This is a genomic window from Mycetohabitans sp. B3 (assembly GCF_021498065.1).
GTDB lineage: Bacteria > Pseudomonadota > Gammaproteobacteria > Burkholderiales > Burkholderiaceae > Mycetohabitans.
Map to the genome: position 1 here is coordinate 1 of NZ_JAHLKN010000018.1, position 57,671 is coordinate 57,671.

46 protein-coding genes, 2 tRNA genes and 5 pseudogenes (1 of these 53 running past the window's edge) are annotated in these 57,671 nt (G+C 58.8%); 33 read left to right on the forward strand and 20 right to left on the reverse strand.

The features are described from left to right. Positions 1-399: 399 nt before the first annotated feature. The 6 genes from KQH55_RS04315 (at position 400) to KQH55_RS04340 (ending at position 5,330) form a co-directional block, all read left to right on the forward strand. Entirely contained in the window at positions 400-963 is a 564-nt protein-coding gene (locus tag KQH55_RS04315) for a transposase (RefSeq protein ID WP_235090299.1), read from the forward strand. Between the two features lie 140 nt (positions 964-1,103). Continuing rightward, positions 1,104-2,000: a hypothetical protein gene (locus KQH55_RS04320; RefSeq protein ID WP_139337320.1), complete on the forward strand. Its 897-nt coding sequence runs from the start codon at positions 1,104-1,106 to the stop codon at positions 1,998-2,000. An 828-nt stretch (positions 2,001-2,828) separates the two neighbouring features. Beyond that, complete coding sequence (locus tag KQH55_RS04325) at positions 2,829-3,368, forward strand: glycoside hydrolase family 108 protein (RefSeq protein WP_076794679.1); 540 nt, start codon at positions 2,829-2,831, stop codon at positions 3,366-3,368. A gap of 408 nt (positions 3,369-3,776) precedes the next feature. Further along, positions 3,777-4,352, forward strand: coding sequence for a lysis system i-spanin subunit Rz (locus tag KQH55_RS04330; RefSeq protein ID WP_076794682.1), 576 nt, complete (start codon positions 3,777-3,779; stop codon positions 4,350-4,352). A gap of 217 nt (positions 4,353-4,569) precedes the next feature. Further along, positions 4,570-4,956, forward strand: coding sequence for a putative holin (locus tag KQH55_RS16800; RefSeq protein WP_338893519.1), 387 nt, complete (start codon positions 4,570-4,572; stop codon positions 4,954-4,956). Then, on the forward strand, positions 4,953-5,330 hold the full coding sequence (locus KQH55_RS04340; RefSeq protein WP_076794687.1) for a hypothetical protein: 378 nt from the start codon (positions 4,953-4,955) through the stop codon (positions 5,328-5,330). The genes KQH55_RS16800 and KQH55_RS04340 overlap by 4 nt, the downstream gene beginning before the upstream one ends. A gap of 411 nt (positions 5,331-5,741) precedes the next feature. Here the strand turns inward: KQH55_RS04340 and KQH55_RS04345 are convergent. From KQH55_RS04345 to KQH55_RS04380, 7 genes and pseudogenes are all read right to left on the reverse strand, one after another. After that, positions 5,742-6,534 (reverse strand): annotated as a pseudogene (locus KQH55_RS04345) (IS5 family transposase). 73 nt (positions 6,535-6,607) lie between these two features. Continuing rightward, positions 6,608-7,972, reverse strand: coding sequence for a hypothetical protein (locus KQH55_RS04350; protein ID WP_235090276.1), 1,365 nt, complete (start codon positions 7,970-7,972; stop codon positions 6,608-6,610). A 1,097-nt stretch (positions 7,973-9,069) separates the two neighbouring features. Further along, positions 9,070-10,242 (reverse strand): iron-containing alcohol dehydrogenase, encoded by a 1,173-nt coding sequence (locus KQH55_RS04360; protein WP_235090277.1) that lies wholly within the window; start codon positions 10,240-10,242, stop codon positions 9,070-9,072. A 679-nt stretch (positions 10,243-10,921) separates the two neighbouring features. Beyond that, positions 10,922-11,809, reverse strand: coding sequence for an HlyD family secretion protein (locus tag KQH55_RS04365; RefSeq protein WP_235090278.1), 888 nt, complete (start codon positions 11,807-11,809; stop codon positions 10,922-10,924). An 18-nt stretch (positions 11,810-11,827) separates the two neighbouring features. Continuing rightward, positions 11,828-12,028: a DUF1656 domain-containing protein gene (locus KQH55_RS04370; protein WP_076785138.1), complete on the reverse strand. Its 201-nt coding sequence runs from the start codon at positions 12,026-12,028 to the stop codon at positions 11,828-11,830. Further along, positions 12,018-14,225 carry an FUSC family protein gene (locus KQH55_RS04375; protein WP_235090279.1) on the reverse strand — a complete coding sequence of 736 codons (2,208 nt, stop codon included), beginning with the start codon at positions 14,223-14,225 and terminating at the stop codon, positions 12,018-12,020. Before KQH55_RS04375 ends, KQH55_RS04370 begins: the two co-directional genes overlap by 11 nt. Further along, positions 14,222-15,727 carry an efflux transporter outer membrane subunit gene (locus KQH55_RS04380; RefSeq protein ID WP_235090280.1) on the reverse strand — a complete coding sequence of 502 codons (1,506 nt, stop codon included), beginning with the start codon at positions 15,725-15,727 and terminating at the stop codon, positions 14,222-14,224. The genes KQH55_RS04375 and KQH55_RS04380 overlap by 4 nt, the downstream gene beginning before the upstream one ends. A 158-nt stretch (positions 15,728-15,885) precedes the next feature. Here KQH55_RS04380 and KQH55_RS04385 point away from each other — a divergent pair, with 158 nt between their 5' ends. Further along, positions 15,886-16,827, forward strand: coding sequence for a LysR family transcriptional regulator (locus KQH55_RS04385; RefSeq protein ID WP_076794711.1), 942 nt, complete (start codon positions 15,886-15,888; stop codon positions 16,825-16,827). Here the strand turns inward: KQH55_RS04385 and KQH55_RS04390 are convergent, their stop codons facing one another. From KQH55_RS04390 to wrbA, 3 genes are read right to left on the reverse strand one after another with little or no spacing between them, the layout of a single operon-like run. After that, the gene (locus KQH55_RS04390) at positions 16,828-18,270 is read right to left on the reverse strand and encodes an FAD-binding oxidoreductase (protein WP_076794715.1); all 1,443 of its coding nucleotides are present in this window, start codon (positions 18,268-18,270) and stop codon (positions 16,828-16,830) included. Positions 18,271-18,272: 2 nt separating this feature from the next. Further along, the gene (locus KQH55_RS04395; RefSeq protein WP_076785133.1) at positions 18,273-18,695 is read right to left on the reverse strand and encodes a DUF2069 domain-containing protein; all 423 of its coding nucleotides are present in this window, start codon (positions 18,693-18,695) and stop codon (positions 18,273-18,275) included. Further along, entirely contained in the window at positions 18,692-19,300 is a 609-nt protein-coding gene (gene wrbA / locus KQH55_RS04400) for an NAD(P)H:quinone oxidoreductase (RefSeq protein ID WP_235090281.1), read from the reverse strand. Before wrbA ends, KQH55_RS04395 begins: the two co-directional genes overlap by 4 nt. Positions 19,301-19,349: 49 nt before the next feature. On the opposite strand from wrbA, the gene KQH55_RS04405 reads away from it, so the two are divergent. Next, positions 19,350-20,699 carry a YihY family inner membrane protein gene (locus tag KQH55_RS04405; protein ID WP_076785131.1) on the forward strand — a complete coding sequence of 450 codons (1,350 nt, stop codon included), beginning with the start codon at positions 19,350-19,352 and terminating at the stop codon, positions 20,697-20,699. 25 nt (positions 20,700-20,724) lie between these two features. Here the strand turns inward: KQH55_RS04405 and KQH55_RS04410 are convergent. Continuing rightward, a pseudogene (locus KQH55_RS04410) lies at positions 20,725-20,799 on the reverse strand (DUF962 domain-containing protein); the annotation flags it as partial. A 285-nt stretch (positions 20,800-21,084) separates the two neighbouring features. On the opposite strand from KQH55_RS04410, the gene KQH55_RS04415 reads away from it, so the two are divergent. The 3 genes from KQH55_RS04415 to aroC all read left to right on the forward strand — a co-directional run bounded on the left by KQH55_RS04415 (position 21,085) and on the right by aroC (position 22,938). Continuing rightward, positions 21,085-21,543: a CBS domain-containing protein gene (locus KQH55_RS04415; RefSeq protein ID WP_076787260.1), complete on the forward strand. Its 459-nt coding sequence runs from the start codon at positions 21,085-21,087 to the stop codon at positions 21,541-21,543. A 77-nt stretch (positions 21,544-21,620) separates the two neighbouring features. Further along, positions 21,621-21,800: a hypothetical protein gene (locus KQH55_RS04420; protein WP_235090282.1), complete on the forward strand. Its 180-nt coding sequence runs from the start codon at positions 21,621-21,623 to the stop codon at positions 21,798-21,800. Positions 21,801-21,831: 31 nt separating this feature from the next. Beyond that, positions 21,832-22,938 (forward strand): chorismate synthase, encoded by a 1,107-nt coding sequence (gene aroC, locus KQH55_RS04425; RefSeq protein ID WP_235090283.1) that lies wholly within the window; start codon positions 21,832-21,834, stop codon positions 22,936-22,938. A gap of 45 nt (positions 22,939-22,983) precedes the next feature. On the opposite strand, the gene KQH55_RS04430 is transcribed toward aroC, so the two are convergent. Beyond that, positions 22,984-24,657: an electron transfer flavoprotein-ubiquinone oxidoreductase gene (locus KQH55_RS04430; protein ID WP_235090284.1), complete on the reverse strand. Its 1,674-nt coding sequence runs from the start codon at positions 24,655-24,657 to the stop codon at positions 22,984-22,986. A 165-nt stretch (positions 24,658-24,822) separates the two neighbouring features. Here KQH55_RS04430 and KQH55_RS04435 point away from each other — a divergent pair, with 165 nt between their 5' ends. The 17 genes from KQH55_RS04435 (at position 24,823) to KQH55_RS04515 (ending at position 48,215) form a co-directional block, all read left to right on the forward strand. Next, the gene (locus KQH55_RS04435; protein WP_076785127.1) at positions 24,823-25,605 is read left to right on the forward strand and encodes an SDR family oxidoreductase; all 783 of its coding nucleotides are present in this window, start codon (positions 24,823-24,825) and stop codon (positions 25,603-25,605) included. Next, positions 25,605-26,018: a thioesterase family protein gene (locus KQH55_RS04440; RefSeq protein WP_076794723.1), complete on the forward strand. Its 414-nt coding sequence runs from the start codon at positions 25,605-25,607 to the stop codon at positions 26,016-26,018. The genes KQH55_RS04435 and KQH55_RS04440 overlap by 1 nt, the downstream gene beginning before the upstream one ends. 257 nt (positions 26,019-26,275) lie before the next feature. Beyond that, positions 26,276-26,974 carry a CoA transferase subunit A gene (locus tag KQH55_RS04445; RefSeq protein WP_076794726.1) on the forward strand — a complete coding sequence of 233 codons (699 nt, stop codon included), beginning with the start codon at positions 26,276-26,278 and terminating at the stop codon, positions 26,972-26,974. Positions 26,975-26,993: 19 nt separating this feature from the next. Next, complete coding sequence (locus KQH55_RS04450; RefSeq protein ID WP_076794728.1) at positions 26,994-27,635, forward strand: CoA transferase subunit B; 642 nt, start codon at positions 26,994-26,996, stop codon at positions 27,633-27,635. Between the two features lie 152 nt (positions 27,636-27,787). Continuing rightward, positions 27,788-28,720: an alpha/beta fold hydrolase gene (locus KQH55_RS04455; RefSeq protein WP_076785123.1), complete on the forward strand. Its 933-nt coding sequence runs from the start codon at positions 27,788-27,790 to the stop codon at positions 28,718-28,720. A 48-nt stretch (positions 28,721-28,768) separates the two neighbouring features. Further along, a complete protein-coding gene (locus tag KQH55_RS04460; protein ID WP_076785122.1) occupies positions 28,769-29,122 on the forward strand; it encodes a RidA family protein in 354 nt (117 codons plus the stop codon). Positions 29,123-29,179: 57 nt separating this feature from the next. Next, positions 29,180-31,405, forward strand: a complete 2,226-nt coding sequence (locus KQH55_RS04465) for a bifunctional (p)ppGpp synthetase/guanosine-3',5'-bis(diphosphate) 3'-pyrophosphohydrolase (RefSeq protein WP_076794730.1) — start codon at positions 29,180-29,182, stop codon at positions 31,403-31,405. A gap of 162 nt (positions 31,406-31,567) precedes the next feature. Next, positions 31,568-31,644: transfer RNA gene (locus tag KQH55_RS04470), tRNA-Val, on the forward strand. Positions 31,645-31,892: 248 nt separating this feature from the next. Then, the gene (gene thrS, locus KQH55_RS04475; RefSeq protein ID WP_076794732.1) at positions 31,893-33,800 is read left to right on the forward strand and encodes a threonine--tRNA ligase; all 1,908 of its coding nucleotides are present in this window, start codon (positions 31,893-31,895) and stop codon (positions 33,798-33,800) included. A gap of 47 nt (positions 33,801-33,847) precedes the next feature. Continuing rightward, complete coding sequence (gene infC, locus KQH55_RS04480) at positions 33,848-34,372, forward strand: translation initiation factor IF-3 (protein WP_076785117.1); 525 nt, start codon at positions 33,848-33,850, stop codon at positions 34,370-34,372. 202 nt (positions 34,373-34,574) lie between these two features. Beyond that, positions 34,575-34,772 carry a 50S ribosomal protein L35 gene (gene rpmI, locus KQH55_RS04485; protein ID WP_076785116.1) on the forward strand — a complete coding sequence of 66 codons (198 nt, stop codon included), beginning with the start codon at positions 34,575-34,577 and terminating at the stop codon, positions 34,770-34,772. Positions 34,773-34,800: 28 nt separating this feature from the next. Beyond that, positions 34,801-35,160 (forward strand): 50S ribosomal protein L20, encoded by a 360-nt coding sequence (gene rplT / locus KQH55_RS04490; RefSeq protein ID WP_013434982.1) that lies wholly within the window; start codon positions 34,801-34,803, stop codon positions 35,158-35,160. A 144-nt stretch (positions 35,161-35,304) separates the two neighbouring features. Then, positions 35,305-36,327, forward strand: a complete 1,023-nt coding sequence (gene pheS / locus KQH55_RS04495) for a phenylalanine--tRNA ligase subunit alpha (RefSeq protein ID WP_235090300.1) — start codon at positions 35,305-35,307, stop codon at positions 36,325-36,327. A gap of 24 nt (positions 36,328-36,351) precedes the next feature. Further along, a complete protein-coding gene (pheT, locus tag KQH55_RS04500) occupies positions 36,352-38,820 on the forward strand; it encodes a phenylalanine--tRNA ligase subunit beta (protein WP_235090285.1) in 2,469 nt (822 codons plus the stop codon). 56 nt (positions 38,821-38,876) lie between these two features. Further along, a complete protein-coding gene (locus KQH55_RS04505) occupies positions 38,877-39,278 on the forward strand; it encodes an integration host factor subunit alpha (RefSeq protein WP_041753362.1) in 402 nt (133 codons plus the stop codon). Between the two features lie 75 nt (positions 39,279-39,353). Further along, positions 39,354-39,767 (forward strand): MerR family transcriptional regulator, encoded by a 414-nt coding sequence (locus KQH55_RS04510; protein WP_076785113.1) that lies wholly within the window; start codon positions 39,354-39,356, stop codon positions 39,765-39,767. Between the two features lie 837 nt (positions 39,768-40,604). Next, the gene (locus KQH55_RS04515) at positions 40,605-48,215 is read left to right on the forward strand and encodes a non-ribosomal peptide synthetase (RefSeq protein ID WP_235090286.1); all 7,611 of its coding nucleotides are present in this window, start codon (positions 40,605-40,607) and stop codon (positions 48,213-48,215) included. Between the two features lie 88 nt (positions 48,216-48,303). Here the strand turns inward: KQH55_RS04515 and KQH55_RS04520 are convergent. The 5 genes and pseudogenes from KQH55_RS04520 to KQH55_RS04540 form a co-directional block, all read right to left on the reverse strand. Beyond that, positions 48,304-48,516: pseudogene (locus tag KQH55_RS04520) on the reverse strand (hypothetical protein); the annotation flags it as partial. A gap of 78 nt (positions 48,517-48,594) precedes the next feature. Beyond that, a pseudogene (locus KQH55_RS04525) lies at positions 48,595-48,873 on the reverse strand (toxin-antitoxin system HicB family antitoxin). A gap of 58 nt (positions 48,874-48,931) precedes the next feature. Then, a complete protein-coding gene (locus KQH55_RS04530) occupies positions 48,932-49,180 on the reverse strand; it encodes a DUF2442 domain-containing protein (protein ID WP_076794740.1) in 249 nt (82 codons plus the stop codon). A 109-nt stretch (positions 49,181-49,289) separates the two neighbouring features. Beyond that, positions 49,290-49,406 (reverse strand): DUF4160 domain-containing protein, encoded by a 117-nt coding sequence (locus KQH55_RS04535; RefSeq protein WP_139337322.1) that lies wholly within the window; start codon positions 49,404-49,406, stop codon positions 49,290-49,292. A 537-nt stretch (positions 49,407-49,943) separates the two neighbouring features. Beyond that, positions 49,944-50,020, reverse strand: a tRNA-Pro gene (locus tag KQH55_RS04540). Between the two features lie 631 nt (positions 50,021-50,651). On the opposite strand from KQH55_RS04540, the gene KQH55_RS04545 reads away from it, so the two are divergent. Further along, complete coding sequence (locus KQH55_RS04545) at positions 50,652-51,713, forward strand: porin (protein WP_076797145.1); 1,062 nt, start codon at positions 50,652-50,654, stop codon at positions 51,711-51,713. A 150-nt stretch (positions 51,714-51,863) separates the two neighbouring features. Here KQH55_RS04545 and KQH55_RS04550 read toward each other — a convergent pair whose 3' ends face one another. From KQH55_RS04550 to KQH55_RS04560, 3 genes are all read right to left on the reverse strand, one after another. Beyond that, positions 51,864-53,789: a PAS domain S-box protein gene (locus KQH55_RS04550; RefSeq protein ID WP_076797146.1), complete on the reverse strand. Its 1,926-nt coding sequence runs from the start codon at positions 53,787-53,789 to the stop codon at positions 51,864-51,866. 86 nt (positions 53,790-53,875) lie between these two features. After that, positions 53,876-55,189, reverse strand: a complete 1,314-nt coding sequence (locus tag KQH55_RS04555; RefSeq protein WP_235090287.1) for a sodium:proton antiporter — start codon at positions 55,187-55,189, stop codon at positions 53,876-53,878. Between the two features lie 45 nt (positions 55,190-55,234). Beyond that, entirely contained in the window at positions 55,235-55,615 is a 381-nt protein-coding gene (locus KQH55_RS04560; protein ID WP_076785110.1) for a DUF3175 domain-containing protein, read from the reverse strand. 185 nt (positions 55,616-55,800) lie between these two features. Here KQH55_RS04560 and KQH55_RS04565 point away from each other — a divergent pair, with 185 nt between their 5' ends. From KQH55_RS04565 to KQH55_RS04580, 4 genes and pseudogenes are all read left to right on the forward strand, one after another. Then, positions 55,801-56,082: a hypothetical protein gene (locus tag KQH55_RS04565; protein WP_139337324.1), complete on the forward strand. Its 282-nt coding sequence runs from the start codon at positions 55,801-55,803 to the stop codon at positions 56,080-56,082. A gap of 71 nt (positions 56,083-56,153) precedes the next feature. Further along, entirely contained in the window at positions 56,154-56,315 is a 162-nt protein-coding gene (locus tag KQH55_RS04570; protein ID WP_076785108.1) for a DUF1328 domain-containing protein, read from the forward strand. A 52-nt stretch (positions 56,316-56,367) separates the two neighbouring features. Further along, a pseudogene (gene ligD, locus KQH55_RS04575) lies at positions 56,368-57,261 on the forward strand (non-homologous end-joining DNA ligase); the annotation flags it as partial. Positions 57,262-57,486: 225 nt separating this feature from the next. Next, positions 57,487-57,671 carry the start of an RNA polymerase factor sigma-54 gene (locus KQH55_RS04580; RefSeq protein WP_076785107.1) on the forward strand. The gene runs 1,294 nt beyond the window's last position, so 185 of the gene's 1,479 nt are visible here — the first part of the coding sequence; it begins with the start codon at positions 57,487-57,489; the stop codon falls past the right edge of the window.

Consider the following 57,671-nt stretch of genomic DNA (forward strand, 5'->3'; position numbering starts at 1 on the left):
GGCGTTGGGCTGTGGCGAACGCCCCCCGGCTCCGCCTACCTCGCTGGCTCAACCCGCACTCGAGCACCGCCTGCCCCGAGTGGGGGGCCGTTCCCCCTGCGCGGCAGTGCCACCCCGTATGGACGAGCTTGGCCCAATCAGTCGCGCGTGCTGCAGCCCGCACGGCCCCAGTGCGGGCCCCACGGCGCGATGCGCGCCACTGCCAGTGTCGAGAAACGTATAGCAATCTGGCTGGGTCGCCGGAGAACATTCGCCCAATGCCTTGCGCCATTCACTGCGCGTCAGCAGCGCCGCACAGCCTGAGCACAGACGGCGCTGTGGCATGTGGGCTTGGCGCTCAGTGGCGCCGCAGATGCGCGCCTGGCGCAGCGGCTGGGCATCTCGATCAGCGGCGAAACGATGCTTCGTTTGCTCAAGCGCAACGGTCAAAAGTACGTCGCGACGACATCCAACCCTACCATAGTTGGCGTCGATGACTGGGCATTCAAACGCGCTCATCGCTATGGCACCCTACTGGTCGACATTGAGCAACGGCGCCCATTAGATTGGTTGCCCGATCGTGATGCGACATCGGTGGCGAACTGGCTAACAGGAAACCGCACAATTCGCATCGTGTCGCGCGATCGCGCTGGGGTTTACGCCAAAGGCATCACACGTGGCGCCCCGCGAGCCATACAAGTGGCCGACCGATGGCATCTATTGAAGCATCTTGGCGATGCCATTGAGCGCGCGCTAAGTCGCTGCCAGCGGCCTATCCGCGAAGTTGCACGCTCGCTTGATCACGAACACGCTTTTCTCGCATTGCCGGCGATCGAATTGAATACGCTGCACGTGGTAGCAACGTCACGAGCGAAAAAGGCCGACTGTACTGAAAGGTGGTCCAAATTTACCTTGCGCGCAACAATGCGCATACCTGGCACGCGAACATTAAAGTATCATATCCTATGCAGCGGTATAGTTTAGCCTATGCGCGTACCATTTCACCGTGTGTTGAAATCGACGAACGGGCTAGCTCGCTCAATGTGAATCTGGCTGGAGCCGGTGGGCGAGCAACTCTCCATCGACTTGTGTGTCAAGCATAGCGGATCCATGAGGAGCGGAAAATGAAAACAAATGTCGTTCAGCAGGACGCAGTGCATCAATCCTCGCGCCGCTCGAGTAGGCGGTTATCCGAGAGGGGGGACGAGTCAACGCAGACATTTAAACTAGCACCGATTCAAGCCGTGTTGGCTAGACTTTCGTCTGCTTCGCAAGCGAACCAAGGCGGTGAACAAATTCCGTATCAACAATTGGCAGCGGCCTTTCAAGAGGGGGATATTGTCTATGGTCTAGATGCGCCGAGAAAGCGCGCACTGGACACGTTAAAGCAAGCCGGGTTTAGTAACTTAGACCAAGGCAGCGGCGTCACGCAAAAGCGGGATGCGCTGCCGCCTAAAAGAATTTTGATTCAAAATGACTTGACAAATGCGGTATGGGATCCGCTGGATAAGCCCTACGTTTACCAGTCAGACAAGCGCATCAAAAAGACGTTAGCCGATGCCCAGCGAGGTATTGCATTCAAAACGTTTTTGTCCCGTCATCCCCGCTACAATGTTGCTAGCGAAGTGACACCAAGCCAACAATTAACATTAGAGGCGAGTAAGGCTTTATGGAAGAAAACCAGTAAGGCGGGACTTGAGTACCAGTTGTTGGTCAGGCAAAAAAACATTCACTTTATTGTGGACGACATTGATGAAAATCTCAGTGCGGTAGCGGGCAAGACAGGGCATGGGACCAGTATTACATCCAGTGAACTGAGATGGCTGTATCGGCATCAAAAAACCGATCAGGTCAAGCAGCATGTGCGGTTTTGGAAAAAGGACAGAGAAGTTCCGCACTATGAGATCTTTAACTCGAAAAAATGGCGGTTTGGACCTGATTATGAGCAAATGTACCGGCCCAAGCAAAATTACTGGCATGCTAGCTGGTTGACCAGCGCCCGTCCGCCCAGGCCAAAGTGAACCGTCGTCGATCCGTCTGCGTTGGAATCGGTGAAGTTGAAGATGGGAAACGCCGGTAGGCCAACCTTATTATGGGTAATCGTACTTTTTTGCACAATTTATGGCGTTTTGACCATAAAAAATCTTTATAAAATAACAGTAAAAAATTCTTCAATGGCGTGCAAGCCGTGAAGATGCTTAGTCTGCTGCGAGCACCTCTCTAAGTCACTACTGCCAGGTTTCGTATGATTCGAACGATTATCTCGCAGAAGGTACGCAATTTACTGCCTCCACGGCGTCTTCCGTCGCGATAACAGACACTGACATCTTGACCCGATCTTCGGCAGGCATTCTCGTTGTCCTTGCGCGCATCAGATGGAGGGAAACGGTCAGCCGATGATGCCATTGAACCCTTCACCTTTGGGTGCCCACTCGCGACCAATGACGTTTGTAGATTTTTCTTTGTGACTATCGCCATGGCTTGTTTTGACAGAACTGCATGTCGGCGCTCGAGCACTGGCTTTGTCACATTGTATTGTAAACGAGCTCGGGTCAGCTCGGGGGCTAAAGAAGAAAAAATCGCTTTATCACGCTCACCATTTTCCGGCGACGACCATTCGCTACGCAGATTGATGGTACGGTCGTTTCAGCCTGAGCTCGCGCGACATCAAAGTGGAGACCCATCAGTTGCGATCTCGCCGTGGTCACCGTGGCAAACGGGACTGGTATCTGTTGCATTCGATAGTTTTATTTTTTGAACAGCTTATCGTTTGAACCCATTCGCCTGTTGACTCAAGTGAATTTTTCAAGAAGGATGCGTATGGCGATCTTATGAAGAGGAGCAAAGCCATGACGGCGTTTGATGATGCATTTGAAAAGACGGTGGCCCGAGAAGGAGGCTACTCTAATCATCCTGATGATAGCGGCGGCGAAACATCCTATGGCATTACTGAGGCGGTGGCGCGAGCAGAAGGGTATTCGGGTCGGATGACCTTGTTGCCCTTAGCAACCGCCAAAGCCATTTATCGGCGTCGCTATTGGGAGCAGCTGCATCTGGAGGACGTTGCCACACTATCAGCGCCGATTGCGCTTGAATTATTTGATACCGGTGTCAATATGGGCGCGCAGGTGGCAGCACAGTTTCTGCAGCGTGTGCTCAATGTGTTCAATCGTCGGCAGGCCGATTACCCCGATATGATGGTAGATGGTTTGATAGGCCTCAAAACCACCGCGGCGCTCAAAGCTTTTCTGGACAAACGCAAAGAGCCAGGGCAAGTGGCGCTTCTCAAGGCACTCAATAGCCTACAAGGGGCGCGTTACATTGAGCTGGCAGAGAGACGAGAGAAAGACGAAGCATTCGTGTTTGGCTGGGTAATGAACCGACTATGAAAGGTACTTCCCACCCCAAGCTATTTATTTCAAAATTAGATGCAATGCGTAGCAATGTTCTATGATTTTTTTATTTTTGTGCGAATCGCTACATATCCGTAACAATGCCATAGTCGCACTTAATTGAGCGATGTCAAGTGTATTGTTTCACGGCGGCTTGTTTTTAAAGCATAGTCGCTGTGCCTACATTGCTAATTCTTTCAATGATGGCGGTTTAAGTCAGGATTCGTTTGGGCAATGAGATAAATGCGGTATATAGTGTTTTTGCCTTTTTCAGCCCATCTAGCGTTCCGGCTGCATGAGTGCATGGGATAGGTTTAGTACACAGGCAGGAGCAGAAACCTTTGTGGGATAGCAGTCGACGTGCCTTAGGCGGGGAACACAGCTGCCACGGTCAAGGAGAGTGCAATGCAGCATTTGCTGAGATGGATCGCACCCTATGGTGTTCTATTCATTGTAGGGATTGCCTTGGGTTGGAGCATAAGCTCGGTCATCGCTGGTAGGCGGCTGGCTGAAGAACAAGCTGCGCGAGCCCGGGACCATGAACAGCATGCCGAACAAATAAAAGCGATTTCAGACGCAGCTTTGGCCGCGCAACAGAAAGCGACCGCTATGCGTGAGGTCCAGGCCCGCCGGATTGAAACGCTGGATGCACAACTGAGTCAGGAGCGCCAAGCCCATGAGAATGAAAATCAACGTTTGCGCAATGCTCTTGCTGCTGGTACTGAGCGGCTGCGTGTCGCCGTCGTCAACTGTTCAACCCGTAGCCGTGACGTGTCCGACTTTGCCTCCACCACCGGAATGGGCGATGGTTCCCCCACCTACGCAGACCTCGACCCAGCGGTTGCAGAACGCGTTTTCCGGGTCGCTGACGACGACCAGCGAGAAATAGATAAGCTCAAGGCCTTACAAGCTTACGTGTGCGCGGTGCGGCCTGAAACCGCAGAGTGTCCCGTGGCCGGGCTTCAGTCGGCGGTACCATGACAAAATGTCTTGAACGATTGGTCACCAAAGGAGGTATCAATGCAAGTCTGTAGTGTAATTCAAGCGTACGGTGATCGGGCAACCACGTAAGCGAAATGCGTTGGTTGCCCAGATGGCCAGCCCAAACAATGTCCATACGATACAGTTGTAAGCATAGCATGCACGGTCCGATCAACTGGATGCCGGATGCGCGAACATATAGCAGAGGTATAGCATGATGTGGTGCTTTGAACTATTATTGCGTGTGCCTTCCGTGTTCAGTTCAAGGGCCTGGACACAGGATGACCTAACCCTGATAAGTGGGGTAGTGTGCGGTGCATTGATATTTTTGCTGCATAGCCGTGAACCGTCGTGGCCGCGCAAGGTAGCATATTTCGGCGTATCAGTGATTGGCGGATTTTCGGTGACCTCGTCAGTGCAGCAGTACGTGGGGCTACCGGAATGGCTTGCCGCGTTTCTGTCTACGGCGGCGATCGTGACACTGGCCAATACACTGTTGGGTTGGTCAGAGAAAATAGTACCGGAACTGTTGACTCAGTTAACCTACCGGATCATTGGGAGTACGCCTGTTAATGACACTAAGAATAGCGAGTTAAACAAATGATAAAAGCGGCGATAGCGTACTTCAATGCCTACAGCGTATGGGACTTGCTGCTGCTGTGGATGAATGGGGTATTGGCAAGTGCGATTTTTCTGATTCTGTTGTTTGCCTTTAGTGCGCCAGTACCCCGGCGCAGTCCGTTGAATTGGTATGAACGAGCGATACGATTTTGGTTGGTCGCGGTGTATGGTATTTTGGCGGTACGTGTATGTGCAGGATGGTATTCCACACCGGTGGAACCGACGCATGTGGCGGTCAATGCCTTGGTGCTGAGTTTTGTGATGATGGCGCGTGGAGATGTTGGCGTCATCACCGAGGCGTTGCGTCAAACGCGCAAGACACGCCGGAGGGTATTAAGCGAGCGTAAACAGCCGTAGCGAAGCTTTCTTTGATTCAATACAATCGATGAGGGCAGATCTTGCGGTTGGTTGAATCGTCCAATTATTCGGTATACGAGTTGACGGTATTGGGAGCGCACCTGTCGGCGCTCTTTAGCAAAACTCGCCGGCATGAATTCAGTACCGCACTGTGCGCCGCTCCAATGCCATGATGGACGTAATCGCTCGGATTGCTATGCCGCTTCGATGATAGCGCGGGATCGATTCATAGCGCGCGAGCCGCGCTTGTTGCTCTTTCGTTCGCGACGTTGGTGCCACGCCAGGCCAATTCGATTGCGGCAATGCGAAATAAGTGTGCTCGTAATCGAGCGAGCGTGCAACGTCGCGGATATGCCGCTGGCAGCGGCCGAGCGCACGCTCAATGACATCGCCACGATTCTTTAGAGCGTGTTATGCACTTTGCAAGATAGGCGCGGCATGAACGAGCATGAGCATGGCAAAGATGACGAAATGCAAGTCGACGAGCGTTTCAGGCAAACGCTCGTCGTCGCGAGCGATTGAGCCATCCAAAACTGCGTTCGACGACCCATCGGCGCGGCAGCAGGATAAAGCCCTTCTTTGCCTCTGACCGTTTGATAACCTGCAATTCGATGCCTTCATCTTGCGCGGCTTGTGCCGGCTCTTCTCCTATATAACCTTGGTCGGCAAAGGCAAGCTTCACGCTCTGCCCGCTCACAAGTTGCCCCTCTTGTGCTAAACCGGAACCTGCGCGCGCGCTTGCTCATTGACCGGCGTGACATGAACCGCCAGCCAATGCCCGAGCGTATCGACGGCCATATGCACCTTGCTTGCCCGTTTGCGCTTGTACCCGTCGTAGCCTGCGCGTGGGCCACGCTCGCAGCTCGACTGCAACGTACGCCCGTCCAGAACCACCGCACTGGGCTGGCCTTGCCGGCCCTGCGCAACACGCAGCACCGAACGCAAATCCTGAACCATCGCTTCGAAGCAGCTCGCTCGCAGCCAGCGTTGAGTTTGCTGATACACCGCTTCTCATGGCGGAAAGTTCGTCGGGCAGCATGCGCCACGCAGCGCCTGCACGAGCTAGCCAACGCAGCGCGTTGAACAACTCGCGCAATTCATACCGTCTTTGCGGTGCGTCTGGCTCCATCAACGTCAAATACGCAGCAGCGAAGCGCCATCCTTCGTCCGTCACGTCGCTCGGATAGGGTCTGCGTTTCTCCATCTCGATTCGATTTTGAGCCTTGCTGAAAGTGCATAACACGCTCTAGGCGATGAGGTGGGGCGGCCTGTTGGCATCAAAAATCGTTTGGCGGAGAGCGAAATCGCGTCCACGCAATTAACTCGTGCAGTTTTTGCGGTTGCATCCTCTGGCGCAGAGTAGCAAACCAAAAGTGGTTGGTTGCTTGTGCGTTCGACAAATCTGCACGTGCTGCGCTGGGCTTTGCAAGGCGGGTGTTAGATGCAGCAATATATTTTGCGATCTGCTGAAATAAATTAGGCGGATGGGGCGCCCATTGGCTACTCGTTAAATTTTGTTCGGGCTCTCCTGTTTTTTGGACAGTGGTAAACATGCCGGGTTTAAAATTGTCCACCTTGCCTGATACTTGCATTTCAGGCATGCCATAATTATAGTTCGCTTCAAATAAACGCCGTCCGCGAGGTGTCGGTGTTGACTTCTCTGTGACCGGCATATCGAAACCCGTAGAGACCCGGCCATTTCCTTTGCCGTGACCGAGCCGGAGATTGCCGGTAGAGTCGAACGTATTAGCCATAAAATTTTTATAGGCTTGGAGTCGATCCGCCGGCGTTTTTCCCTCAAAAGCCCTTTGGATGTCGGCAGCCATCCGGTTGCGTTTTAGGATATTAGCATTGTAATCGGTGGCAACCCACACATCACGTAATTCAGTACCATAACCATGGCGAGTATATTCATCGGCCAAAATCGCACGGCCGAACCCGCGTAGCCGGCCCATCGCTGCCGCCTGCTTTGCCAGTCCCGCCCGTTTTTGTTTCCAGATAGATTTAGCCTCATCCTCTCCGATATTATCATCTTGCTGATTTTGCGCTTTTTCCGCTTCTTCGAACTGTTGCGCGCCCGCTCTGTACAGTAATGTCATTTGATTCATCAAATGCTGACCGGTTGCGCTCGCAATGAGGTGGTTAATGCTTGTTGATCCAGGGTCTTTGCCTTCATTCACCGCAGCTTCCTGGTGGGTTAGTGGGCGACCCGTTTGTTGTGCTGCCTCGGCATAAAAAGGTCGTTTCGAGTTATATTGAGTGTAGCGCTTGCTAACATCTTCACCATAATATTGCTTAAGCCACTGCTTATCCGCGTCACTAATAGCGGCCGCAGGCCCATATTTTACCTGATAAACGATATCAGGCCTGTTAGCATCGTGCTGATCATCATAATAGAAGCTTTTTTCTTCCAGCTCGGGTAATCGACGCTGCGGTGGCTGGGCGAAACCCGCTAGGCTTTTGCGGACTAATTCGATGGTACGCTGATGAAAATCGCGCTGCTGCGCATCTTGTAGCGCATCTGATGCCAGCGTGGGCTCCGAAAGCTTGCGTTGCCGACTTCGCTCTGTCCAATGTCGAGCGCGTTTATTCGGCAAGGCGTGTATCGGTTCCGACTCCGAGTATGTCCGTTTCCGCTTCATTTCCCCTCCTAGTAGAGGCGACTATGTATCGCTTTTCCGCTGCCTGGCCGTGGCGTAAAAACTGCGCTCGCAAGTTTGTGTCAGATTTTTACGCTGATACCAAGTAAGATATCGTCGATGTACTTGACGATCAAGCGCTAAGCGGTGTTCGACGAAAAGAAGGGGCCGCGGTTGTGCGACAGTGTTCCAAGATTTTCAAGTGGAACATCCGGGGTAGTCATGCTGCCGATTTGATCGCAGGCAGCGTCGCGAAGTATGCATCAACCGGCTAGATTGAATCCAGCCAGCTCGTCGCATTGTCCACGTACACCAGCAGCATGCACTGTGGCGCGCGCTCCTCAAACCACGAATGCTCGCTGCCGTCAATCTGGATCAGCTCGCCCAGGCAAGCGCGCCGTACCCGCGGCTACTGAGGCGCCGGTTAATAAATTCGACTCCGACGCCTTCGACCTCGATCTCACAAATCAGCGGCTCTTCGAGGTCAAGTTTTGATCGTCAATGCGGACTCAAGATGCCGTTTAAGCTTTTCCATGGTTGGAACGCCTTTTTCGCAGGTCGACCATTACATCCGAAGCTGAGTTTAGGCTAAGTTGCTCAACAAGCGCTGGCGATTCTACAACGGACTACGACCGCCTAGCGCTCACCATTACCCAACCTTCTGCCATGGTCCGTCGAGCCTAGTTGGTGTCCGACCGTATCGACTTACGGTTCACTGCCTGAGTGACCATGAAGTTCCGCCTTGGGTCACCCGCATCGTAGGCCGTTTCGCCGCGGGGGAAAACTTGCCATGAGCCGTCGTCGTGCCTGAAAAAGAACACGGTCTGCACGCCTGTCGGTCTTGAGGCTTCTCTATGCACACGTAGCGCCGCTGATTGGAATGCATGCGGCTGAAGCGTGCAATTCGGATGGACGTCTCAAGATACGGGCGGGCGCCGCGTCCATCTTGAAATCGATGGGCACAGACACCCGATAGTAGAACATGTCGAAAAACATGCTTCTTCAGCATGGAGATAGCACGGCGCCTAATGCCCGGTCCGCCAAAGCTCGCATGCAGCTGTTTTGTTCCTTACGATTCCCCGGTGAAGGCGGGATTTGCTTTACATCGCGGCTTCGAAGATTGCGATGACCTGGGCGAGGGTTGCTTTGCGAGGATTGGTCAGCATGCATGCGTCCTTCTGCGCATTGCTAGCCATAACTTCATGATCGTGTGCCTTCACGCCCAGGTCAGCCAGACCCGACGGGATACCAACGGATGCGGACAAGTTCCGGATCGCTGTTACAGCAGCCCGCGCAGCGTCGACTGTACTGAGCCCGGCGGTATTCACGCCGAGCAGCGCAGCAATGGTGGCAAAGCGCTCGGGCGTGGCGATAAGGTTGAACTCGCACACGTGCGGCAGCAGGATCGCATTGCAGACGCCGTGCGGCAGGTTGTAAAACCCGCCGAGCTGATGTGCCATCGCATGCACATAGCCGAGCGACGCATTGTTGAACGCCATGCCGGCGAGGTACTGCGCGTAGCACATCGCGGCACGTGCCTCCATGGATTCGCCGTTCGCGACGGCCTTCGGCAGCCATTCGCCTATCAAAGCGATTGCCTTTTCGGCGCACGCGTCGGTAATCGGCGTGGCTGCGGTGGAGACGTAGGCTTCCACTGCGTGGGTCAACGCGTCCATGCCAGTCGCGGCGGTCAATGCCGGCGGCATTGCTACCATCAGGCGCGGATCGTCGATCGCAATAAGCGGGGTACAGCGCCAATCGACGATGGCCATTTTGACGTGGTTGCTTGAGTTGGTGATGATGCAGAATCGCGTCATCTCCGCCGCAGTGCCGGCCGTCGTGTTAATAGAAATTAACGGCGTCATGGGCACCGTTGATTTGTCGATACCTTCGTAGTCGCGGATATGTCCACCGCCGGCGGTGACCAGTCCAATGCCTTTTGCACAGTCGTGCGACGAGCCGCCTCCTAGCGAGACGATGAAGTCACAACCTTCTCGCTCGAACAGGTTGACACCGTCGTGGACATTGATATCGGTCGGATTGGGTTCGGCACCCGGAAAGATCACGGCTTGAAGCCCAGCCTCACGGAGGTAGCCTGCGATGATCTCGGAGATCCCCATCTTGTGCAGGCCGGCATCCGTCACGATAAGCGCCTTTTTTGCGCCGAGCGACTTGGCTCGAGCACCGGTTTCGCGTGCACAACCCGGTCCGATGAGGGTCACGCAGGGAATGAAAAAGCTGTCGGTACGATCAGCGATGTTTAGGTAGCTCATTGCGTCTCCGAGTTTTTGGGGGGCTTACCGTCTTGCGGCCAAAGGATTGAGGCACGAACCGTACCAGCGTCCGAAAGGACGATTTTCAAGCGCTCTCCTTGGGGTGTGTCATGCGCATTGTGTTGTCATTCGAAGCAATGTGTTGCGTTATGGAGCAGTCCAATCCGCTTGTTCGCGCTGAGCATGAAACAATGGCCACTGCGGAAAACACTGCCACGCCCCAATGATCATTTTTATTTTGGATTGTCGAGTTGGAGCCAATCTGGCGAAAATGTCGCGAAGCCTGCCACCCGTCGTTCACGGCTTCCGGGGTATTACACGTCGGTGGTCGCGCGACCGTGAGCAAGCATCTGCCAGGCGAGCTTGCTCACCAGCGCTCACAGTGGTTCGAAATTGAGCGCAATCGCAATCTCCTGCTGGCCCTCGGTCCGGGTGGAACGTCTCTGGCTCAGACGCCGTGCCGCAAGCGGCCCCCAAGGCCATCGTAGACAGTACCTTCATGTGGCTCGAGCGACAATGGGCAACCCGGTACGCATGATGCGCCGTACTGCGCCAAACCACTTTGACCACCTACGTCAGCAGCGTATCGACACTGGCTGGCGTATCAACTGGCTTCGTCGTCAGCCAGAGGGTATCAATGCGGGCCATCGCAGCGGGGTCGGCGTTGCCCACCGCCTGACTACGTGCGCGGCCCGGCGTCGGTTGCCGCGGCCGGCGTGACCACCACCGTGCAGGTCGTGCCGGCGGACAGAATCAAGCCGTCGGGCACCTGATCGATATGGATGCGTACTGGAACACGCTGCGCAAGACGGACCCAGTTGAAGGTTGGATTGACGTCGGCAAGCAGTTCGCGGCTCATCGGGTTATCGCGGTCGGCGATGCCGCGCGAGATCCCTTCGACATGGCCTTTCAATACCGCGCCGCTCATCAGTCGCATCTCGGCCGGGTCGCCGATTTTAAGCAGCGGGATCTTGGTTTCCTCAAAATAGCCGTAGACCCAGAACGAGTGGTTGTCAACGAGCGCCAGCTTAGGCTGCCCGGCGATGGCGTAATCGCCGCGATAGGCATTCAAGTTTGTCACATAGCCATCCACTGGCGCGACCACGGTCGTGCGCTCCAGGTTCAGCTTCGCCGCGGCGAGCTGCGCGAGCGCCTGTTCATATTGGGCCTGGGCGCTGGCGGCTTGGATCACAGCATTTTCGCGGTTTTCCTTCGAAACAACCAGTGCGTCCAGATCCCGGCGTCGGGCGGCATCGTCACGGCGCATCTGTAGATCCGCCTTGCGTGCCGCGACCAGCGCTTCGGCTTGCTGGACGGCGATGCGGTAATGGTTCGGATCGATGCGCATCAGGACGTCGCCGCGATGCACGAACTGATTGTCCCGCACCGGAAACTCGACAATCTGCCCCGATACGTCCGGCGCGATATTGATAATCTCCGCTCTGACACGTCCATCGCGGGTCCAGGGCGAATCCATGTAGTGGACCCACAACGCGCGACCGAGCAGCACGGCAATGGCGAAGATCGCGATAGTCGCAAAGAAGCTGAAGATACGGCGAAGTTTCATGTCCGACTCTTTTTGAGTTCAACGATAAACGGCGAGCCCGAACAGGCAGACGATACCGGTGAGCAGGCTCGCGCGGGCGAGCGACGGGTGCCAGAACAGACGATACACGCCAAAGTAGGCCAATACGCGATCAAGCACCCACGTCAACGCGGTGCCGGCCAGCGTAGTGAGCAGGAGCATGGGTACGTAGGCGTCGAACAATGCGATGTCACGCGGCATGGGTAGTCTCTCGTCGGTGAGGGCCATGCGGGCCGGACGTCAGCTCGCTGAGCGGAGATTGAGCATCGAGCAGAGCGGTCCGGATGAAATGCAAATAGCTCAAAGTACGTTGCAGCCTGTGCCGGTCATCGCGCGACCTAACGACACTGCGCAGCATGGCCAGCGCTGCGTTAATACTGGCCGCGGTCGCCTCGCGTGCGTCGGCGAGCCGTCGATAGCTGGGTGCGGAGAACAAGGCAGCCAGTGTGTTCAGCATGTGCTGCGTGGCCTGCCGCCACGGCATGTTGGCCGAATAGCGGGGGTCGGCGGGGAGTCGGTCGAGTTCCGTGCGTAATTCGATTACGGCATGACCGACTTCGAGCACGGTAAAGGTCCACGATAGCATCCGCATTTGCAGGTCCGGACGATCCGCGGTGACTGCGTTGGCTTGGTGCAGCAAGTCACGCGTGCCGCTTTCCAAGTATTGGCGGGCCCGGCTCAGTCGAGCGTTGCATGCGTCCACGACCTGGTGCAGCAGGGTCCGCTGCAGTTGCTTATGCAGCCACGGACTGGCCGGCGGCAATAGTACGGCACTGATCAGCGCGACGACGAGCATCGCGGCAATTAGCGCGATGGCGTCGTTCATGTACGAAGAAGGGTCGTAGTGCACGACGTTGTCGGGGCCAGCCAGGAAGCAAAAGAATACGCAATAGCCCATGCCAAACGCGGCCCAGCCTGGACGCGTGGACATCAGTACGCCGAACATCAGCAAGGGGGCAAGGGCGGTGCACAACAACACGTAGCCGTCCAGGTGCGGGAAGAGGCCGAACACCGCGATGAAACCGGCGAGCACCGCGACCATCGTACCCATCGCCATCTGCGCGGCGCCCTTGGCGGGCTGCGGCATTGATGCGACCAGCGCGCTCGTGGCGGCTGCGTTCAACACCGCCATGCCGCCGCTGGGCCAGGCGGTCTCAATCCAGAATGCGGCGAACACCAACATTGCGATGGCCGCTCGCACGCCAGCCACGCCCGCCGCCACGGTATGGGTGCGCGGGATGTAGCGTTGTGCATCGTACTCGCGCTCGTGAAGGTCCGTGCTCAGCGACGCGTACGTGAGCGCGTACGCGTGCATCTCTTCGACGAATCGGTACAGCAACTCGGCTGCGGTGTCGAAGTCCAGCAGCGCGATGCCTTCACGCTGTTCGAGCTGCGCTCGGGTATCCCGTATGCGGCGCGGCAACGTCTGCTTGAACGCCTGCAGCTGTGTCGCCACGTGCTGTGCATCCTCGGCGCTGCGCACGGGTTCGCCGCTTTCCTTCAGCAGTAGCGGCGCGACTTCGCGAAAATACGGTTCGATTGCCTCGACAATCTGAACCTGGCCGCCTGCCCGGATCCGGTTCATCAACTGGTGTAACGCATGAAAGCGTGTCGACGCATTCATGAACTCGGTGTTCAGCCTCGACAGCCGGCCACTGCGCATTCGGCTGCGCGGATCCTCGAACACTGCGAAGCTGCGCATCGCTTCTAAACCGACGACATCGGCGGCAAAACGTGCGTTGGTGCGTTCGGCGCGAGAGCGGTCAATCCGGCCCGCCAGCGTGTCCGATACAAATTCGACGAACGCGAGGTATCGCGCCTGGACCGTGGAGCGAAGCGCGTCAGCGGTGTGCTGGGGCAGCACCAGCGCGCTGACGGCGCCAGCGCACAAGATGCCCAGCGTAACCTCCGTGACCCTTGTCACGGCCGCCATGAACGCGCCGTCTGCATGCTGGGCGGCCGGAATGCCCACCAGCGCGGCGGTATAGCCGGCGAGCACGAACCCGTACGAGCGGAAGTTGCGGTTGCGTGCCGCGCCAAAGGTGCAAATGCCCACCCAGAGCGATACGGATAGCAAAAACAGTTCACGCTGTTGCGCAAATAGTGAAACCAGCGCGATCGTCACGACCGAGCCAACCACGGTCCCCACGATCCGGTAAAAGCTTTTGGCGAGCACCATCCCGCTTTGCGGCTGCATGACAATGAACACGGTCGTCATCGCGGTACGCGGTTGCGGTAAGTCCAGCTTCATGGCCACGCCCAGCGCAAGCAACGCGGCGCCAACGGTCTTGAATAGATAAATCCATACCCGGCCGTCGATGCGTAACCAGTCGCGCACCGTGTCGCGCCATGCGGACGATGACGTTAACCGAGCCAGCGCGGATGGGGTGCTGCTCATTGCGATGCCTGCCGGGCGACGGCCTTGGGCACGCGTGGATCCTCGTCGGACGGGCCGTCGCCCGGATCGACCCGTCCGCCACCCAGCGCGGCCGTCAACGACGCGCGCGCCGCCAACTTCGATGCGTGGATGATCTCGGCGTCCTGTTGTGCCTGCAATAATTGGGTTTGCGCGCTCAATACGGACAGGTAGTCGGTCAAGCCGCGCCGAAAGCCGGTGGAGGCCAGATCGTAGCTGCGCTGGGCGACGGCGACCGCGCGCTGCGCTGCATCCTGCTGGATATCGAGCGATTTCAACGTGACGATCTGGTCCGCGATGTCCTTTAATGCGTCAACCAGCGTTTGATTGTATTGATCGACGGCCAGGTCATAGCCGGCGCTGGCGGCATCCAACTGGGCGCGCAGCCGCCCGCCGTTGAAGATCGGCAGGGATATTGCTGGCCCCACCGTGGCAGCATGCGCTTGGGACAGCAAAAAGGCCAGCGGCCCGCCGCCGACGAACATTGCGCCGACCGAGGCCAGCAGATTGACGTTCGGATAGAAGGCGGTCCTGGCAACGTCGACACCCGCGGCGTTGGCGGCCACGCGCCAGCGCGCGGCGACCACGTCCGGCCGATGACCGAGCAACTCGGCAGGCAAGTTTGATGGCAGGCTCACCGGCGTCTGGAGCGAGAGCGTCGGATGTTGCAGCGCGGCGCCCGCTCCCGGGCCTTTGCCGGCCAGCGCGGCAAGCTGGTTGCGTAGGAGCGCGATCTGTTCGTCGAATGCCGCGATCTGGCGTTCGCGTTGGGGCAGCGGAGCTTGTGCCTGCGTAAGTTCCAATTGGGTACCGATACCGCCTTGCAGCCGCCGTCGCGCAATGTCGACAATCGACTGCTCGTGCGCCAGCGTCTGCGCGGCGATGTCCCGTTGCGCGAACGCGAGCGACAGCTTGATGTAGGCGCGCACGATGTTGACCGCGAGTTCAAGTTGCGCCGCCCGGGCATCGACCGCCTGCATGCGCGCCGCGTCGAGTGCGCGTTCGGCGGCCTTCTCATCGTGTCCCCACAGGTCTAGGTTATACGACAACGACAGTCCGATCGTGTTGTTCCACGTATCGGCGTGCGCTAGCGGCCCAGGACCGTAATACACATTGTCGGGCCAGTGCTGCCGCGTCATCGACAGATTGCCGTTGAGTTGAGGCGAGAGATCGGCCTGCGCAACGCCGGCTATCGCCTGCGCCTGCCGTACGCGATCCCGAGTCATCGCCAAGCTGGGCGAGCCGGCCAGCGCGTCGGCGATCCACTGATCGAGCTGCGGATCAAGGTACATTTTCCACCATTGCTCGTTCGGCCACTGTGCATCGACGCTTGCCGCACGCACGGCCTGGGACACATCGAGCTGACCGGCGTCAACCGGCTTGGCATGAGGAGCAATGCCATGGGTGCTCGCACAGCCCGCAATAATCAAGTAACTTGCAAAAATTACGGGAGTCAGCGTGGTGAAACGTCGGACGGATCGCACGGCTATCTCGAAACACCCCGAAATGACTAGTCAGTAAAATTATATTTTTGAAGCAATTTCTGAATAAGCGACCAATTTGAGATAATTCCTTACCAAAAAAGCAATAAACGCTCTTGCAAAATGTGCAACAATTCTTCGATCCGCACAGGAAGTCCGTTATGGATACGCTGCAAAACATGAGGGTGTTTGTCCGCGTTGTGGAGGCGAAGAGCTTCACGGCCGCGGCGCAGCAAATGAATACGACGACGGCGTACGCATCGCGGGCCATATCAGATCTGGAGGCGCATCTGCGCACCCGATTGCTGAACCGTACGACGCGGCGCATCGCGCTCACGGAGGCGGGGGAGCGATACTTGCAACGGTGCGAGCAGATTCTTGCCTACGTCGATCAGGCCGAAGCCGAAGCCGCCGACGCACACGCACGACCCTCGGGCCGGCTCAGAATCCATGCGACCACCAGTTTGGGTCAGTATTATGTGGTGCCTGCCGTCACGCGTTATCAGGAGCGTTATCCGTCTGTGTCGGTCGATCTGACGCTGTCGCAGCACGTGCCGGATCTACTCGATGAAGGCTACGATGTCACGCTGCAGGTCAGCGCAAACGAACTGCCCGATTCCGGATTGGTATCGCAGCGGCTTGGCGACTCGTATAGCGTGCTATGTGCCTCTCCGGCCTATTTGGAAAAGCGTGGCACGCCCCGCAACGTCCGGGATCTAGCCGGCCATACCTGCCTGCGCATCGTGACATCGATTTTTCCCGGTGATCATTGGCGCTTCGACGGGCCGGACGGCATGGAGACGATCGAGTTGCCGGCGCCGACGTTCCAGGTCAATGTGTCGGACGCGCTCGCGGTGGCACTGCGCGAGGGAATGGGCATTGGTGCGCTGCTCACGCCTTCAGCGTTGCCGGCGCTGCGCAATGGCACGCTGGTGCGCGTGTTGCCCGACCACAAGATGCAAAAGATGACGATTTACGCGATGTATGCGTCGCGGCAATATTTGGACGCGAAGATCCGGACCTGGGTCGAATTCCTGCGCGAGCATATTTCGAAGGCACTCGCGGCCGACGAGGCCGCGTTGCAGACCTTCGGGGTGCGCTAGTCATGGACCGCAGCGCAGCACTTTTCCAGGATTGAATACATTGCCGGGATCGAGTGTCGCCTTTAACGCACGCATCAATTCGAGTTCCACGGAAGACTTGTAGCGTGCCACGTCGTCGATCTTCAATTGCCCGACGCCATGTTCGGCGCTGATCGTGCCGTGGTGCGCATGGACGCTATCGTAGACAATCCGGTTCACGCGCGCCTGGTGCTCGGCCAGAAAGGCCTGCGGATCCACACCCGCGGGCGCCTGCACATTGTAGTGCAGGTTGCCGTCGCCTAGATGCCCGAAGGTGACCATCCGCGCGCCGGGCACGGCTGCGGCGATCGCCGCGTCGGTGGTGTCGATGAACTCGCCGATGTGCGAGCTTGGCACCGCGATGTCGTGCTTGATATTGAGCCCTTCGTTGGCTTGCGCGAGCGGGATGTGCTCACGCAGTGCCCACAATGCGTTCGACTGCGCCAGGCTTTGCGCCACGAGCGCATCGTCGACGATACCGCGCTCGAACGCCCGCTCCATCAATCTCTCGATGAGCTGGCTTGCGTGCGCCTCGCTTTCGCCGTCGGATAATTCGAGCAACACAATCTGCGCATGCGGGGCGGCGAACGGGTATCGCTGCGACGGGAAATGGTGGGTGACCAGCCGCAGGCAGAAGTCGGACATCAACTCGAAGCCGCTCAGCAGCGCGCCGGCGGTGTCGCGGGCCAGCGCCAAAAGCTGTAGCGCGGCGTGTGGCGAGGCAACGCCGGCCAGCGCGGTGATGCGCGCGGTCGGTTGCGGATAGAGTTTCATCACGGCTGCCGTGATGATGCCCAGCGTGCCTTCGGCACCGATAAAAATATCGCGCAGGTCGTATCCGGTGTTGTCCTTGCGCAGCCCGCGCAAGCCGTTCCAGACCTCGCCCTTCGCGGTCACGACTTCCAAGCCCAGGCACAGTTCGCGCGCGTTGCCGTAGCGCAGTACCGCGGTGCCGCCGGCGTTCGTCGCTAGGTTGCCGCCCAACGTGCAGCTGCCTTCGGCCGCCAGGCTGAGCGGGAATAAGCGGCCGGCGTCCGCCGCGCGAGCTTGCACCTGGGCGAGGATGCACCCGGCTTCTGCGGTGATCGTGTCGTTGATCGGGTCCACCGCGCGCACGCGGTCCAGTCGGCGCAGGTTGAGCACCGCCTGCCGTCCGCTGGCGTCCGGCGTGGCACCGCCGGCCAGCCCGGTGTTGCCGCCTTGCGGCACCAGCGCAACACCGAATTGGGTGGCCAATCGTACCAGCGTGGCGACTTCTGCCGTGCTTGCCGGACGCAGCACCGCGCAGGCGCGGCCGACGTACCGGCGGCGCCAATCTGTCATGTAGGGCGACATGTCGTCCGGGTCATCCAAGACCTGGTCTGCGCCAATGGCTTGCTGGCAAGCTTGCAGGAAGGCGGGCAGTGCGGCGGTGTCGTGAGGCATCGTCAGTGTTCGGCGGAAGAGTCAGCGGCAGCGGTGACGTGCCGGGCAGTGCGCTTGAATGGTGCGAGATAACCGAGCACGCTGACGAAGTAGACAAGGGCGAGCACGGCCTCGATCCAGCCTAGGGGCGCACTGGCGCCCGCATCACTGATTGCGCGCACGATTCCCTCCGCGAAATAGGCAAGAATCAGCATGGCCGACCATTGCATCGTGTACAGCCTGGCGCGCAGCAGCCCGGGCAAGACCAGCAGCAGCGGCAGCGCCTTGAGGGCTAGCGCTGAGCCGCCGGGATGCAACGGCGCGAGCCAGATTTCCCAGCTTACGGCCAATACCACCAGTGCGAGCAGCGTGGCGATCGCGATCATTAACAGCCGGTGCAACCGCTGCGCGTTCCGTAGCGCCAGGTTGCCAGGCTGCCGGGTCATTGCCCGCCTGCCAGCGCGAGCGCAGCGCGGGCGAGCCGCGCGCCGAGTGCGTGCGCCAACGTTTTCTCCTCCGACGACAGCGGGGCTGGATCGTTGCTGCCGCTCACCCCGGCGACGTGAGAGGCACCGTACGGCGTGCCGCCGCTTGTCGTGTTCATCAGCGCGGATTCGGTATAGGGTAGCCCGACGATCAGCATCCCGTGATGTAACAAGGGCAGCATCATGGACAGCAGTGTGGTTTCCTGACCGCCGTGTAGGCTGCCGGTGGACGTGAAGACGCAGGCGGGTTTGCCTGCCAGCGCGCCGCTAAGCCATTGCGGCGTTGTGCCGTCCAGGAAGTACTTCAGCGCCGCGGCCATATTGCCAAAGCGCGTTGGCGAGCCCAGTGCGAGCCCGGCGCACTCGGCTAGGTCGCGCAACTCTGCGTACGGCGGGCCATCGTCGGGAATATCCGGCCTGGTGGCCTCGCAGACCGTGGAGACGGGTGGCACGGTGCGTAGGCGTGCCTGTGCGCCAGGCACACTGTCCACGCCGCGGCCGATGGCCCGCGCGAGTTCCCGGGTGGCGCCGTTGCGGCTGTAGTAGAGAACGAGTATGTCTTTCATGACCTGGGAGGTGAACCGTTATTATAGAAGACGTAAGGAGGGTTAGCCTTTGACGAAGTTCGATATCGATCTGGATGCGCTGAAGCGGCTCGCGCGCTTTGCCGCGACCCGCAGCGCCGAGGACCGTATCCCGCAGGTGGCGGGTAGTCTCACGTTTACGACCGTACTGTCGCTGGTGCCGCTGGCGACGGTGGCCTTTGCGCTGTTCACTGCGTTTCCGATCTTCGCGTCATTCCAACAGTCGCTACAGGGCTTCCTGGCCGACCATCTGATGCCGGCGCAGATTAACAGCCAAATCTTCAAATATCTGAACCAGTTTGCGGAAAAGGCGAAAGGGCTGACGACGGTCGGGATGATTAGCCTCGTGGTCACGTCGGTTATGACGATGATGATCGTCGAATCGGCGTTCAACACGATCTGGCGCGTACGTAAGTCGCGGCCGCTTGCGCAGCGCATCCTAGTGTATTGGGCAGTGATCACGTTGGGGCCTCTGCTGATCGGCGTGAGCCTATCGGTGTCGTCCTACCTGTTCACGCACTCGATGCTTGCCAACACGGTCGCTAACGTGGCCGGCGCAGCCAGCGCGGCATCGGGCGCCGCGTCGCGCGTGATGCCGACGTTCGTCGAATGGGCGTTGACCGGCGCGGTGCTGCCGCTGTCGGTACTGGCGTTTACGCTATCTTACGTCTATTTACCGAACTGCCGCGTGGCGTGGCGCGACGCGTTTGTCGGCGGGCTGTGTGCGGCGATTGCGTTTGAGCTCGCCAAGCGAGGTTTCGGGTTCTATATTCGGCGTATTCCGACCTATACGGCCGTGTATGGCGCATTTGCGACGATCCCGATTTTTCTGCTGTGGGTCTACCTGAGCTGGCTAATCACGCTGTTCGGCGCGATGTTGACGTCCGCGTTGCCAGAGATCCGGCTCGGGCACTTTCATCGCGTCGATTACGCAGGCAGCGACCTGCTCGATGCGCTGGAGCTGATCGCGTGGCTCAACGACGCCCGCGATGCGGGCCGTGCCGGCTACACGCTGCATGAACTCGCGCGGTTGCAGCGTTGCGGGTTGCAGACGGCTGCCCGACTGCTGGACAAGCTCGAGGCGATCGAGTGGGTCGCCCGGATACAGCGCGAGCATGACTCAGACCGCTATGTGCTTCTAGTGAATCCGCGGCACGCGAGCCTGCGCCAACTCTATCAATTGTTCGTCATCGATCGCAACGAGCTCACTTATCAGCTCAATCTCGATACCACGCACGTCGATGGCCCGACGCTGCTCGCTGCGCTCGACCATCGCGGCCTGGATGTGTCGCTCGCCGCGTTGTTGGCCGTGCGCCGTCGTCGCGGCGCCCAAGCCGAGCGGGCCAACAGCAGGCGCGCCTCGCCGGTGGCGGCCGCTTAGCGCGCAACTGTCACCGGCGGCGTGGCGTCGTGACCGCCATCGCGACACAGCCGATCACGCCGAGCGAGCCGATGAAGTGCAGCCGCCGGCAGACCTGGTTAACGCGGCCGAGACTGTCATCGGATAGGCGGTGGCCCTGAGCGCCCATGCACGTCTCTGTGCGGCCCGCGAGGCGGCCTGCAGTACAATCAGCGAGCGCATGCTATGGCCGACCAGCACGACGGGGCAGGCCGACACGGCGTCCAGCAGCGTGTGTGCCGAGGCGGTGCGCCGGTATCGTAGCATCGAGGCGCGAGCGTGTGGCGCGCCGCTGCAGTATGCTTTCCTTTTACCGGTCTTTCCGCTACGATCGGTGCACAAAGCCGCGCAGTGCAAGGAGGAGGCCATGCGAGTCAGCGACATCCTGAAGGTTAAGGGCAATACGCTCTACACTGTTACGCCCGATACGCCGTTGCACGAAGCGATTCAGACGATGGCTGAGCACGACATCGGCTCGCTAGTCGTCATCGAATTCGGTGATCTGGTCGGCATGCTGACGTTCCGCGAGATCATCCTGACGTTGCGCGACCACGGCGGTTCAGTCGGTGCCGTGACGATTCGCAAGGTAATGGATGATCATCCGCTCATTTGTACGCCGGAGACAGATGTCAACGAGGTGCGGCGCATGATGCTCGAGCGCCACGCGCGTTATTTGCCCGTAATGGAAAAACGCATGCTGATGGGTGTGATCTCGTTCTATGACGTGGCTAAGGCGGTGGTCGAGGAACAGGGGTTCGAGAACCGGATGCTTAAAGCTTATATCCGCGATTGGCCGGAGGATGAAGGGGCGCGCGAAGCGCGCTAAAGCCGTGGTGGGGCCGGCGTACGGCCAGCCGCCGAATCCTGCAACGAAGCCTCTGTCACGCGTGTTTTTTGATCCGCATGACAGAGACTTCGTCGCACACCAAGTCATCCATCTGTGCACGGCCGTGCGAGGCCAGCGCGCCATCGTTGCAGTTCACGCTGTTGCGCGAGCGCTGCTTCGCCCCGTTTTTCTGCGCCCAGTTCCTCGAGATGGACACCTTTGTTGCCGCGGTGCACGCCGTGACAGCACTGGCATAATAATAGTTTGAGCAATTTTCGGGCAACCAGCATGTCGGGCAACACTTTCGGTACGCTTTTCACGGTGACGACTTTCGGGGAGTCGCACGGTCCGGCCATCGGCTGCGTGATCGACGGCTGTCCGCCAGGACTGGCGCTGGCCGAGGCTGATATACAGATGGAGCTCGATCGCCGTAAGCCGGGCACGTCGCGCCACGTGACGCAACGCCAGGAGGACGACCGGGTAGAGATCCTATCAGGCGTGTTCGATGGCGTGACGACCGGCACGCCGATCGCGTTGCTGATCCGCAATACGGACCAGCGCAGCAAGGATTACGGCAACATCGCGGAAACTTTCCGGCCCGGCCATGCGGACTATACATATTGGCAAAAATATGGTGTGCGCGATTACCGTGGAGGCGGACGCGCGTCCGCGCGGCTGACTGCGCCGAATGTCGCGGCAGGGGCGGTGGCGAAGAAATGGCTGCGGGAGCGCTTCGGTGTCCAAGTGCGCGGCTACATGAGCGCGTTAGGCGAAATCGACATCCCGTTTGTCGATTGGGTGCACGTGGCTGACAATCCCTTTTTCGCACCGAATGCGCAAATCGTGCCGCAGCTCGAAGCCTATATGGATGGGTTGCGCAAGGACGGCGACTCGATCGGCGCCCGGATCTCGGTGACTGCCTCCGGCGTGCCGCTCGGATGGGGCGAGCCGTTGTTCGACAAGCTGGATGCGGACATCGCCTATGCAATGATGGGGATCAATGCGGTGAAGGGCGTAGAGATTGGCGCTGGATTTGACAGCGTGCGCCAGCGTGGCTCGCTGCATGGTGACGAGTTGACGCCTGCCGGCTTCGCGGGCAACAATGCCGGCGGCGTGCTCGGCGGCATTTCGACCGGCCAGGACATCGTCGTGTCGATCGCGATCAAGCCGACCTCGAGCATTCGCACGCCGCGTCGCTCGATCGACAAGGCCGGCGAGCCCGTGATGGTCGAGACGTTCGGACGCCATGACCCGTGTGTCGGGGTTCGAGCGACACCGATTGCCGAAGCGATGCTTGCGCTGGTGCTGATGGACCATGCGCTGCGGCACCGCGCACAGTGTGCAGACGTCAAGACGTCGACGCCGACGATCGCCGCGCGCGCCCCGGGCGCGTGATTTCGGAGTGTGCCCCGGCGGGCGACGGCGCCGCGTTGTGCACCGTCACATGTTCGGGTAGTTGGGGCCGTCGCCGCCCTCGGGCGTGACCCATACGATATTTTGCGTCGGATCCTTGATGTCGCAGCTCTTGCAGTGCACGCAGTTCTGCGCGTTGATTACCAGCCGCTCGCCGCCACTTTCCTCGCGCACGAACTCGTATACCGCCGCCGGACAGTAGCGGCTCTCCGGGCCCGCATACTCGTGCAGGTTGATGCGCACCGGCACGCTAGCGTCCTTGAGCGTCAGGTGCGCCGGCTGGTTTTCCTCATGATTTGTGTTCGAGATGAACACCGACGAAAGCCGGTCAAACGTGAGCTTGCCGTCCGGCTTCGGGTACGTGATCGGTTGGCACTGCGACGCCGGCTTGAGCCGCTCGTGATCCGCATGCCGGTGATGCAGCGTCCACGGCACGCGCCCGCCCAACAGCTTCTGCTCGATGAATACCATCGGCGAGCCTACGTACAGCCCCTTGCTCATCCACTGTTTGAAGTTGCGCGCCCGGTACAGTTCCTCGTGTAGCCACGAGCGCTTGAACGCCTGCGGGTACGCGAGTAGCTGATCGTGCGCACGGCCTGCTTGCAACGCCTCGAACGCCGCCTCGGCGGCCAGCTTCCCGGTCTTGATCGCCGCATGGCTGCCCTTGATGCGTGAGGCGTTCAGAAATCCCGCCTCGTCCCCCACTAGCGCCCCGCCTGCAAACGTGAGCTTGGGCAGCGACATCAGCCCGCCCGCGGTGATCGCGCGCGCGCCGTACGAGACCCGCTTGCCCCCTTCCAGGAACGCGCGGATCGCCGGATGCGTCTTGTAGCGCTGGAACTCCTCGAACGGTGACAGGTATGGGTTCTCATAGCCCAGCCCCACCACAAACCCTACTGCCACCTGATGGTTGTCCAGGTGGTACAGGAACGAGCCGCCGTAGGTCTTCGCATCCAGCGGCCAGCCCGCCGTGTGGATCACCAGCCCCGGCTTATGCCGCGCCGGCTCCACCTCCCACAGCTCCTTGATGCCGATGCCGTATACCTGCGGATCCACCCCCTCGCGCAGCCCAAAGCGCTCCTGCAACTGCCGCCCCAGGTGCCCGCGCGCGCCTTCGCAAAACAGCGTGTACTTCGCGTGCAGCGCCATGCCCAACTGGAAGTGCTCTGTGGGCTGGCCATCCTTGCCAACCCCCAGGTTGCCGGTGGCCACCCCGCGCACCGCGCCGCGCTCGTCGTACAGTACCTCGGCCGCGGCAAAGCCCGGGAAGATCTCCACCCCCAGCGCCTCGGCCTGCTGGCCCAGCCAGCGCGTCACGTTGCCCAGGCTCACCACGTAGTTGCCGTGGTTCTTGAAGTTCTCTGGCAGCGCCCAGTTTGGCGTCTTCAGCGCCCCCGTGCAGCTCAGAAACAAGAACCGGTCCTCTACCACTGGCACCGTCAGCGGCGCACCGCGCTCACGCCACTGCGGAATCAGTTCGTCCAGCGCGCGTGGGTCCATCACCGCTCCCGACACAATGTGCGCGCCAATCTCCGAGCCCTTTTCCAGCACGCACACCGCCAGCTCCACCCCTTGCTCCGCCGCCCGCTGCTTAAGTCTGATCGCCGCCGACAGCCCCGCCGGCCCGCCGCCCACCACCACCACGTCGTACTCCATCGATTCGCGTGGTCCGTACTGCTCGATCCAGCTTTGCGGGGTCATGGATGTCCTCTCCGTTAGAATGCGTTTTAGTCGGGTGCCATTGTCCGGGAAGCGACCGGGGGCCGCAACCAAAGGACGGTGAATTAACACGATCGTTCTATTTGTGAGAACGTATCGCGCATCGCGTGATACGTTCTGTACTATTCACCTGAACAAGGAATTTCAATGGGTCGTTCGATCAATCTTGAAGGCAAGGTCGCGCTGATCACCGGTGCGTCGAGCGGTCTGGGCAAGCGTTTCGCGCAGGTGCTGTCGGGCGCGGGCGCGAAAGTGGTGCTGGCGAGCCGCCGCACCGAACGTCTAAAGGAGCTGCGCGCCGAGATCGAGGCGTCAGGAGGCGCGGCGCACGTGGTCACGCTGGACGTGACCGACTATGGCAGCATCAAGGCCGCGGTCGCGCACGCCGAAACTGAAGCGGGCACGATTGATATTCTGGTCAACAATTCCGGCGTATCGACGACGCAGAAGCTGGCTGATGTGACACCAACCGACTTCGAATACGTGTTTGGCACCAACACGCGCGGCGCATTTTTCGTGGCGCAAGAGGTCGCCAAGCGCATGATCATGCGGGGTAATGGCGCAGCGGGCGCGAAGCCATGCTACCGGATTATCAACATTGCTTCGGTTGCCGGCCTGCGTGCGTCGCCGCAAATTGGACTGTACGCAATGAGTAAGGCCGCCGTCGTGCATATGACCAAGGCGATGGCGCTCGAGTGGGGTCGTCATGGCATCAATGTCAATGCGATCTGCCCCGGCTACATCGATACCGAGCCCAACCATCATCAGTGGTCCACGGAGCACGGGCAGAAGCTGCTCGCGATGCTGCCGCGCAAGCGGATCGGCATGCCAGAAGACTTGGACGGGTTGTTGTTGTTGCTCGCGGCCGACGAGTCGCAATTCATCAACGGCTCAGTGATGGCCGCCGATGACGGATTGGGGTTGATCTGATGTCTTCCAACGAGTATCGCCACGCGTTCGAGATGGTGTTGCCGATCCGCTGGGGGGACATGGACGCGTTTCAGCACGTGAACAATGTTGTCTATTTTCGCTATATGGAACAGGTGCGAGTTTCGTGGTTCGAGACGTTACGCTTGCCTGTGCCGGATGAGAACGGGTGTGGCCCAGTGATCGTCAGCGCGCACATGGATTTTCTGCGCCAGCTGCGTTATCCAGGCGACGTACGCGGTACGATGTGGGTCGGTAAGCCGGGACGCAGCAGCCTGGACTCGCGCTTCGAATTGACGCGCACCGACGCGCCCAACGAGCTTATCGCGCAAGGGGGCGCAAAGATCGTTTGGGTCGATTACGACGCAGGCAAGTCGGTGCCATTGCCCAAGGCGCTGCTCGCAGCGCTCGAGTAGTCGCGTTGGGCAGGACGAGCCCCGCGCGTTACCTGTGTTCACGGGACGCGCGCTACTCAGCCGGCTTCCGGCCCATGGAGCAATCGGCAATCCGCCCGGCGTGCGCAGCCGAGCAACCGCTGGGCTTGTGCCGTAACATCCGCTCAGCGTAACCGTAACCTTTGCGCACCCGATTGGCGTCGTGCCGCGGCCGTAGCACCGGACCCGGCGTAGCACTCGCACCGAAGCGGGACATCCATAGAGGAAGGGACAGCGACATGAACAAGCTTTATCCGAGCGGCCAGGCGGCGCTGGCGGACATCGTCAAGGACGGCCAGACGTTCGCGGTCGGCGGTTTCGGCCTGTGCGGGATCCCCGAGGCACTTATCGCCGCGCTGCGCGATTCGGGCGTCAGGGACATCACCTGTATCAGCAACAATGCGGGCGTGGATGGGTTCGGACTGGGCCTGCTGCTTGAAACGCGACAGATCAAGAAGATGATCTCGTCGTACGTGGGCGAGAACAAAGAGTTCGAGCGCCAATACTTGGCAGGCGAATTGGAACTGGAGTTCACGCCGCAAGGCACGCTGGCCGAGAAGTTACGCGCCGGTGGCGCCGGCATTCCGGCCTTCTTCACCCATACCGGTTACGGCACGGTGATCGCCGAAGGCAAAGAGACGCGGCAGTTCGGCGACAACCACTACGTGCTCGAGCGTTCATTGACTGCCGATGTCGCGCTCGTCAAGGCTTGGAAGGCCGACAAGGCGGGCAATTTGATTTATCACCGTACCGCGCGCAACTTCAATCCGCTGTGTGCGATGGCGGGCCGAATCACGCTCGCTGAAGTCGAGGAGATCGTCGAGACTGGCGAACTCGATCCGGATGCGATCCATACGCCCGGCATCTTCGTGCAACGGTTGGTGCTCAATGCCCACCCGGAAAAGCGCATCGAACAACGCATCGTGCGCCAGAAATAAGCGCGCAAAGGAGACTGAAATGGCCTGGAATCGAGATGAAATGGCGGCGCGCGCTGCGCAGGAACTGCAAGACGGCTTCTATGTGAACCTGGGGATCGGGCTGCCGACGCTGGTTGCCAACCATGTACCGGACGGCATCGAAGTGTGGCTCCAATCCGAGAATGGATTGCTTGGCATCGGTCCGTCGCCGACCGAGGACGAAGTCGATGCGGATCTGATCAACGCCGGCAAGCAGACGGTGACGACATTGCCCGGCTCTTCGATCTTTTCGTCTGCCGACTCGTTTGCGATGATTCGCGGCGGGCACATCAACCTGGCGATCCTGGGCGCGATGCAGGTCAGCAAGGGCGGCGACCTCGCCAATTGGATGATCCCCGGCAAGATGATCAAGGGCATGGGCGGCGCGATGGACCTGGTGGCCGGCGTCAAGCGGGTGGTTGTGCTAATGGAGCACGTGGCTAAGGGCGACCAGCACAAGATCCTCGAACAATGCACGCTGCCATTGACCGGCGTCGGTGTTGTGGACCGCATCGTCACCGACCTGGGCGTGATCGACGTGACCGACGCCGGCCTGAAACTGGTCGAGATCGCGCCTGGCGTAAGCATCGAGGAAATCCAGAGCAAGACCGGTGCGCCGCTCGACGTGAGCATGCTCACATAGTATGGACGACAGCCGCGGCGCGCCTGCGCCGCCGTACCGCGGTGGATCGCGGCCGCGTGGGCGTCGGCCGATCGGCCATTATGCACGGAGCCGGCAGGCTCTGCGTGCACAAAGCACGCTAAAATTGAACTGTTACGTTTCAGGATACGTCGATGTCGGCTCCGTCTGCTTTGCCCGACCCGCATACGCCGCGTCAGGGCTTCGTGCGCTGTATCAGTCCCACCGGTCTGCACCGGATCGCCTACACCGAATGGGGCGACCCGTCCAATCCGCGCGTGCTGGTTTGCGTGCATGGCCTGACCCGTACCGGCAGGGATTTCGATGTGCTGGCCAGCCGCCTCGCGGACCGTTTTCGCGTCGTGTGCCCCGATGTCGCTGGTCGTGGGTTATCCGACTGGCTCGACAATGCGCAGCAGTACGCACTGTCGCAGTACGTGTCGGATATGGTGACGCTGATTGCTCGGCTGAATGTCGAGACCGTGGATTGGTTCGGCACGTCGATGGGCGGCATGATCGGTATGGTGCTGGCCGGGCTGCCGAACAGTCCGGTGCGCAAGCTGCTGCTCAACGACGTCGGGCCGACGCTGGAGCCGGAGGCGTTGCACCGGATTGGCGAGTACGTCGGCAACGCGCCGAAGTTCGACACCGAGCAGCAGGCGTACGATTATCTGGCCTCGATCTTGCCGGGGTTCGGTCCGCATACGCCAGACGAGTGGCGTGTGTTGAACCGGCCGTTACTGCGGCATCATGCCGGCTCGTGGGTGCTGCACTATGACCCGCGCATCGCGGTGCCGTTCGAGGCCAGCAAGGCGGAACTCGCGAGTAGCGGCCAAACGTTGCTGTGGCGCGCCTTTGAGGCGATTTCAGGGCCTACGCTGGTGGTGCGGGGCGAGCAGTCCGACCTGTTGTCGCGCGAGACCGTCGAGACAATGCAGCAGCGTGGCCGCCAAGTGTCGGCCGCCGAGATTGCCGGCGTTGGCCATGCACCCACGTTCGTGCACGATGAGCAGATCGCGATCGCCGAAGCATTCTTTTGCGGCGGCGAGCCGGCGCTCGCGCATCGGCCGGCGCCGACGCTGCAATGAGCCGCGCGATGGCGCGCCTGATTTCATCGACTTCACAGGATATTGACTATGGCAGTGCAACGTTTTCATGTCGGTCCCCGTTTATCCGAAATTGCCGTGCACAATGGCACCGTCTACCTGGCTGGTCAGATCGCCGAGGATACGAAGCAAGACATTACCGGACAGATGCGCGAGGTGCTTGGCCACGTCGACCGGCTGCTCGCGCAGGCCGGCAGCGACAAGTCGCTGATTTTGTCGACGCAGATCTATCTCTCCGACATGGCGAATTTCGCTGCAATGAATGACGTGTGGGATGAATGGGTGCCCAGTGGCAATACACCGCCGCGCGCCACTGTGCAGGCCAAGCTCGCCAATTCGGAATGCCTGGTCGAAGTCGTGGTGTTTGCCGCGCAGCGAAGCTGAGCGTTTCCCGTGTTATCGCGCTGTGCGGTAGCCGCCGGCGTCGTACTAGCTTGACAGATGAGTCCCGAATCCGAAACCCGCGCCCAGTCGCCGACAGCGACGCTTGACGACGCGCTTGCTTTTGTGCAGGAGCACGCCAGTGGGGTGCGCCTTGGGTCGGGCGAGATGCTCGTGGATCACGCGCAGGGCACCGCGCAGATCGTCAATACGCTGAACGTCGATCTTCCGTCATCCGTGGCGGCGGCACTCTTCCCGGTGATTCCCTACCTGAGCGAACCGGAACGTTTGCTGCGCGAGCGTTTCGGCGAAGACGTACTGCAACTGGTCACGGATGTGCGCAAGCTGCTGCGGCTCAGCGTGATTGGCATTCAGGCGACGAGACCCGATAGCGACATGGGCCGCGACGCGCAGGCGCATCGTCGCGCGCAGGTTGAGGCACTGCGCAAGATGCTGGTGGCGTTTGCGCAGGATATCCGCGTTGTGCTAATCCGGCTCGCGTCGCGGCTGCAGACGCTGCGCTTTTATGCGGCGCACAAGCTGACGCCGCCGGCAGGGTTGCCGCGCGAGACGCTGGAGATCTATGCGCCGCTTGCGAACCGCCTCGGCATCTGGCAACTGAAATGGGAGCTGGAGGACCTCGCGTTCCGTTTCGAGGAGCCGGCGACCTACAAGCGTATCGCGAAGTTGCTCGACGAGCGGCGGGTCGAGCGTGAATCGTACGTGCGCGATGCGATCGCGCGCCTGAAGCGTGAACTCGCGGCGGCGAACATCGAGGCGGACGTGAGCGGACGTCCTAAGCACATTTACAGCATCTGGCGCAAGATGCGCGGCAAAAAACTCGAGTTCTCCGAGCTCAACGATGTACGCGCGTTCCGCGTGATCGTGCCGGACGTCAAGGACTGTTATACAGTGCTTGGTATCGTGCACAACATCTGGCAGCCGGTGCCTCGCGAGTTCGATGACTATATATCCCGGCCGAAGCCCAATGGCTACAAGTCGTTGCATACGGTGGTGATCGGCGATGACGGCCGGGCATTTGAAGTGCAGATCCGCACGCACGACATGCATCATTTTGCCGAATATGGCATTGCCGCGCATTGGCGCTACAAAGAGGCGGGAACCCGCGGATACGACGGCCAGTTTGCCGCCAGCGACAAGTACGACGAGAAGATCGCGTGGCTGCGGCAGCTGCTTGCGTGGAAGGATGAAGTGTCGGGCAGCGACTCGCCGTCGCAACCGTGGGAGCAACTGCGACAGACGCCGCTAGACGACCATATCTACGTGCTGACGCCTCAGGCGCGTGTGGTGGCGCTGCCGCAGGGGGCGACGCCGGTCGATTTTGCCTATTACGTGCACAGCGAACTCGGGCATCGATGCCGGGGTGCTCGCGTGGACGGGGCGATGGTGCCGTTGAACACGCCGCTGCGGAACGGGCAGACGGTCGAGATCGTCGCGGTTAAGCAGGGGGGGCCGTCGCGTGACTGGCTCAATCCCCAACTGGGCTATCTGCATAGCGCACGCGCCAAGCAAAAGGTGCGGGCGTGGTTCAACGCAATCGAGTTGCAGGAGACCGTCGCATCGGGCCGGGCCGCTGTCGAAAAGACGCTGCAACGCGAGGGGCGCACGTCGGTCAATCTCGAGGAGCTTGCTGCGAAGCTCGGCTTCAAGACGACGGACGAGCTGTTCCTACAGGTTGGCAAAGACGAACTTAGCCTACGCTCGGTTGAGCAGGCGCTTCGCGATGCGCCCGCCGCGGAGCCGTCTGGGCTAGAGCCCGCGAACTTTAAGTGGCGCAGCAGCGGCGCCAGTGTTGCGTCCGGGGCATCGACCGGCGTGCTGGTCGTGGGCGTCGACGCGTTGCTCACGCAACTGGCGAAATGTTGCCGGCCGGCGCCTCCCGACGAGATCGCCGGCTTTGTGACGCGCGGCAAAGGGGTATCAATCCATCGCAGTGATTGCGCCAGTTTTTTGCGCATGGCCGCGCGCGTGCCGGAGCGTGTGTTGCATACGGCTTGGTCCAACGACGTGCTCAGCGGTCGCGGCCAAAGCGTCTACCCAATCGACTTGGCGGTCGAAGCCGTCGATCGCCAGGGGTTGTTGCGCGACATCACCGAGGTATTCGCACGCGAGAAGATTAATCTGGTTGGTGTGAAGACCCAGACGCACCGCAACGTTGCGTATATGCAATTCACTGTGGAGGTGTCCAACAGCGCGCAGGTGCAGCGTGCTGCCACGCTGCTCGGTGACGTGCAAGGCGTGGTCCGGGCAAAGCGGCGCCAATGAACACCGGCAAAGGGGATGGCTCGCTACGTCGGCGCCCCTCGCGTCGGCGTGGGGATCGCGTTGGTCCAAGCCATCGCATCGCATAAAAGGCTCGCATTGCATAATCCCCTACATAAACTACTTGGCAACAGATGAAAACCTCCCTATAATCACGGTTTCTTCAGGCTCGTAGCTCAGCTGGTTAGAGCACCACCTTGACATGGTGGGGGTCGTTGGTTCGAGTCCAATCGAGCCTACCAACGAATATGGATTCTTAGTGGGATCCAATGCAAGACAAAAGGCCGCTCATTGGCGGCCATCGGGCGAAATGGTGATGACATCGCGAACGTTGACCGGGACTTTTTCGGGGCGGCGCTAGTCGAGGATCTGTTTCGACCTTTGTGTTGTGTGGAATTTGAAATGCGGCCTCGATAGGGCCGCATTTTTTTTGGCCTTGTTTTCGGCCTCCGACTTAACCGTACATGGCACGGCGCCAGGAGAGAACGCAATGATTTCGGTACGACTGCCCGATGGCTCTATCCGGCAATACGATCATCCGGTGACGGTGGCCGAAGTGGCCGCGTCGATCGGTCCGGGTCTGGCGAAGGCGGCGCTTGGTGGCAAGGTCGATGGTGAGCTCGTGGACACGTCGGCCGTGATCCAGCGCGACGCCAATGTCTCGATCGTCACGGATAAGGACCCCGAGGGGCTTGAGATCATCCGTCACTCGACGGCGCACTTGCTCGCGTATGCGGTCAAGGAGCTGTTTCCGCAGGCCCAGGTGACGATCGGGCCGGTCGTGGACAACGGGTTCTACTACGATTTCGCTTATCATCGCGCGTTCACGCCCGAAGACCTGCAAAACATCGAGCAGCACATGCACGCGCTTGCCAAGAAGGACGAGCCGGTGTCGCGGCGCGTGGTGTCGCGCGATGAGGCAGTCGAGTACTTCAAACGCATCGGCGAGCGCTACAAGGCCGAGATCATCGAGTCGATTCCGCAAGGCGAGCAGATCAAGCTATATTCGCATGGCGGCTTTACGGACCTGTGCCGCGGACCCCATGTGCCGTCCACGGGCAAGCTCAAGGTGTTCAAACTGATGAAGCTGGCCGGCGCGTATTGGCGTGGCGATTCGAACAACGAGCAACTGCAGCGGATCTATGGCACGGCGTGGGCGCGCAAAGAAGACCAGGACGCGTACCTTCACATGCTCGAAGAGGCTGAGAAGCGCGACCATCGCAAGCTGGGCAAGCAACTAGACTTGTTCCACTTGCAAGAGGAAGCGCCCGGGCTCGTGTTTTGGCACCCGAAGGGCTGGACGCTGTGGCAGCAGGTCGAGCAATATCTGAGACGCCGGCTCGGCGAGGCCGGCTACCTCGAAGTGAAGACGCCGATGATTATGGATCGCTCGCTGTGGGAGCGCTCCGGCCACTGGCAGAACTATCGAGACAACATGTTCACGACGGAATCGGAGAAACGCGACTACGCGATCAAGCCGATGAACTGTCCGGGACATGTGCAATTGTTCAATCACGGCCTTCGTTCGTATCGCGACCTGCCGCTGCGTTTGGCCGAGTTCGGTTCTTGCCACCGCAACGAGGCCTCGGGCGCGCTGCATGGCCTAATGCGGGTGCGCGGTTTCGTGCAGGACGACGCGCACATCTTCTGCACGGAAGATCAGGTGATTGCCGAGTCGATCGCGTTCAATTCGCTGGCGATGAGCGTGTACAAGGACTTTGGCTTCGAGCACATCGACATCAAGCTGTCGCTGCGGCCGCAGCAGCGCGCGGGCACGGACGATACGTGGGACCGTGCAGAACAGGGTCTGCGTGAAGCGCTGGCCGCGTGTGGTCTGTCGTGGCAGGAGCTCGATGGCGAGGGGGCGTTCTATGGTCCGAAGGTCGAATACCACATCAAGGATGCGCTCGGGCGATCGTGGCAGTGCGGCACGCTGCAATTGGACTTCGTGTTGCCGGAGCGCCTTGGCGCGGAATATGTGGCCGAAGACAATAACCGCCGCCGGCCGGTGATGTTGCACCGGGCGATTGTCGGTTCGATGGAGCGCTTCCTGGGCATCCTAATCGAGCACCATGCTGGTGCCATGCCGCTGTGGCTGGCGCCGTCGCAGGTTGTGGTGATGAATATTGCAGAAAGTTCTGCCAATTACGCAAACCTTGTTGCCCAAACATTGAAAAAACAAGGGTTTAGGACGAGCGCCGATTTGCGTAACGAAAAGATTAGCTATAAAATACGAGAACACGCGCTCGAAAAAGTCCCGTATTTGGCAGTCGTCGGCGACAAGGAGCGTGATGCGCAAACGGTAGCCGTGCGTGCCCGTGGCGGCGTCGATCTGGGCGTGATGCCGGTCGAAGCCTTCCTCGACCGCCTGCACAATGAAGTGCGGGTGTTTGGGTGAGCCATCAGCAGCGCGGCTAGTTTTTTGATTTTTAGAGGAAACGTAACATCGCTACTGATAAGTCGTCGCATCGCATCAACGGTGAAATTAGCGTGCCGGAGGTGCGTCTAGTTGGGGTCGATGGAGAACCCATCGGCATCGTGAAGCTGGCCGAGGCGTTCCGTTTGTCGGAGCAGCACGATGTCGACCTTGTCGAGATTGCTCCGCATGCCCAGCCGCCGGTGTGCCGCCTGATGGACTATGGCAAGTTCAAGTATCAGGAAGCCAAGAAGCAGCACGAGGCGAAGCTCAAGCAGAAGGTGATCCAGGTGAAGGAAGTCAAATTCCGCCCGGGCACCGACGACGGGGATTACAACGTCAAGCTGCGCAACCTGACGCGATTCCTTGAGGAAGGCGACAGGACGAAGATCACGTTGCGTTTCCGTGGGCGCGAGATGGCGCACCAGGAAATCGGCATGCGGATGCTGGATCGTCTGCGCCAAGATCTAGACGAATACGGTCAGGTCGAGCAAATGCCGAAGATGGAAGGCCGCCAGATGGTGATGGTGCTGGCGCCAAAAAAGAAGAAGTGATGGGCGTGCGTTGCGCGCGCGGCACGCTGCCGCGTGCGATGCAACGCGCGATGTAGGTTTCGAAGGCGGCCGGTACGGCGTCTTCCGAAAAGACGGCGCGTGACGCGATTGCAACGCGCGCCGATGACAAGTGGCCCCCGGGTCTCGCAAGGGCGGAGTGCTCAGCCGCACACCCGTGGCCATAAAAACTGGAGTGGTAGCAATGCCTAAGATGAAGACCAAGAAAAGCGCGTCTAAGCGCTTTGTCGTGCGTCCGGGCGGTACCGTCAAGCGCGGTCAGGCCTTCAAGCGTCACATCCTGACGAAGAAAACGACGAAGAACAAGCGTCACCTGCGTGGCAGCACGGATGTCCATGCGTCGGACGTCAATTCCGTTCGCGCGATGATGCCGTTCGCGTAACCCTGAATCGAACTCATAGGAGAGAAACATGCCTCGAGTCAAACGTGGGGTTACTGCACGGGCCCGTCACAAGAAGATCATTAACCTTGCGAAGGGCTATCGTGGCCGTCGCAATAATGTGTTCCGGATCGCGAAGCAGGCGGTTATGCGTGCCGGTCAGTACGCATACCGCGATCGCCGCAACAAGAAGCGGGTGTTCCGACGCCTGTGGATTGCGCGTATCAATGCAGCGGCGCGGCAACACGATATCACCTACAGCGTGTTTATGAACGGCTTGAAAAAGGCGTCGATCGAACTCGATCGCAAGGTACTTGCCGACATGGCCGTGTTCGACAAGGCCGCTTTTGCCGCCATCGTGGCGCAGGTGAAAGCCGCCGTTGCCCGCTGAGCGCAAGGACAGTCGGTGCCGGGTCGGTCGTACCGCGCCCATGGGGCCGTACGCCGACCCGCAGACTTGAACGGGGGCTCTTGCTGGAGCCCCCGTTTTTTTGTTGGGCGCAAGCTTTTTGATCCACTGACAGACGTTGAAATGATGGGATCTTCCGATCTTGAGCAGATCGTCGCCGACGCGCAGCGCGCCTTTGCGGATGCTGCGGACACCGTGACGCTCGAAAACGAAAAGGCGCGTTTCCTCGGCAAGGCCGGTGCGTTAACCGAATTGCTGAAGGGCTTGGGCAAGCTGGACCCGGAGATGCGCAAGAGCGAGGGTGCTCGCATCAACGTCGCGAAACAGCAGGTCGAGTCGGCATTGAATGCGCGTCGACAGGCACTTGCCGATGCGTTGATGAATCAGCGGTTGGCGGCCGAGGCGATCGACGTGACGCTGCCCGGGCGCGGCATGGGTGTGGGCAGTCTGCATCCGGTGATGCAGACGTGGGAGCGCGTCGAGCAAATTTTTCATTCGATTGGCTTTGATGTGGCCGACGGTCCGGAGATCGAAACCGACTGGTACAACTTTACCGCGCTAAACAGCCCCGAGAACCATCCGGCGCGCTCGATGCAGGACACGTTTTATCTCGACGCGAACGACGCGCAAGGCAGGCCATTGTTGCTACGCACGCATACGAGTCCGATGCAAGTGCGGTATGCGCGGATGAACAAGCCGCCGATCAAGGTCATCGTCCCTGGGCGCACCTATCGTGTCGACAGCGACGCGACGCATTCGCCGATGTTTAACCAGGTCGAGGGGCTGTGGATCGACGAGAATATTAGCTTTGCAGACTTGAAGGGCGTCTACACAGACTTTCTGAAGAAGTTTTTCGAGCGCAACGATATCCTCGTGCGTTTTCGTCCATCGTACTTTCCGTTTACCGAACCGTCCGCCGAGATCGACATGAAATTTGAGCACGGCAGAAACGCCGGGCGCTGGCTCGAAATTTCCGGCTCGGGGCAGGTGCATCCGAACGTGGTACGCAACATGGGGCTCGACCCGCAGCGCTATATTGGCTTTGCCTTTGGCAGTGGCCTTGAGCGACTGACGATGCTGCGCTACGGCGTGGACGACTTGCGCGCGTTCTTTGAGAACGATCTGCGTTTCCTGCGCCAGTTTGCGTGACCCGACTTTCCTTATCGACACCCCATGCAATTTGCTGAATCCTGGTTAAGAAGCTTTGTTGATCCGCCATTGTCGACTGAGGCGCTGTCGCATGCGCTGACGATGGCGGGGCTCGAGGTCGAGGCGTTGGCGCCGGTGGCGCCGCCGACATCGAAGATCGTTGTCGGCAAGGTGCTCGAGGTTGTCAAGCATCCGAATGCCGATAAGCTGAACGTGTGTCAGGTTGACGTGGGCACGGGACAGACGTTGACGATCGTGTGCGGTGCGCCGAATGTGGTACCTGGCATCAAGGTGCCGACCGCGCTGGTCGGCGCGACGCTGCCGCCCGCGGAAGCGGGCGGTGCGCCGTTCAAGATTAAGCTGTCGAAACTGCGCGGCGTTGAAAGCCAGGGCATGCTGTGTTCGGCTCGTGAACTGAAGTTGTCGGACGACCACAGCGGACTGTTGGTGTTGCCGGACGATACGCAGATCGGACGCGACATCCGCGACGTGCTGCAGCTCGACGACATGATTTTCGAGATCAAGCTGACGCCGAACAAGGCCGATTGCTTATCGGTGTTCGGTATCGCACGCGAGACGGCTGCAATTACCGGTGCGCCGCTCAATGCGCTATCCTACCACCCTGTGCCGGTCACCTGCGACGCGCGGTTGCCGGTGTGTATCGAGGCGCCGCAGCTTTGCGGACGGTTCTCCGGCCGCGTGATCCGCAATGTCGATGCGCGGGCCAGCACGCCTGCATGGATGGTTCAGCGGCTTGAGCGAGCGGGCCAGCGCAGCATTTCGGCGCTCGTCGACATTTCAAACTATGTGATGCTCGAGCTCGGACGTCCATCGCACCTATTCGATCTGGACAAGATTAGCGGCGGCTTGCACGTGCGCTGGGGCAAGCGCGGTGAGACGCTGAAGCTGCTCAACGGCAATACGATCGAACTGGACGAAACGGTTGGCGTGATCGCGGATGATCAGGGACGTGTCGAAAGCCTGGCCGGTATCATGGGCGGTGACCGTACCGCGGTGACGCTCGATACGCGGCATATCTATTTGGAGGCGGCATTTTGGTGGCCGGACAGCATCCGTGGACGTGCCCGCCAATACAACTTCTCGACCGATGCTGCGCATCGCTTCGAGCGAGGCGTGGACTACGCGACCACCGTTGAGCACATCGAGTACCTGACGCACTTGATCACGACGATTTGCGGTGGCGACGCCGGTCCGGTGGACGACCATATCGTCAACCTACCGCAGCGCAAGCCCGTTTCGATGCGCGTGTCGCGGGCAAACCGGATCATTGGCGTGCCGATCGATGCGAACGAGATTGCCAGTATCTTCACGCGTTTGAATCTGTCGTTCGAGCGTGCGGCGGACGGCGATACGTTCATTGTGACGCCGCCAACCTACCGTTTCGACATCGAGATCGAGGAGGACTTGATCGAGGAGGTCGCTCGCATCCACGGATTCGAAAAGATCCCGGTGCGTGCGCCGATCGCGACGAGTGAGATGCGAGTGACGAACGAGACGCGGCGCTCAATTCATGCGTTGCGTCGTGCGCTAGCGGCACGCGACTACGCGGAAACGGTCAATTTCAGCTTTGTCGATGCCGAGTGGGAACGAGATTTCGCCGGTAACGAGCGGCCTGTCGCGCTGCTCAACCCGATCGCGAGCCAGCTGTCGGCGATGCGTTCGACACTGTTCGGCAGCTTGATCGGCGTGCTGCAGCATAACCTAAATCGGCGTGCGGAGCGCGTGCGCGTGTTCGAGGCTGGGCGGGTCTTTCGTGCGGATCCGACGGTGAAGGAAGGTGAATTGACGGTAGAAGGTTTTGTCCAACCAAAGATGATCGGTGCGCTGGCCTATGGTCCGGTCGTCGACGAACAATGGGGGGTATCGGCGCGGCATGTTGATTTCTTCGATGTGAAGGGCGACGTGCAGGCGCTGTTTGCACCGACGGTGCCTCGCTTCATACGGGCTTCGCATCCGGCATTGCACCCGGGGCGCAGTGCGCGGATCGAGATCGATGGTCGCATTGTCGGTTGGATTGGCGAGCTGCATCCGCGTTGGATGCGAAAATACGACCTTCCACATGCACCCGTACTGTTCGAGGTCGAGGCTGATGCGGTGGCGGGGCGTGCGTTACCGGGCGTGACTGAGATCTCGAAATTCCCGCCGGTGCGCCGTGACATCGCGTTGGTCGTACCGCAGCATGTCGAAGTCCAAGCGATACTCGATGAGTTCGCGCAGGCTCGGGTCGGCAACGATGCACTCCGGTTCGTGCAAAAAATGATGCTATTTGACGAATTTCGGCCGAAATTCGATGCGAAGCAAACCGGTTCTGGTGCTGTTTCGGGAGGGCTCTCGGCTGACGAGAAAAGCCTTGCGTTCCGGGTAACCTTGCAAGATACTGGCGGGACCCTTCAGGACGAGACGGTTGATCTCGCCGTCAAAACCCTGGTGGAACGCTTGGCTCGAGTCTTTGGTGCGAGGTTGCGCGGCTAAATCAAATCCGATTTGCCCAAAAAAACCAGAGGCTACTGTTATATGATAAGCATCCAATGAACTCGAGTGAATTCGAAGCACTTCTGTCTGCGCAACGCAGTGCGATGAGTCGCGATAATCCGGCTTACAGCAATCCGGTTTCATCCGAGACGCCGACGTTGACAAAAGCCGAGTTGGCCGAGTTGTTGTTCGATCAGGTCGGTCTGAACAAGCGCGAGGCAAAGGACATGGTCGAAGCGTTCTTTGAGGCAATCCGCGATGCGCTCGAAAACGGTGAGAGCGTCAAGCTCTCGGGGTTTGGCAACTTCCAGTTGCGCGACAAGCCGCAACGTCCGGGACGCAATCCGAAGACCGGCGAGGCTATCCCAATCGCGGCACGGCGCGTGGTGACTTTCCATGCGAGCCAAAAGCTGAAGGCGCAGGTCGAGTCCGGCGCTGCGAACCTGCAGTCACGCTGAACGTAGCCACGTCAGGGTCCGCTTGTGCTTAGCCCCCCGCGACGCATCCAAGACCGACATGACGAGCGTGTGACGATGGACAAAGTCACGTTGCCCCCGATACCCGCGAAGCGGTATTTCACGATCGGTGAAGTCAGCGAACTGTGCGGCGTCAAGCCGCACGTGCTCAGATATTGGGAGCAGGAATTTACGCAGTTAAGGCCGGTCAAGCGCCGCGGAAACCGGCGCTATTATCAGCATCATGAAGTACTGTTGATCAGGCGGATCCGTGAGCTGTTGTATGAGCAAGGATTCACGATCAACGGTGCGCGCAACCGGCTCGATTCACGCGGTGCGCTGTTGCCGGACGAGCCGGGCGGTGCAGTCCCGCCGCCGGGCGACGCGGGCGTGTCGCCAGCGGATCCTCGGCTTGTTGCCGTCGATGTGGATGCACTGCGTGACGAAATCCGACAGGTGATCGTTTTACTGACGGACGGCAAGCGATCGTGACGTATCGACGGGTGCGTGCTTCCCTGATGATTCACCTGGTATGTGTGACCCATTCGGTTATCCGTCTAGAAAGCGCGTGAGCTGTTCATGACGCAGTTTGGCCAGCTATCAACCTTCGGACGTTGGGAAACGGGGGAGAGCTTCAATCGCTTCGTATGAGAATGATCAGGCGCGTCCCGCGCGTCGTCCAGCAGCTGCTGTGACTTTGTCATTATCGTAAGTTAGTTCTGAAGTGACGGCGGCAGCATCTGTTTGCACGGCCTTCTAAATGTATAGCCAGCGCAGCAACCTTCCATAATTTGCAGTACTTTCTTCCTGCCGTCTTATTTTTGAGGGGAGTCGCTATGCCCAGATACTCACGTCTCCCCCAATGCGTCAGTGTTCGCGATAGCCTATACAAAACTGGGCTGTTTCATCGGCGCGTTGTGCGGAAGAAACACATGAATCTGACAAACTGGCGACGTTGGAAGGGGAGCGTAGTTTGATGACTATTCCTATAATGTAACTATCTCTCTAATTACAGCATCGCATTGTTTCCAGGACCGGTCAACCGTTGGTGCCGTCATTACGGTCATGGTTGATAAGACGATTTGCTAACGGACAAAAAGTACAAAAACGAAATTATTGTCATAAATAGACAAACCGCTTGCCTTTTAGACAATTGGGGCATTGCATACTTTTGCTGAATCTCTTATTAAAGCAATGGTGGATAACACACTTTGAAGAGCCTGGAAGCAGAACGATGTAACAACGTACAGTGCACGCTGTGTAAATAGAGGTGGCTGACAGAGTTGTGCACGGTAATGCAACATTCTCGTTAATAAACGTGGAGCGGCTATGAAGAATAAAATAGTGGGGCTTGAATTTTCGATCGAAAAAAACGCAATTCACTCGCTTTCATCCAGTACGGCCATCGGTGCACAGCCCGCTCCACACCAACCGGTTCCATCTCGTTCCTGCGCAATCGTGGGCAGCGGCACATTAGCCGTCTACTGTGCGCGGCAGCTGATGGCCGCAGGGCATATTATTCAGGTGGTACTGTTTACCGATGCAGTGTTGCAGACATGGGCACTTGACGAAGGGATTCATTGTGTCGACACGATTGAGAGATTGAATACCTATGTTGAACAGCATCCAGTTGATTGGCTGTTCTCAGTTGTCAATCCACTGATCCTGCCCTCGTCGCTGATTGAAAAAATCCGCGAAGGCGCGTTCAATTACCATGACGCGCCCCTGCCTCGTTACGCGGGTCATTACGCCACATCATGGGCATTGCTGGCTCATGAATCAGATTATGCGATCACTTGGCACCGCCTTGCCGCTGCGGTGGATGCCGGACATATTGCCGTCCAACATCCTGTTGTCATTGATGCCAACGAGACCGCGCTAACCTTAAATTTAAAGTGTTATCAGGCAGCGCGGGAAGGGTTTAATGAATTATTGTCGCACCTAGGGCAATGCTCATTGACAGTGCGTCCGCAAGACCTAACCCATCGCAGCTTTTATGCCAAGCATCGTCGCCCTCCAGCTGGCGCCTATTTGCGTTGGACGAGTTCGGCTCGGGATTTATCCGCATTGGCTCGCGCGTTGACGTTCGGTGAACTTTATCCAAATCCGTTGGGTTGTCTCAAGCTTTGGCTTCAGCAGGGAACGGTGCAAGTGGCTCGGGTTGAACGACTAGATCAGCGCTCGGGCGCTGCGGCTGGCACGGTGATTCGCATTACGCCCCATGCATGGCAAATCGCCACAGGCAGCGAAGATGTGTTGATCAGTGGTTTTGCGACACTGGAAGGCGAGCCGCTGTCAGCTCAAACGTTGGCAGTGCAGTCAGGTCTTGCTCAAGGCACGAAACTGCCTGAGCTTACCCAGCAACAGTCCGATGCCGTCACAAAGATTCATAAAACGCTGGCCCCTCATGAATTGTTTTGGCAGCAGCGCTTGGCGCGTTGGCAGTTTTGGACACTGCCCTTCGAGCATGGCGAGCGTGACACTGAACCTAATTGGGCCACCAGTGCATGGTGTCCACCATTGCAGGAGAAAAGCGAGGCAAATCAGCCCGTAATGACATTACTAACGGTATTGGCGATTTATCTGGCTCGTCTGACAGAGCAGAGTCAGTTTCAAATCGGCTGGCGCGTGAACGACGCTGACGACCCATTGAAAGCGCTCGCTTGCTTGGCGCCAGTGGTGCCGATAGACATCACGGTAGAATTGGACCAGCCCTTTGCGAGGAACTTAGCCCATATCGACGCAGAGTACGCCCGCGTCCAACACCACCACACATTCGTGCGCGATCTAATCGCGCGTTGCCCAGCGCTGCGTAGTCTGCCCGACTTACGTACCACACACCCTTGGTCAGTGGCAGTGTCGGTATTACCTGATCAAACGCAGCCAGATCTTGTTGCGTATGGTGAGGCGGTCGGTGCTCTGCTAACACTTCAAATCGATACGCGCGGCGCATTTCGCTGGTTGTATGATGCCAAGCGCTTAGATGCCGATCAGGTTCAGCGCATCAGCGAGCATTTACGTGAGTTGGGTCATGCGTCGCTGATGGCAGAGGGCGCTGAAGTGCCAGCTGGAAAATTAAACTTATTGCCGGCAGCCGAGCGAGAATTGCTGTTGAGCACCTGGAACGCGACGGAACGAGACTACCCAGCACATTTGTGTATCCACCAGCTGTTCGAGGCGCAGGTGGCACGCACGCCAGACGCGATTGCGCTGGTGGATAAAGCGCAGACACTGAGTTATGCCCAGCTCAATGCGCAGGCTAATGGTCTTGCACATCGACTCGTTGAGTGGGGCGTCCAGCCAGGCGACTATGTCGCTACATTACTTGAACGTTCGATCGAGCTAGTCGTCGCGCAATTGGCGATTCTCAAAGCGGGCGCAGTTTATGTCCCAATCGATCCTCGAGCTCCGGCAGAACGGCAAGTTTGGGTCGTTACCGATTGCATGGCCCGGTTAGTACTGACCGATACGCATATCGAGGTACCCGACACGTTGCCTACAGCCGTGTTGTATTTATCTCAGACGGATGTCAATGGAATAGCAGATATACCGGCGAGCGATTTGCAACAATCAGTCCGCACTAGTCTCGATACGGCCTATATGATGTACACCTCAGGCTCGACTGGTACTCCTAAGGGTGTGCTTGTGCCGCACCATGCTATTGCCCGTCTAACCATCAACAATGGCTATGTTGACATCGGGGGCGCTGATCGCGTCGCGTTTGCCGCCAATCCTGCTTTCGACGCGAGTACCTTTGAAGTGTGGGCGCCGTTGCTCAATGGTGGCGGTGTTGCGATATTCGATTCGGACACCGTGCTTAATCCCTCCCGTTTCGAAGAAGCGCTTACACGATATCAGGTGACTACGCTTTTTCTAACGACCGCGTTGTTTAATCAGCTGGTTCCGGTCATGGCTCCAGCTTTGTCACGCTTAAAATATCTGCTCTGTGGCGGAGAGCAAGAAAACCTGGATTCTTTCAAGCAGCTGCTAAGGCAGTCCGGGCCGACGCATTTGATTCACTGCTACGGGCCAACCGAGAGTACGACTTTTTCAACGACCTATGAGGTAACTGAGCTTAGCGATCGGTCTGAACGTTTACCGATCGGCCGGCCGATTGCGAATACGCGCGTTTATTTGCTCGATGCGCACGGCCAGCCTGTGCCACTCGGTGCAGTCGGCGAGCTATACATTGGCGGCGCCGGGGTCGCACGCGGCTATTGGAACCGACCAGAGCTAAGCGCCGAGCGCTTTATGCCCGATCCATTCTCCGATTGTGCCGATGCACGCATGTATAAGACGGGCGATTTGGCGCGTTATTTGCCTGATGGCAATTTAGAGTATTTAAGGCGCAACGATGAGCAGGTCAAAATTCGCGGCTTCCGCATCGAGCCGGGCGAGATCGCGGCACGCCTGGCTGGTCATTCGCAGGTGCGTGAAGCGGTCGTGCTGGCAACAGGCGCAGGCGCGGATAAGCGCCTGGTCGCGTATGTGGTCGCTGAACCCGATGAACAGCTTGCCAGCACGCTGCGCGCGCACGTGGCCGCAGCACTGCCCGAGTATATGGTGCCGGCCGCGTTCATGAGGCTTGACGCGTTCCCATTGACCCCGAACGGCAAGCTAGATCGGCGTGCGTTGCCCGCACCGGATGACGAGGCGCTTGCGCATCAAGCCTATGAGGCGCCGCAAGGCAAGCTTGAGACGACGCTCGCGACGATCTGGGCCGAATTGCTGGGTGTAGCGCGCGTGGGCCGGCACGACAGCTTTTTCGCACTTGGCGGTCATTCACTGCTCGCGGTGCAACTGATCGAGCGTTTGCGGCGCCAGGACTTGAGTCTGTCGGTGCGTGCGTTATTTGAAACGCCGATACTCAGCGAGTTAGCCAGATCGCTAGGCCAACACCGTGAAGTGGCTGTGCCACCCAATCTCATTACCTCCGACACTACAACGCTGACCCCCCAGTTACTGCCACTGGCCAACCTTAACCAGGCCGACATTGATCGGATTGTCGAACAGGTCCCGGGGGGTGTCGCGAACATCCAGGACATTTATGCATTGTCGCCGATGCAGGACGGTATTTTATTTCACCATCTACTGTCGACCAAAGGCGATCCATATCTGCTGATCGTCCAAATGGCTTTTGATGACCGGGCGCTGCTCGACCGTTACCTGAATGCGGTTCAACAAGTTGTCAATCGACATGATATTCTGCGTACCGCGTTTTTCTGGGAGGGCCTATCCAAACCCGTGCAGGTTGTTTGGCGTCACGCGCTGCTGTCGATCACCGAAATCGCGGTCGATCCGGCCGCCGGACAGGTCACTGAACAATTGGCCCAACGGTTCGATCCCCGACATCACTGTCTTAATCTGACACAAGCTCCGTTGTTGCGCTTTGTGATTACGCAGAATGGTGATGGTCGCTGGTTGCTTGTTCAGTTGCTGCACCATTTAATCCACGATCACTCGACGTTAGAAGTGATGCAGGCAGAGGTCCAAGCTTTTATCGAAGGTCGAGGCGAGACGTTGCCACCTGCACAGCCGTTTCGTAACTTGGTTGCGCAAGCGTACCTGGGCGTGTCACAAGTCGAGCACGAGCGCTTTTTTACCGAAATGCTCGCCGACGTGGAAGAACCGACGCTGCCGTTCGGGCTGGCCGACGTGCATCATGACGGCACTCGAATTACCGAGGTACGCCAGAGGCTGCCGCAGGCTTTAAACGATCGGCTGCGCGCCCAAGCCAAACGGTTAAACGTAAGCTTAGCCAGTTTGTGTCATTTGGCCTGGGCGCAGGTGCTCGCACGCGCGAGCGGGCAGCAGCGTGTGGTATTCGGCACCGTGTTGTTCGGACGAATGCACGCGGGCGACGGCGCGGACAGTGCAATGGGGCTATTTGTCAATACTTTACCGTTGCGCGTGGACCTGGACGGCAGTGTGCAGGCGAGTGTGCGTGCCACGCATGCGCGGCTAGCTGCGCTGCTCGAACATGAGCATGCGTCGCTGGCGCTTGCGCAACGCTGCAGTAGTGTACCGGCTGGCACACCGCTCTTTAGTGCACTGTTGAATTACCGACACAATGCAATACAGACAGTTGAAAGCGAAACGGTATCCGGCATTGAGTCCCTTAGTTTTGAGGAACGCACGAACTACCCTCTTATACTGTCGGTGGACGACTTCGGCACCGCGCTGGGATTGACAACTCAAATTGCGCAACCGTTTGATCCGGCTCGCGTGTGCGGTTATATGCAACAGGCGTTGGAGGGATTGGCCGAAGCGCTCGAGCACACGCCCGACATGCCAGTTTGGCAACTAGAGATATTATCCAGTGAAGAGCGCGAACGTTTACTCGAAACGTGGAACGCGACTACGGAGCCGTATCCGCAACACACTTGTATTCACCAGGTGTTCGAAGCCCAGGCTGAACGCACGCCACAAGCTACCGCACTGGTGTACGAACAGCAGACACTCAGCTACGCGCAATTGAATGCGCAGGCCAACCATCTTGCACATCGTCTGATCGAGCTCGGTGTTCGACCGGACACGCGTGTTGCAATCTGCATGGAGCGCAGCCCCGCGATGGTCGTAGGACTGCTCGCGATTTTAAAGGCGGGCGGCGCCTATGTGCCGCTCGACCCAGTGTATCCGTTTGAGCGCCTCGCCTATTGCCTCACCGATGCTGCGCCAGCGATTCTACTGGCCGATGCGGCCGGTCGTGCTGCGCTGGGCGGGACAGTCCTCGATTCGCTGACCGTGCTCGATCCAGCTGTGTTACCAGAAACCACCAGCACCAATCCCAATGTGCCTGAGCTTATTGCTCACCATCTCGCGTATGTCATTTATACGTCCGGCTCAACCGGCACCCCAAAGGGTGTGATGGTCGAGCATGCTCAAATTGTTCGCCTGTTTGAAACCACGCCATTAACCAGCCTGCAAAAAGGAGACCAGGTACCGAACCGCTCGCAACGAGCCTATAGCTTGACGCCTGACGATCGCGTCTTGCAAAAAACGTCTTTTAGTTTTGACGTTTCACTGTGGGAAATATTTTGGACATTGATGAACGGCGCCACCCTTGTGGTAGCGGCTCCGGACGCGCACAAAGATCCCTTTGCGCTTATGGATTTAATTATCCGGCAGCGTATCACTACCGTTCACTTCGTGCCGTCTATGCTTCGTACTTTTTTACACAGCGGAAGCATCCAGCACTGTACGTCCTTAAAACATTTAATTTGCAGTGGCGAAGCGTTGTCGGGTGCGAGCGTCCGACTTTGCCAGACGCTGCTTCCCCAAGTGCAACTGCATAACTTATATGGGCCCACAGAAACTTCTATTGGTACGACAGTCTGGACTTGTCCAGCAGAATGCACAGAGGAAAATGTTTCGATTGGTCGGCCGATTGCGAACACGCGGCTTTACCTACTCGATGTACATGGCCAGCCGGTACCTCAGGGTGCGGTTGGCGAATTGTATATTGGCGGGACAGGGGTGACACGCGGCTATCTCAATCGCCCCGAACTCACGGCCGAGCGTTTTGTGCCCGATCCGTTCTCAGACGCATCTGACGCGCGGATGTACAAGAGTGGCGATCTGGCTCGCTACCGGCCCGACGGCAATATAGAGTACCTGGGACGCAACGATTATCAGGTCAAAATTCGTGGTTTTCGAATTGAACCTGGTGAAATCGAAGCGCACCTGATTAAGCACCCACAAGTGCGCGACGCTTTGGTGCTCGCACTCGGTGAGGACAACGACAAGCGGCTTATTGCCTATGTGATAGCTGCTGAGCCCGACGAACAACTCGCTAGCATGCTGCGCGCTCATGTGGCAGCTGCGCTGCCTGAGTACATGGTGCCGGCTGCATTCGTGCGGCTGGACGCATTCCCGGTTACGCCCAATGGCAAACTGGACCGGCGTGCATTGCCTGCGCCGGAAGGCGATGCCTTCGCACGGCAAATGTATGAAGCACCACAAGGCGAGATTGAAGACGCGCTCGCGACAATCTGGGCCGAGTTGCTCGGCGTCAAGCATATTAGTCGTCACGACAGCTTCTTTGCGCTCGGGGGGCATTCGCTGCTCGCTGTGCAAATGATTGAGCGCATTCGCGCCACGTTGGGTGCCGAGATCACTATTCTCTCACTATTTGAAGCGCCTACTGTCGCCGCGCTGGCCCAACGCCTACTGCCGCAGGAGTGCACCCAAGACGATGCATTTGCCATTTTGCTTCCTATTCAGCCCAACGGCACCCGGCCGCCTCTTTTTTGTGTTCATCCTGTCAGTGGTTTAAGCTGGCTTTATAGGAATTTGGTCAATCATTTAGATACTGATCAACCCGTCTATGGCTTACAAGCCCGAGGATTGAACGGCGTGCCGCCACTTGCGGACACAATTGACGCAATGGCTTCGGACTACATCAAGCAAATCCGCCGCATTCAGCCAGACGGGCCTTACCATCTATTGGGGTGGTCTTTTGGCGGCAATGTAGCTCATAGCATGGCGGCACAGCTTGAGCAACAAGGCGAAAAGGTGGCACTGTTGGCTTTGCTGGATAGCTATCCAGACTATGCTCAGCGAGCCGATGATCCGGAGATGATTCAAAAGGAATTTTATATCAAGCTGCTTGCTCGCTATGGAGATGAAAGCATTCCAAACGTGGGGGAATATTTATGGGAAAAAACCCGAGATGTTATAAAGAACAATCATCGTCTTTTAAAGGAGGATGCTCCGCCTATTTATTGCGGTGACGTGCTGTTTTTTTACGCAACGATGGCGGAAGACGAAGCTACTCCTCTCGCTTCTCCTAATTTATGGAGGCCTTATGTTCTTAAAAATATTGAAACATATCATATTCATTGCAAACATAGGGACATGGGAGGGCCAGGGCCGGCCATTGAAATAGGCCGTATTTTGGCGCAAAGGCTGGATGAATTACAGCAGCGTCAATTAGCCTGACAAGCGCATCGTAAGCGTTGATCGCATACCGTCTTGATGACTGCGGCAACGCTCAAGACGGGCTTATTTGGACTTGTTGACGTGGATTCTGTACGATTTGATGATCCAGCTTCTCCGATTTGCGGCCAAACTTCATACGATGAAGCTTGGTAATGAGTAGCTGCAGTTGTTCGAGTTCGGCAGCGCGCGAAGCCAGCGCCGCTTTTTGCGAATCCACCCTCTCTTGGGGGTTGGCGACTTGGGCGTCATGCTCGCGAAGCCGCCGCTGCCTGCTCGAGCAGCATGGTCTTGAGCGTATCAATGTCTTCGGGAAATGGGATCGCGCGTGTCCTGGGCGCAGAAACTGCGCCCAGGACGCTTACAATGCCGATAATATAGGTTATCCTGGCGTTGCCAGCTTCGCACTAGCGAGTTGGTTCAGGCTTACGACTTCTTCAGCGGCTTGCAACGCCAGCATACGATGTAGCTGCGGCGGAATACGGACTCGAAACTTCTCCACTATAATGCCAATCGGCAATAGGCCCGGGGATACGTTCGCCGCTGGCCTGCATATCAGCTACAGTAGAAGCGACCCGTTTGACGAATCCCGGTGAGTGCCTCTTCAGAGGTAGCGGGCGGCAAGCCACGAAAGCGAAGGGAATTTTACGCACAGTCCCACGTGTTCGCCATCTTCAGATGATCATGTGATGCGGTAAGTGTAGTGGTCGGTCTGCATATTAAGCCGCGTGAGAGGGGCGATGAGTCATATCTCCGCGTCCGGCCAATAGACCATCGATGGAAATGTCCTCATCAATCGCTTTCCAGTGTAGGCCGTATCGGCCAATTTCATATGAGGCCCGCTGTTCGGGCGCGGCGTTTAACAAACGCGGAAACCATGCCAGCGGCACGCCGAGTGTGCGGCCGTCTGACAATTCAACCCACATTGTGCAATCATCAAAGCGAAGCTCTTTAGCCGAGGTGCTCATCCCAAGTCCTCTCGATTTCGTCTCGACGCGCCTGAACGACGCGGATTAAATCCAACTGCTCCTGACGGTTGAAGCCGTCGCTGTAGGCAATTCGCACATCACGATACAATCAGAATTTCGCATCATTGCCATTGCTCCGCGCATGGATGTGCAGCGGCTCACGCGGCGTGCCTTCGTCCAAATAGAAGAAAAACCGGATGCCTTTGTACCTGAAAACAGTCGGCATTGAATATGCCCATTCACGGATTGCTTTGCAAAGATGCCAAGATCATGGTGGTAATATTGACACCTATTGTCAAGCTAATTTCCGGACGGCGTCCTGCCGGAGATGCTGACCCGAGGGTCTCTCCAGTGCCCGGCTTCTATTCCGCAATGTCAAAAGCACCCAAGCTGGACAAGGGTTTTCAGAATGCGAATCGATCTTAATTATCGGTTCTTCGTGTAAAAGAATCGCTATCTATGCAAACTCCAACTTAACGGTTGGGCCACGCGTTTTGCCGTCGCGGCCGACGACCAGTGCGAATAGACAAGCTTCGCGCGCGTGTGTGGTGGGTCGGAGATCCTGCCGATGACGCGCCGCTCGTTAGCTCGACGTGGTGCCGGGCGGAAGGCCAGTGCGCGTCGCACTAGCGGACGTCGAAAGGGCCGAGCGGTACTGAAGGCATGAGACGTATTAGAAATTTTCTAATTGCCTCCCCATTGCATAAAAAACAGGCACTAACGAGAAAACCCGCGAAAGCCTTAGCTGACGCGGGTTTGAGGCTGGTCGGGGCGAGAGGATTTGAACCTCCGACCACCTGCACCCCATGCAGGTACGCTACCAGGCTGCGCTACGCCCCGAAAGCGATGAAGTATAGCAGAGATGTGCACGATTGCGAACCGCATCCAGCTGACTGATGCGCGGTGTCGTCGGATGCATTGATCCGCTACGCGCATTGGGCGGTCGGGATACCGGATTTCGTTGCGCAAAGTCAGCATCACCGGGCGAAGGCGAACAGCCCTGCGCCGTCCTGGGACGGCACGCCGCCGCGGGGCTTGCGCACGAACAGCGCCTGCCGAGCGGTACCTCCAGAGCCTTCAGCTCGATTAATGACGGTCTGTAGCGTCAGGCGTGGCTTGTGGGCAGTGTGGCTTGCATGGCCGGTTGGTTGGCGCGCCAGTGGGCTGGCGTAATAGTGGACTGGTGGCGTAATGGGACTGTTGGACCGGTGGGCGGCCGGCGCAGCGAGTGTGGGGGATTTGCAGCCAGCATGGCGGGAGCAGGTAGTAGCGATTTCGGTCACGGCAACAGATGCGAAGCAGTAGAGCGCGTGGCGCACTTGCGATCATGGCGGCCCGAACGGCGGGGCTATAGTCACAACTGCGGCTGTCCCGACAAGTCGACTATCGCAGCTTTCCTCTTTTCAAGTGACCCCTACCCATGTCTGGCAAACAAAATCGGCGCCTGGTCGACAGGCGCCTTTATTTAATCATGTTAGCTGCCTGCGTAAATCAAGCGTACGCACAGAGCAGTGTAACGCTGTACGGTGAATTGGACACTGGCGTCGCATGGTTGAGCAATGTCGCCGACCATGCGCAGTACAAGGCGACCAGTGGCTTGATCGACGGCAGCTATTGGGGAGTGCAAGGCTCGGAAGACCTCGGTGGCGGAAACAAAGCGGTGTTCCGGCTCGAACACGGCTTCGCGGTGACCAACGGGCAATCACTGAATGACCATCCGTATTACGTCGGTTTAGGCAACGAGCGATACGGCACGATCACGTTGGGTCACCAGTACGATGCGGTTCATGACTATTTTTCCCCCTTCACGCTGACGGGCGGGGCGGGAGGCACTGCGTTTGCCCATCCGTTTGACAACGATAACGCGAACAACTCGTACCTCGCGCGCAATTCGATCAAGTACACCAGTGCCCAGTTCGCGGGTTTCAGCGCGGGCGGCATGTATGCGTTCTCGAACGCGGCGGGACAATTCGCAAATAACCGTGCGTACAGCGTTGGGGCGAACTACCAAAACGGCCCGTTTAATGCGGGCGCCGCATACCTTCACGTGGGCGGCCGTGGTAGGACGGCAGCCGGCGCCTACGATATTGCGGCGCTGCCCGGCTCAAACCGCGACGTGCTCAACGCCGCCGTCGGCGTGCAGAATACCTACGGCGTCGGCGCGAACTATTCGCTGGGAGACCTGACGCTGGGTGCCGCGTGGTCCCGTGCGACCTATACGGGTGTCGTGGATGCCGACACGGGCGCTAGTGCCCGTTCGATCGGATTGAGTAACTACGAGGTCAATGGCGTATATCAACTCATGCCCACGTTGACGCTGGCCGGCCTATACACGTATACGAAAGCGTCCGATGCTCACTGGCACCAGGGTGCCGCGCAACTCGATTATGCACTTTCCAAGCGTACCGACACCTACGTGGAGGCAATTTATCAGCGAGCATCAGCCGGCATGCCAGCCATGATCAATACCGCCGATCCCGCATCTGGTGGGAGCCAGCTATTGATCGCCGCAGGCGTTCGCCACCGTTTTTAATTTACCAGCATCACTCGTCAGTCGCCCAGTTGAACTGATGCGCCGATGATAGATGCGCTGACCACCGACCACCGACCACCGACCACCGACCACCGACCACCGACCACCGACCACCGAAGCACGGTGCACGGTACATCGAGACGCGAGGCGTCAGCGTTGCACGGAGTCCTTGCCGGCTTGCCGCATGCTGTGCTCGAGCAGCTTGTCCAACTGGGTCGGTTCGATCGGCTTGACCAAGTGCGCGTCGAAACCGCTGGCCAACGATCGAGCCCGGTCTCCCGGCTGGCCGAAGCCAGACATCGCAACAAGTGTCGAGCCGGACAGGTCCACGTTCGAACGCAGTACGCCCGCCACGCCGAACCCGTCGACATTGGGCATGGCCAGGTCAGTCAGCACGAGATCCGGCAGGAACACGCGTGCGATCTCGATTGCGTGCGCGCCGTCGTAGGCCACGCGGGCCATGTGGCCCTTGAGTTCGAGCAGGATGGCGAGGCTGTCGGCGGAATCGCGATTGTCGTCCACGACGAGCACCCGTAGGGGTATTGACGGCGTAGACATGATGACGCTGGACGATGCCGGCGGATCCGCGAGTGCCTGATGTCGGGCGATCGGCAAACGTATCGTGAACGTGCTGCCGCAGCCGAGCCCATCACTGGACGCGTCGATCATTCCGCCGTGAAGTTCGATCAGCGAACGGCACAGCGTGAGACCAATCCCCAGGCCAGTATCGGTTGGATTCTGTGCGTGGTTTTCTTGCACGAACAGGTTGAAGATCGACTTCAGTCCCTGCTGCGAGATGCCCCGGCCCTGGTCGATCACACGCAGTAAGAGCATGCGCTTTTCGACGGTGACTTCGATGCTGATCCCGGCGCCGCTGGGCGAGAACTTGGAGGCATTGTCCAGCAAGTTCTGCACCACCTGGACCAATCGCGTCATGTCGCCACGGACCCAGGCCGGCCTGTGCGGCAATTGTACATGCAAGGTCTGCCAACGCTCGTCGATGAAGGGGCGGGCCGCTTCTACGCTACGGGCGACGACTTCCGCTATGTCGACGCAGGCCAGGCGCAGCTCCAACTTGCCGGTGGTGATCCGCCCGATGTCCAACAGATCGTCGACAAGTCGCGTCAAATGGCTGACCTGCCGATCGATCACGTCACGGCAATGACGCATCGTCGCATCGACGTTCGGGACCAACTGCATGACGCTGACTGCATTACGCACGGGAGCGAGCGGATTGCGCAATTCATGAGCAAGCATCGCGAGAAACTCGCTCATGCGGTGGCTGGACAGCTCTAGTTCCTCTAGACGTTTGTGCTCGGTCATATCGCGCGTCACCATGGTGAAGCCGAGCAGTGTGCCGGCGGCGTCGCGTACCGCCGTGATCACGACATTAGCCCAAAACAATGTGCCGTCCTTGCGTACGCGCCATGCATTGTCTTCGACACGTTCCGTGTTCGCCGCGGCTTGCAACTGCTGCTCGGGCATGCCGTTGGTGTCATCGTCGTCGCGATAGAAGATAGACATATGGCGACCCATCACCTCTTCTGAACGATACCCGTTGATCTGCATGGCGCCGGCATTCCAGCTCACCACGCGGCCTTGCGGATCCAGCGTGACGATCGCGTAGTCCTTGACTGATTCGACCATCAGTCTGAACCGTTCTTCGCTCTGGCGAAGCTTATCCTCCTCCGCACGTTGCTCGGTCAAGTCTCGGGTGACTTTCGCGAAGCCGCACAGTTCGCCCGATGGCGCGCGCAGCGCTGTGATCACGACATTGGCCCAGAATCTCGACCCATCCTGACGGACGCGCCAACCCTCATCCTCAACGCGGCCGAATTCAGCGGCATGCTGCAATTCATACTCGGGCTTGCCGTCCGCGATGTCCGCCGGATTGTAGAACACCGAAAAGTGGCGCCCAATGATTTCATCGGCACGGTATCCCTTAATGTACTGAGCACCGGTATTCCAACTCGCGACATGGCCTTGTGGGTCAAGCATGAAAATCGCGTAGTCCTTGATATTCTGGACCATCATTTCGAAAGTGGCGGGATCATGCAGCACGGCTCGCCCTGGCATCGTGGTCACCTTTGTTTCCACAGGTTGGCTAGTGGCACTGGAGGTCTGTCTTGCATAGCGGTATGAATTCCCAATTTGGCGCTTTATTAATAAGCCTGTCGCCATTGCTGATACCAGTTCATCAACGGCGTAGCGGAAATGCCGTGGACCACAACCGATGCGGTGACGGTGAACAATACAATGGATACAATTGTCGTGCTGGCCTGTACACCATGCTCAACCGCGCAGGCGGTGTAGTAAAACGAACCGATTCCACGGATGCCAAACCAGCTCATCAGGCGACGCTGCGCCGGTGATGTGCGGGAGCCGGCCAGCGAAATACCCACCGCGAGTGGGCGAACAAGCAGGAACAGCGCAGCCGCCACCATCGCATTGCGCGGGCTGAACAACGGCATCGGCAAGGTGGTCAGTACATTGCCGATGACGATCATGGTGGCCATTTCCGCGATCCTTTCCAGTTCGATCGTGAAGCCGAGAATGGACTCGGCCATGTAGGCATGAGCCTTGTCTGGATGTGCTGCGGTAGCTTGAACGTCCTGTGGGTTGAGTGTGCCGATCGCCGCTTGCGCCGTGCGCTCGCCACTGGCGCGATGCTCAACGCGGCGCATCGCGACACCGGCGGCAAATACTGCAAGGAATCCGTAGGTATGGGCAAGCTCTGCAGCGCCGTACGACAACCCGATCAGCCCGAGGGCGAAAAAGCCCTCCAGGTCCAGTGCCTGTGCATGCCGTGTACGCAGCCATGTCACTACGTGGGTCGTTGCCCATCCGAGGGCGCCGCCGATGCCGATTGCACCGATGCAGCCCCAGAGCGCATGAGCAACGAAGACCGGGGACAGCGCCGCGGCGACTGACCTATCCGGTTGGGTGCATAACGCAATGCCTAGGAGCACGAACGGCATGGTCGCTCCGTCGTTCAATCCGCCTTCGCCGGACAGCGCAAAACGCATCCGGTCTTGATCGCGCGAGTCTTGTACTTGAACGTCGTGGGCCAGCACGGGATCGGTCGGAGCCAGAATGGCGGCTATCAACAGTGCGGGACCGACTGGCAGACCGAGTACTACCATGCCGAACGCAGTCAGTAACGGTATCGTGACTAGCATTGCCAGCACGCCGAGTCTTAGCGGCAAGCCCCAAAGCGGATCGGCCAGCGGCACCCGCAACCGTAAGCCAATGGCGAACAGTGACACGAGCAGGGCCACTTCGGTCAACATTCGCAGCAAATGCGCGTCGCGAAAAATATCGAGTGCGAGCATTCCGGCCCCGGGCGTGCCGAGCGCAGCGCCTATTGCCAGATACAGCATCGCGCTGCTGCAAGGCAGGTGCTTGAGCATCGAGCCGGTGATGCCCATCACGACGAAGACGCCGCCCACGATGAAGAACCAGGTTGTTTCACGCATGATGCATAAGCGCGCTCTGTCGGATAGACGCTCGGGCGCGCATCGTCACGATCCCCGGCGCCGGCCGAATGCGTGCCGCAATGCCTGTTTGGACCGTTCCAGGACCTGGCGGCGCGACGCAGGTAAGTGCTTTCCAGCGCGGTTGATGTAGAAATTCAGCATCGACATGGCTGATTGAAACGGTGTGCCGCGACGCCGCGTGCTGCGCATCGACGAGCGCTTAAGCGATTCAGCGATTTGCTGCGCCGTGCCCAGCGTGAAAACGTTCGACTCCAGGTCCAATGCGTGGCTGTGCTGAGTCACGTCGCGTGACCAGTGCTTTGCACGGTTGCTGCGATGGGCGGCGCGCGCTGCCGCGTGACGCTGGCGCGGCGGACGGCCATTACGGTGCCGGATAGACGGGTGGGAACGGGTGCTGCTTGTCATGGTGGTCTCCCGGTATGCGACAACGCGCTATTGCAAGGTTCATGCCCATGCGTCACCGACTTGGCTGTCCGGGATGGAGGCGGCAGAGCAACCAGGCATGATTGATGCTGTGCTGAAGGAAGCTGAGACGCCGGGTCCGCCACGTCCGGCGGTATGACTCACACTGTCCAAACTCGAGGTACGCCATGTCACGGATGTCGACGCTGAGGGACATACGGGCGATCCACAAGCTTGCCGCCGAACGGCTCGTGCAAGGTATGGTGACTGTCGGTTACGGCGCCAACCGGCAAACGGTCGCTGAGTTGTTCAACGACGCGTTTGAGCAGAACCTAGTGGCGGTCGAAAGCTACCGTGAGATCGTCGAGTACATTGGCATGGCGACATCCCGGCGTGCCATGGAAGCGGCGTTGGTCATGCACGAAAAGCTATGCGTCCCATTATCTGACGGGTTCCATCTGCATGCATGATTGGCACACGCGCAAGGGGTTGAGTCATGTGCCGATGGCCATTGTCGGTCTTTGATCTGGGGGAGAAAGCCATGCTTCGTTACGCTGTTATTTTTTTCATCATTGCCATCATCGCCGCCGTGTTCGGCTTTGGCGGGATCGCTACGGGCGCAGCTGAAATCGCGAAAATACTGTTTTTCATCTTCCTCGTGATTTTTTTGGCGACGTTGTTGCTTGGCCTGATTAGACGATAACCCCTACTGTATGAAAGGGAAAGACTCGGAGCAACGTAACCTATATGAGACGGTGGCGGGTGTTCGGATTTCGCATCCCAATCGGGTGATGGATCCGCACACCGGCACCCGCAAAATTGACCTGGTTCGCTATTTCGAATGGGTGGCCCCGGTGTTGCTGCCTCATCTGCGCGCACGGCCCGTCGGGTTATTGCGCGCGCCGGGCGGGATCGATGCAGAGTTGTTCTTCCAAAGGCATAGCGACCGGCTTGCGATACCGCATGTCACGCAGCACGAAGGTCTGGACCCCGAACACAAGCCACTGATTACCATCGACGATACGGCGGCGCTGGTGGGGGCCGCCCAGATGGACGCGATCGAGCTCCATACATGGAACGCACAGATCCCTGCCATTGAACATCCCGACCGAGTCGTCTTTGATCTCGATCCCGACCCAACGTTGCCGTGGCGCGCTATGCTCGAGGCCGCCGAACGTCTGCGTACTGTGTTGGCTGACCTTGGCTTGCGGTGCTGGTGCAAGACCAGCGGCGGAAAGGGATTGCACGTAGTCGTCCCGTTAGGCTCACACGTCGGTTGGGACGACGCCAAGGCGTTCTCGCAGCGCGTTTCCTGCCATATGGCTACCGTCTGGCCAGAGCAGTTTGGCGCGAAAATGGGCGAGCAGAACCGCCGTGGCAAGATCTTCATTGATTACCTGCGCAATAGCCGCGGTGCGACCACGATCGCCGCCTACGCGCCGCGCGCCCGCCCAGGGGTTGCTGTGTCGATGCCGCTCACGTGGGACGAGGTGCCCCGTACGAGCAGCGCGACGCAATGGACATTGCGCAACGTCGCCGAACGGCTCGACCAATTAGGCGCAGACCCTTGGGCCGACTATTGGAACACGCGCCAGCGCGTCACAGCGGCAATGCTTGAACGCTTGGAGCCGGGCGGCGAGGAGGCCTGAGCACACTGCTGACCTGGCCCGGTATCCGACGGTGAATGTCTTCCCGAAGCGTTGTAAAAAGGGCACGGGCAGGCGTAGCCACAGCGCGCCGGGATCGGCATGTGCTCGCCGCATAGTGGCCCATCATGCAGTTGGTACGAGTGTTGCTTGCTAATGAAACAGCGCTCCACGCCGCATTGCGCGTGCGCGGTCGCGCTTGTTACTCAAATTGAAGGATTACCGAAAATGCCCCAACTACTGGAACAACGCATGCGTCAGTCGCTGGCATTGACGCCGCGACTGCAGCAGTCGGTACGCCTTTTGCAGCTGTCTTCCGTCGAGTTCCAGCAAGAACTGCGCGCGGCGCTGGACTCCAATCCTTTTCTCGAAGACGACTCGTTGAGCGGAGCCGAAGACGCCGCACCGGATAC

Coding starts and splice junctions, on each gene's coding strand:
- rplT (WP_013434982.1), top strand. CDS start 34,801: ATGCCTCGAGTCAAACGTGGGGTTACTGCACGGGCCCGTCACAAGAAG.
- KQH55_RS04370 (WP_076785138.1), bottom strand. CDS start 12,028: ATGCCGCGTGACATCGCATTGTTCGACGCCTACGTACCCATGCTCCTG.
- KQH55_RS04350 (WP_235090276.1), bottom strand. CDS start 7,972: ATGAAGCGGAAACGGACATACTCGGAGTCGGAACCGATACACGCCTTG.
- pheT (WP_235090285.1), top strand. CDS start 36,352: ATGCAATTTGCTGAATCCTGGTTAAGAAGCTTTGTTGATCCGCCATTG.
- KQH55_RS04390 (WP_076794715.1), bottom strand. CDS start 18,270: ATGCCTCACGACACCGCCGCACTGCCCGCCTTCCTGCAAGCTTGCCAG.
- KQH55_RS04340 (WP_076794687.1), top strand. CDS start 4,953: ATGATAAAAGCGGCGATAGCGTACTTCAATGCCTACAGCGTATGGGAC.
- KQH55_RS04315 (WP_235090299.1), top strand. CDS start 400: ATGCTTCGTTTGCTCAAGCGCAACGGTCAAAAGTACGTCGCGACGACA.
- KQH55_RS04515 (WP_235090286.1), top strand. CDS start 40,605: ATGAAGAATAAAATAGTGGGGCTTGAATTTTCGATCGAAAAAAACGCA.
- KQH55_RS04505 (WP_041753362.1), top strand. CDS start 38,877: ATGAACTCGAGTGAATTCGAAGCACTTCTGTCTGCGCAACGCAGTGCG.
- KQH55_RS04445 (WP_076794726.1), top strand. CDS start 26,276: ATGAACAAGCTTTATCCGAGCGGCCAGGCGGCGCTGGCGGACATCGTC.
- KQH55_RS04510 (WP_076785113.1), top strand. CDS start 39,354: ATGGACAAAGTCACGTTGCCCCCGATACCCGCGAAGCGGTATTTCACG.
- aroC (WP_235090283.1), top strand. CDS start 21,832: ATGTCGGGCAACACTTTCGGTACGCTTTTCACGGTGACGACTTTCGGG.
- KQH55_RS04550 (WP_076797146.1), bottom strand. CDS start 53,789: ATGCCAGGGCGAGCCGTGCTGCATGATCCCGCCACTTTCGAAATGATG.
- rpmI (WP_076785116.1), top strand. CDS start 34,575: ATGCCTAAGATGAAGACCAAGAAAAGCGCGTCTAAGCGCTTTGTCGTG.
- KQH55_RS04330 (WP_076794682.1), top strand. CDS start 3,777: ATGCAGCATTTGCTGAGATGGATCGCACCCTATGGTGTTCTATTCATT.
- KQH55_RS04460 (WP_076785122.1), top strand. CDS start 28,769: ATGGCAGTGCAACGTTTTCATGTCGGTCCCCGTTTATCCGAAATTGCC.
- KQH55_RS04420 (WP_235090282.1), top strand. CDS start 21,621: ATGACAGAGACTTCGTCGCACACCAAGTCATCCATCTGTGCACGGCCG.
- KQH55_RS04450 (WP_076794728.1), top strand. CDS start 26,994: ATGGCCTGGAATCGAGATGAAATGGCGGCGCGCGCTGCGCAGGAACTG.
- KQH55_RS16800 (WP_338893519.1), top strand. CDS start 4,570: ATGTGGTGCTTTGAACTATTATTGCGTGTGCCTTCCGTGTTCAGTTCA.
- KQH55_RS04320 (WP_139337320.1), top strand. CDS start 1,104: ATGAAAACAAATGTCGTTCAGCAGGACGCAGTGCATCAATCCTCGCGC.
- KQH55_RS04360 (WP_235090277.1), bottom strand. CDS start 10,242: ATGAGCTACCTAAACATCGCTGATCGTACCGACAGCTTTTTCATTCCC.
- KQH55_RS04435 (WP_076785127.1), top strand. CDS start 24,823: ATGGGTCGTTCGATCAATCTTGAAGGCAAGGTCGCGCTGATCACCGGT.
- KQH55_RS04415 (WP_076787260.1), top strand. CDS start 21,085: ATGCGAGTCAGCGACATCCTGAAGGTTAAGGGCAATACGCTCTACACT.
- KQH55_RS04560 (WP_076785110.1), bottom strand. CDS start 55,615: ATGACAAGCAGCACCCGTTCCCACCCGTCTATCCGGCACCGTAATGGC.
- KQH55_RS04365 (WP_235090278.1), bottom strand. CDS start 11,809: ATGAAACTTCGCCGTATCTTCAGCTTCTTTGCGACTATCGCGATCTTC.
- KQH55_RS04545 (WP_076797145.1), top strand. CDS start 50,652: ATGTTAGCTGCCTGCGTAAATCAAGCGTACGCACAGAGCAGTGTAACG.
- KQH55_RS04565 (WP_139337324.1), top strand. CDS start 55,801: ATGTCACGGATGTCGACGCTGAGGGACATACGGGCGATCCACAAGCTT.
- KQH55_RS04570 (WP_076785108.1), top strand. CDS start 56,154: ATGCTTCGTTACGCTGTTATTTTTTTCATCATTGCCATCATCGCCGCC.
- KQH55_RS04375 (WP_235090279.1), bottom strand. CDS start 14,225: ATGAGCAGCACCCCATCCGCGCTGGCTCGGTTAACGTCATCGTCCGCA.
- KQH55_RS04555 (WP_235090287.1), bottom strand. CDS start 55,189: ATGCGTGAAACAACCTGGTTCTTCATCGTGGGCGGCGTCTTCGTCGTG.
- KQH55_RS04535 (WP_139337322.1), bottom strand. CDS start 49,406: ATGCCGACTGTTTTCAGGTACAAAGGCATCCGGTTTTTCTTCTATTTG.
- pheS (WP_235090300.1), top strand. CDS start 35,305: ATGGGATCTTCCGATCTTGAGCAGATCGTCGCCGACGCGCAGCGCGCC.
- thrS (WP_076794732.1), top strand. CDS start 31,893: ATGATTTCGGTACGACTGCCCGATGGCTCTATCCGGCAATACGATCAT.
- KQH55_RS04385 (WP_076794711.1), top strand. CDS start 15,886: ATGGATACGCTGCAAAACATGAGGGTGTTTGTCCGCGTTGTGGAGGCG.
- KQH55_RS04325 (WP_076794679.1), top strand. CDS start 2,829: ATGACGGCGTTTGATGATGCATTTGAAAAGACGGTGGCCCGAGAAGGA.
- KQH55_RS04430 (WP_235090284.1), bottom strand. CDS start 24,657: ATGACCCCGCAAAGCTGGATCGAGCAGTACGGACCACGCGAATCGATG.
- wrbA (WP_235090281.1), bottom strand. CDS start 19,300: ATGAAAGACATACTCGTTCTCTACTACAGCCGCAACGGCGCCACCCGG.
- KQH55_RS04395 (WP_076785133.1), bottom strand. CDS start 18,695: ATGACCCGGCAGCCTGGCAACCTGGCGCTACGGAACGCGCAGCGGTTG.
- KQH55_RS04465 (WP_076794730.1), top strand. CDS start 29,180: ATGAGTCCCGAATCCGAAACCCGCGCCCAGTCGCCGACAGCGACGCTT.
- KQH55_RS04440 (WP_076794723.1), top strand. CDS start 25,605: ATGTCTTCCAACGAGTATCGCCACGCGTTCGAGATGGTGTTGCCGATC.
- KQH55_RS04455 (WP_076785123.1), top strand. CDS start 27,788: ATGTCGGCTCCGTCTGCTTTGCCCGACCCGCATACGCCGCGTCAGGGC.
- KQH55_RS04530 (WP_076794740.1), bottom strand. CDS start 49,180: ATGAGCACCTCGGCTAAAGAGCTTCGCTTTGATGATTGCACAATGTGG.